The 57671-nt window shown below is 70.9% G+C and carries 44 protein-coding genes, 2 tRNA genes and 3 pseudogenes (1 of these 49 running past the window's edge); 27 read left to right on the top strand and 22 right to left on the bottom strand.

Annotation, left to right across the window (positions count from 1 at the left end; translation table 11 throughout):
* Window positions 1-230 precede the first annotated feature (230 nt).
* The 9 genes from CWS50_RS04730 (at window position 231) to CWS50_RS04690 (ending at window position 12872) form a co-directional block, all read left to right on the top strand.
* Window positions 231-2144 (top strand): anthranilate synthase component 1, encoded by a 1914-nt coding sequence (locus tag CWS50_RS04730; protein ID WP_127841854.1) that lies wholly within the window; start codon window positions 231-233, stop codon window positions 2142-2144.
* A gap of 1 nt (window position 2145) precedes the next feature.
* Window positions 2146-2781, top strand: a complete 636-nt coding sequence (locus CWS50_RS04725; RefSeq protein ID WP_127841853.1) for an anthranilate synthase component II — start codon at window positions 2146-2148, stop codon at window positions 2779-2781.
* Between the two features lie 54 nt (window positions 2782-2835).
* Window positions 2836-4032 (top strand): anthranilate phosphoribosyltransferase, encoded by a 1197-nt coding sequence (gene trpD, locus CWS50_RS04720; protein ID WP_180342417.1) that lies wholly within the window; start codon window positions 2836-2838, stop codon window positions 4030-4032.
* 107 nt (window positions 4033-4139) lie between these two features.
* Window positions 4140-6338: a tryptophan synthase subunit beta gene (trpB, locus tag CWS50_RS04715; protein ID WP_243118513.1), complete on the top strand. Its 2199-nt coding sequence runs from the start codon at window positions 4140-4142 to the stop codon at window positions 6336-6338.
* Between the two features lies 1 nt (window position 6339).
* Window positions 6340-7233, top strand: coding sequence for a tryptophan synthase subunit alpha (gene trpA / locus CWS50_RS04710; RefSeq protein WP_127841851.1), 894 nt, complete (start codon window positions 6340-6342; stop codon window positions 7231-7233).
* A gap of 5 nt (window positions 7234-7238) precedes the next feature.
* Window positions 7239-7883, top strand: a complete 645-nt coding sequence (locus tag CWS50_RS04705) for a type II toxin-antitoxin system PemK/MazF family toxin (protein WP_127841850.1) — start codon at window positions 7239-7241, stop codon at window positions 7881-7883.
* A gap of 362 nt (window positions 7884-8245) precedes the next feature.
* Window positions 8246-9631 (top strand): sugar porter family MFS transporter, encoded by a 1386-nt coding sequence (locus CWS50_RS04700; protein ID WP_127841849.1) that lies wholly within the window; start codon window positions 8246-8248, stop codon window positions 9629-9631.
* A 1170-nt stretch (window positions 9632-10801) separates the two neighbouring features.
* Complete coding sequence (rpsT, locus tag CWS50_RS04695) at window positions 10802-11062, top strand: 30S ribosomal protein S20 (protein WP_120204675.1); 261 nt, start codon at window positions 10802-10804, stop codon at window positions 11060-11062.
* A 325-nt stretch (window positions 11063-11387) separates the two neighbouring features.
* Window positions 11388-12872, top strand: a complete 1485-nt coding sequence (locus CWS50_RS04690; RefSeq protein ID WP_127841848.1) for a DUF1846 domain-containing protein — start codon at window positions 11388-11390, stop codon at window positions 12870-12872.
* A 93-nt stretch (window positions 12873-12965) separates the two neighbouring features.
* Here the strand turns inward: CWS50_RS04690 and holA are convergent, their stop codons facing one another.
* The 4 genes and pseudogenes from holA to CWS50_RS04670 form a co-directional block, all read right to left on the bottom strand.
* Window positions 12966-14012 carry a DNA polymerase III subunit delta gene (gene holA / locus CWS50_RS04685; RefSeq protein WP_341472737.1) on the bottom strand — a complete coding sequence of 349 codons (1047 nt, stop codon included), beginning with the start codon at window positions 14010-14012 and terminating at the stop codon, window positions 12966-12968.
* A gap of 92 nt (window positions 14013-14104) precedes the next feature.
* Window positions 14105-15175, bottom strand: a pseudogene (locus CWS50_RS13940) (ComEC/Rec2 family competence protein); the annotation flags it as partial.
* A gap of 659 nt (window positions 15176-15834) precedes the next feature.
* The gene (locus tag CWS50_RS04675; protein WP_243118465.1) at window positions 15835-16698 is read right to left on the bottom strand and encodes a helix-hairpin-helix domain-containing protein; all 864 of its coding nucleotides are present in this window, start codon (window positions 16696-16698) and stop codon (window positions 15835-15837) included.
* Between the two features lie 154 nt (window positions 16699-16852).
* Window positions 16853-17710, bottom strand: coding sequence for a DegV family protein (locus tag CWS50_RS04670; RefSeq protein WP_127841846.1), 858 nt, complete (start codon window positions 17708-17710; stop codon window positions 16853-16855).
* A 203-nt stretch (window positions 17711-17913) separates the two neighbouring features.
* Between CWS50_RS04670 and CWS50_RS04665 the strand changes: the two genes are divergently transcribed.
* Window positions 17914-19428 (top strand): helicase HerA-like domain-containing protein, encoded by a 1515-nt coding sequence (locus CWS50_RS04665; RefSeq protein ID WP_423243486.1) that lies wholly within the window; start codon window positions 17914-17916, stop codon window positions 19426-19428.
* A gap of 107 nt (window positions 19429-19535) precedes the next feature.
* On the opposite strand, the gene CWS50_RS04660 is transcribed toward CWS50_RS04665, so the two are convergent.
* Entirely contained in the window at window positions 19536-22523 is a 2988-nt protein-coding gene (locus CWS50_RS04660) for a leucine--tRNA ligase (RefSeq protein WP_127841844.1), read from the bottom strand.
* Between the two features lie 387 nt (window positions 22524-22910).
* Here CWS50_RS04660 and nhaA point away from each other — a divergent pair, with 387 nt between their 5' ends.
* A complete protein-coding gene (gene nhaA / locus CWS50_RS04655; protein ID WP_127841843.1) occupies window positions 22911-24188 on the top strand; it encodes a Na+/H+ antiporter NhaA in 1278 nt (425 codons plus the stop codon).
* 63 nt (window positions 24189-24251) lie between these two features.
* On the opposite strand, the gene CWS50_RS04650 is transcribed toward nhaA, so the two are convergent.
* From CWS50_RS04650 to CWS50_RS04620, 7 genes and pseudogenes are all read right to left on the bottom strand, one after another.
* Window positions 24252-24803, bottom strand: a complete 552-nt coding sequence (locus CWS50_RS04650; RefSeq protein ID WP_127841842.1) for an HIT family protein — start codon at window positions 24801-24803, stop codon at window positions 24252-24254.
* A 36-nt stretch (window positions 24804-24839) separates the two neighbouring features.
* On the bottom strand, window positions 24840-25571 hold the full coding sequence (locus tag CWS50_RS04645; protein WP_127841841.1) for a metal-dependent transcriptional regulator: 732 nt from the start codon (window positions 25569-25571) through the stop codon (window positions 24840-24842).
* Complete coding sequence (locus CWS50_RS04640; protein ID WP_127841840.1) at window positions 25568-26347, bottom strand: vitamin K epoxide reductase family protein; 780 nt, start codon at window positions 26345-26347, stop codon at window positions 25568-25570. The genes CWS50_RS04645 and CWS50_RS04640 overlap by 4 nt, the downstream gene beginning before the upstream one ends.
* A gap of 63 nt (window positions 26348-26410) precedes the next feature.
* Window positions 26411-28237 carry a metallophosphoesterase family protein gene (locus tag CWS50_RS04635; protein ID WP_127841839.1) on the bottom strand — a complete coding sequence of 609 codons (1827 nt, stop codon included), beginning with the start codon at window positions 28235-28237 and terminating at the stop codon, window positions 26411-26413.
* Between the two features lie 391 nt (window positions 28238-28628).
* A pseudogene (locus CWS50_RS04630) lies at window positions 28629-29528 on the bottom strand (HAD hydrolase family protein); the annotation flags it as partial.
* A 147-nt stretch (window positions 29529-29675) separates the two neighbouring features.
* Window positions 29676-29825 (bottom strand): annotated as a pseudogene (locus CWS50_RS13445) (methionine/alanine import family NSS transporter small subunit); the annotation flags it as partial.
* Entirely contained in the window at window positions 29822-31417 is a 1596-nt protein-coding gene (locus tag CWS50_RS04620) for a sodium-dependent transporter (RefSeq protein ID WP_127841836.1), read from the bottom strand. The gene CWS50_RS04620 and the pseudogene CWS50_RS13445, both read right to left, overlap by 4 nt.
* Window positions 31418-31707: 290 nt before the next feature.
* Here CWS50_RS04620 and deoD point away from each other — a divergent pair, with 290 nt between their 5' ends.
* The 3 genes from deoD (at window position 31708) to CWS50_RS04605 (ending at window position 34835) form a co-directional block, all read left to right on the top strand.
* On the top strand, window positions 31708-32418 hold the full coding sequence (gene deoD / locus CWS50_RS04615) for a purine-nucleoside phosphorylase (RefSeq protein ID WP_127841835.1): 711 nt from the start codon (window positions 31708-31710) through the stop codon (window positions 32416-32418).
* Between the two features lie 255 nt (window positions 32419-32673).
* Complete coding sequence (locus CWS50_RS04610; protein ID WP_119836027.1) at window positions 32674-32955, top strand: DUF1540 domain-containing protein; 282 nt, start codon at window positions 32674-32676, stop codon at window positions 32953-32955.
* A 227-nt stretch (window positions 32956-33182) separates the two neighbouring features.
* Complete coding sequence (locus CWS50_RS04605) at window positions 33183-34835, top strand: ABC transporter transmembrane domain-containing protein (RefSeq protein WP_127841834.1); 1653 nt, start codon at window positions 33183-33185, stop codon at window positions 34833-34835.
* 112 nt (window positions 34836-34947) lie between these two features.
* Here the strand turns inward: CWS50_RS04605 and CWS50_RS04600 are convergent, their stop codons facing one another.
* From CWS50_RS04600 to nadD, 10 genes are all read right to left on the bottom strand, one after another.
* The gene (locus CWS50_RS04600) at window positions 34948-36123 is read right to left on the bottom strand and encodes a hypothetical protein (RefSeq protein ID WP_127841833.1); all 1176 of its coding nucleotides are present in this window, start codon (window positions 36121-36123) and stop codon (window positions 34948-34950) included.
* Window positions 36098-36784 (bottom strand): ABC transporter ATP-binding protein, encoded by a 687-nt coding sequence (locus tag CWS50_RS04595; RefSeq protein WP_127843250.1) that lies wholly within the window; start codon window positions 36782-36784, stop codon window positions 36098-36100. The genes CWS50_RS04600 and CWS50_RS04595 overlap by 26 nt, the downstream gene beginning before the upstream one ends.
* 75 nt (window positions 36785-36859) lie before the next feature.
* The gene (locus tag CWS50_RS04590) at window positions 36860-37051 is read right to left on the bottom strand and encodes a hypothetical protein (protein WP_127841832.1); all 192 of its coding nucleotides are present in this window, start codon (window positions 37049-37051) and stop codon (window positions 36860-36862) included.
* A 241-nt stretch (window positions 37052-37292) separates the two neighbouring features.
* Window positions 37293-38189, bottom strand: a complete 897-nt coding sequence (locus CWS50_RS04585) for a hypothetical protein (RefSeq protein ID WP_127841831.1) — start codon at window positions 38187-38189, stop codon at window positions 37293-37295.
* A gap of 331 nt (window positions 38190-38520) precedes the next feature.
* Window positions 38521-38593, bottom strand: a tRNA-Ala gene (locus CWS50_RS04580).
* 41 nt (window positions 38594-38634) lie between these two features.
* A tRNA-Ala gene (locus CWS50_RS04575) sits at window positions 38635-38710 on the bottom strand.
* Window positions 38711-38848: 138 nt separating this feature from the next.
* Window positions 38849-39496, bottom strand: a complete 648-nt coding sequence (locus tag CWS50_RS04570) for a histidine phosphatase family protein (RefSeq protein ID WP_127841830.1) — start codon at window positions 39494-39496, stop codon at window positions 38849-38851.
* Window positions 39493-39903, bottom strand: coding sequence for a ribosome silencing factor (gene rsfS / locus CWS50_RS04565; RefSeq protein WP_127841829.1), 411 nt, complete (start codon window positions 39901-39903; stop codon window positions 39493-39495). The genes CWS50_RS04570 and rsfS overlap by 4 nt, the downstream gene beginning before the upstream one ends.
* A 46-nt stretch (window positions 39904-39949) precedes the next feature.
* Window positions 39950-41839 (bottom strand): hypothetical protein, encoded by a 1890-nt coding sequence (locus CWS50_RS13440; protein ID WP_243118464.1) that lies wholly within the window; start codon window positions 41837-41839, stop codon window positions 39950-39952.
* The gene (nadD, locus tag CWS50_RS04555) at window positions 41829-42512 is read right to left on the bottom strand and encodes a nicotinate-nucleotide adenylyltransferase (protein WP_127841828.1); all 684 of its coding nucleotides are present in this window, start codon (window positions 42510-42512) and stop codon (window positions 41829-41831) included. The genes CWS50_RS13440 and nadD overlap by 11 nt, the downstream gene beginning before the upstream one ends.
* A gap of 458 nt (window positions 42513-42970) precedes the next feature.
* On the opposite strand from nadD, the gene CWS50_RS04550 reads away from it, so the two are divergent.
* The 13 genes from CWS50_RS04550 to CWS50_RS04490 all read left to right on the top strand — a co-directional run.
* Window positions 42971-44182 carry a glycosyltransferase family protein gene (locus CWS50_RS04550; protein WP_243118509.1) on the top strand — a complete coding sequence of 404 codons (1212 nt, stop codon included), beginning with the start codon at window positions 42971-42973 and terminating at the stop codon, window positions 44180-44182.
* The gene (locus CWS50_RS04545) at window positions 44179-45390 is read left to right on the top strand and encodes a glycosyltransferase (protein WP_127841827.1); all 1212 of its coding nucleotides are present in this window, start codon (window positions 44179-44181) and stop codon (window positions 45388-45390) included. The genes CWS50_RS04550 and CWS50_RS04545 overlap by 4 nt, the downstream gene beginning before the upstream one ends.
* Window positions 45390-46547, top strand: coding sequence for a glycosyltransferase family 4 protein (locus CWS50_RS04540; protein ID WP_127843248.1), 1158 nt, complete (start codon window positions 45390-45392; stop codon window positions 46545-46547). Before CWS50_RS04545 ends, CWS50_RS04540 begins: the two co-directional genes overlap by 1 nt.
* Window positions 46548-46713: 166 nt before the next feature.
* Window positions 46714-48699 carry an ABC transporter ATP-binding protein gene (locus CWS50_RS04535; protein WP_127843247.1) on the top strand — a complete coding sequence of 662 codons (1986 nt, stop codon included), beginning with the start codon at window positions 46714-46716 and terminating at the stop codon, window positions 48697-48699.
* Window positions 48696-49958, top strand: coding sequence for an aminoglycoside phosphotransferase family protein (locus CWS50_RS04530; protein WP_127841826.1), 1263 nt, complete (start codon window positions 48696-48698; stop codon window positions 49956-49958). Before CWS50_RS04535 ends, CWS50_RS04530 begins: the two co-directional genes overlap by 4 nt.
* Window positions 49946-51016 (top strand): phosphotransferase, encoded by a 1071-nt coding sequence (locus CWS50_RS04525; RefSeq protein WP_127841825.1) that lies wholly within the window; start codon window positions 49946-49948, stop codon window positions 51014-51016. Before CWS50_RS04530 ends, CWS50_RS04525 begins: the two co-directional genes overlap by 13 nt.
* Window positions 51001-52317: a UDP-glucose dehydrogenase family protein gene (locus tag CWS50_RS04520; RefSeq protein WP_127841824.1), complete on the top strand. Its 1317-nt coding sequence runs from the start codon at window positions 51001-51003 to the stop codon at window positions 52315-52317. Before CWS50_RS04525 ends, CWS50_RS04520 begins: the two co-directional genes overlap by 16 nt.
* A 12-nt stretch (window positions 52318-52329) precedes the next feature.
* Window positions 52330-53877: a sensor histidine kinase gene (locus CWS50_RS04515; protein WP_127841823.1), complete on the top strand. Its 1548-nt coding sequence runs from the start codon at window positions 52330-52332 to the stop codon at window positions 53875-53877.
* The gene (locus CWS50_RS04510) at window positions 53874-54542 is read left to right on the top strand and encodes a response regulator transcription factor (RefSeq protein ID WP_127841822.1); all 669 of its coding nucleotides are present in this window, start codon (window positions 53874-53876) and stop codon (window positions 54540-54542) included. Before CWS50_RS04515 ends, CWS50_RS04510 begins: the two co-directional genes overlap by 4 nt.
* 253 nt (window positions 54543-54795) lie before the next feature.
* Entirely contained in the window at window positions 54796-55152 is a 357-nt protein-coding gene (locus CWS50_RS13435; RefSeq protein ID WP_243118463.1) for an SAV_915 family protein, read from the top strand.
* Window positions 55149-55448 carry a hypothetical protein gene (locus CWS50_RS04500; protein ID WP_127841821.1) on the top strand — a complete coding sequence of 100 codons (300 nt, stop codon included), beginning with the start codon at window positions 55149-55151 and terminating at the stop codon, window positions 55446-55448. The genes CWS50_RS13435 and CWS50_RS04500 overlap by 4 nt, the downstream gene beginning before the upstream one ends.
* Window positions 55441-56622, top strand: coding sequence for a hypothetical protein (locus tag CWS50_RS12900; RefSeq protein WP_164860075.1), 1182 nt, complete (start codon window positions 55441-55443; stop codon window positions 56620-56622). The genes CWS50_RS04500 and CWS50_RS12900 overlap by 8 nt, the downstream gene beginning before the upstream one ends.
* 81 nt (window positions 56623-56703) lie before the next feature.
* Window positions 56704-57671, top strand: partial view of a hypothetical protein gene (locus tag CWS50_RS04490; RefSeq protein ID WP_127841820.1) — the 5' portion only. Its footprint extends 736 nt past the window's final position; 968 of the gene's 1704 nt are visible here — the first part of the coding sequence; the start codon lies at window positions 56704-56706; its stop codon lies off the right edge, out of view.

Below are 57671 nucleotides of genomic sequence, written 5' to 3'. Positions count from 1 at the left end.
GAGATGCCACCACTCCAGTGGTGCCCCGCTTGTGCGCACGGCCCCGCCCGTCATAGGGTTCGGCCATGACCACGCCCCGCACCAGCCAGTGGTGGTGGCTCCCCAGGAGGCGAGCCACCCGCAGCCGCTGACTCCGTGCAGTCGGCACCGCACCGCAAGAGCTCGCCACCGGGCGAGGTCCTGCGCGTCAACGGGCGGGTCCTGCTGGTGGCACGAACAGGAAGGCCCTCATGACGCTTCCCCCGCCCACCGTGCTGACACGGGCCACCAGCTACCACCGCGACGCGGGTCTGCTGCTGGAGCACCTGGCTGCGGCGAGCCTGGTCCCCACCACTGCGGGCGCCGACGGCACACCGCGCCCCTGCGACATCGTGCTGCTGGAGACGGCCGACGTCACCACCAAGGCCTCCCGCACCACCGTCATGGTCCTGGAGGCCTCTGCCCGGCTGACCTGCACCGGCTCTACCGTCACTGTCGAGGCCCTCCCCCCTGCCGGAGCCGACGGCCGCGCCGCCGTGGAGCGGGTGCGCACCGCCCTGGGCCGCTACGTCGTCAGCGAGCCCGCACCAGGCCCCACGCCACAACCCGCTCTAGGCCCCGCGCTACAGCGCACGCAGCAGCCCACGCAGGCCAGCCCCTCCTCCGGGGCCACACCGGCCAGCAGCCGGGCCGCCGAGCAGGTCACCCTGGCCTTCCCGGACCCGCCCGAGGACGGCAGCCTGGAGGAGCGCGAGCGGCTCACCGCCACCTCCACCGTCGAGCCCCTGCGTGTCCTGGCCGCCACCGAGGTGGACCACCCCCACCTGCCCCTGGAGGCGGGTGTGCTCGCCTTCGACTACCTGGCCACCGTCGAGACCCTGCCCGAGGTGGCCACGGGCGCCAACACCTGCCCCGACTACCTCTTCTACGACGCCCGCATCATCCTGGTCATCGACCACCCCACGCGCACAGCCACCCTGGTGGGGGCCTCCGTGGACGCCCCTGACCTGGAGCGGCGCCTGGAGGAGCTGGCTGCCGCCATCGACACCGCTACCGCCGACACCGCTACCGACACCGCCATCGACCAGGCGGCCGCCCTCCCCCGGGAGCGCCCCGGGCACGCCGCTGCCTCCAAGGACTCTCAGGGCACCGAGGGCTCCGGGGACCCGGCCCCGCAGCCGCCAGGGCCTCCAGCAGCCCCTCCGCAGGACCCGGCCCCCCGGGCAGCGGTGCCGGCCACCACCCTGACCGCCCATCCCACCGTCTCCGACAGCGACTTCGAGGCCCTGGTGGACCAGATGCAGGGCCACATCGCCGCCGGGGACGTCTACCAGGTGGTGCCCTCACGCGGCTTCACCATGCCGTGCCCGAACGCCCTGGCCGCCTACCACCGGCTGCGCGGCTCCAACCCGAGCCCCTACATGTTCTACCTGGGCACCCCTGACTTCGAGCTGCTGGGGGCCTCCCCGGAGTCCGCCCTGCTGCACTCAGCCAGGACCGGGCGGGTCGCCATCCGCCCCATCGCCGGCACCCGCCCACGCGGCCTGGCCCCCGACGGCAGCATCGACCACGAGCGCGACACCCGCCTGGAGCTGGAGCTGCGCACCGACGCCAAGGAGGTCGCCGAGCACGTCATGCTGGTGGACCTGGCCCGCAACGACGTCGCGCGGGTGAGCGTTCCCGGGACCCGCCAGATTGACGACCTCATGCGCGTGGACCGCTACTCCCGCGTCATGCACCTGGTCTCCGAGGTCAGCGGGCAGCTGGCCCCGGACCTGGACGCCCTGGACGCCCTGCGCGCCTCCATGACCATGGGCACCCTCACCGGCGCCCCCAAGCTGCGCGCCGCCGAGCTCATCCGCACCGCCGAGGGGGTGCGGCGCGGCAGCTACGGCGGCTCGGTCGGGTACCTGCGTGGCGACGGGGAGCTCGACACCTGCATCGTCATCCGCTCCGCCTTCGTGCGTGAGGGGACGGCGCTGGTGCAGGCCGGGGCGGGAGTCGTGGCCGACTCCGTGCCGGCCGCCGAGGCCGCTGAGACCCTCCACAAGGCCCGGGCGGTCCTGGAGGCTGTCGCTGCGGCCCAGGGGGCCGAGCTCGTCATCGACACCGACCCGGACGACACTCCGGTCCCCGCGGCCACCGCACCGGAAGCGAGGCACTGATATGCACGTGGTCCTGCTCGACAACCGCGACTCCTTCGTCTACAACCTGGTGGACCAGTTCGCCTCCCTGGGGGCGAGCATTGAGGTTTACCGCAACACTGCGCCAGCGCCCACGGTGCTGGACGCGCTCGCACCCGCCGACGGTGAGTCGCCGCGTCCGGTGCTTTGCCTGTCCCCTGGCCCGGGCCACCCGCGCACCTCGGGCAACCTGATGGAGCTGATCGGCTCCGCCCTGGACCGCAGTATCCCCACGCTCGGAATCTGCCTCGGATTCCAAGCGATTGTTGAGGCCTGCGGCGGTGTTATCGGGCGAGTCGGCCCCGTGCACGGGCGCAGCGTGCGTGTGGAACTGACCGAGGCGGGGCGCATCGACCCGGCCTTCCGGGCGCTGCCCGACGGACGTCTGGACGTGGCCCGCTACCACTCCCTGGGCACCCGCACATTGCCGCCAGCGCTGGAGTCACTGGCGGTGACCGGTGCCGATGACCCGGTCGGTCCTGGCGTAGTCATGGCAGCCCGGCACCGCGCCCGGCCCATCGTCGGACTGCAGTTCCATTCCGAGTCCGTGCTGACACCGCAGGGTCCTGGAATCCTACGCGCGCTCACGACGGACCTCGCCCGGGCGGCCACCGCCTGAACCCACCGCATCTTCGTACTCCGCACCATCGACCCCGTCTTCGAGGAACAGTGTATGAACCCCGCACCCGCCGAGAACAACGCGATGAATAACGCCGCGAATGAAGCCGTGAATAATGCCGACGCCGCATACTCCGCGCCCGCCATCGCTGACGCCGAGGACGCGCACCGTCTGCTGCGCGGGGTCATCCAGGGCAGGCGCCTGACCCAGGAGGAGACCGGCGTCGTCTTCGCCGCACTGGGCGCCGGGGACCTGTCCGAGGCCGAGACCGCCGCCCTGCTGGCCGCCCTGCACGCCCGGGGCGAGACCGCCGACGAGGTCGCCGGGGCCGCCAGCGCCTTCCGGCAGGCCGCCCGGCCCTTCCCCCAGGTCACCTTCCCGCTCGTCGACGTCGTGGGCACCGGGGGCGACGGGGCGGGGACCCTCAACATCTCCACCGCAGCGGGGATCGTGGCCGCCTCCATGGGGGTCTCGGTAGCCAAGCACGGCAACCGGGCCGTGTCCTCGCGCACCGGTGCGGCCGACGTCGTGGCCGCCCTGGGCCTGCCCGTGGACCTCCCCCCGCAGGAGGCGGTGGAGGTCCTGGCCCGCGACCACTTCACCTTCCTGTTCGCCCAGGCCTACCACCCGGCCATGCGCCACGTCGCGCCCGTACGCAAGGCCCTGGCCACGCCGACGATCTTCAACGTGCTGGGTCCCCTGCTCAACCCCGCCCACCTGACCTACCAGCTCATGGGAGTGGCCGACCCGGACATCCTTGACATGATCGCCGAGGCCATGGTCCGTCTGGGCCGCAAGCGCGCGCTGGTGGTCCACGGCGCGGGCACCGACGAGATCGCCGTCCACGGCCCCACCCTGGTGCGTGAGGCCACCCCGCGCGGCGTCACGTCCTACACGGTCACCCCGGAGGACCTGGGGGTGCCCACCTACGCCCTCCACGACGTGCTGGGCGGCGACCCGCAGCACAACGCCGACCTGCTGCGCGAGGTCTTCGCTGGCGGCGGCCGGGCGGCCCACCGCGACGCGATCGCCGTCAACGCCGGGGCGCTGCTCTACCTGGCAGGCCCGGCCGACAACCTGGCCGACGGCACCCGCATGGCCCTGGACCAGCTGGCCAGCGGCCGGGTGGCCAGCCACCTGGAGGCCATGGCCAAGGCCTCCGCGACCGCCTCAACCCCGACCCCACCCACGACCTCGGCCGCAGCCTCGACCCAGACCGCAGACCAGGGCCAGGACGGTGAGGCACAGTGACCGCACCCTCCCCCCACCCCGCAGCGCCGCACCCCGCATCAGCATCCACCCCAGGACCTGCTGCAACCGACCCCGCCGCCGGTACCGCCCGCCCGCAGCGGCGTCCCGTGGACCAGCGGCTCACGGCCACCGGGACCGTCCTGGACTCCATCGTCGAGGCCCGGCGCACCCGGCTTCCCGAGCTGCGGGCGCAGTTCGCCCACCTGCGCGCCCAGGACCTGGAGCCCTCGGCACGCTCCCTGGCCCAGGCGCTGCGCACCCGCTCCGGTCCCACCACCAGCCCGCGCCCGGCCCTTGTCATGGAGTGCAAGGCAGCATCTCCCTCGCGAGGCACCATCCGCTCCAGCTACGACCCTGCCGCCCTGGCCGTCCAGTACGCCCCCTACGCCTCCGCCGTCTCCGTACTCACAGAGCCGGACCGGTTCAACGGCTCCTTCGAGGACCTGGCCGCCGTGCGCGCGGTAGTGGACGTGCCAGTGCTGTGCAAGGACTTCGTCGTTGACGAGGTCCAAGTGCTGGCCGCCCGCCACCTGGGGGCCGACGCCATCCTCCTCATGCTCTCCGTGGTGCCCGACGACGTCTACCGAGAGCTGGCCGGGTTGGCCCACAGGCTGGGCATGGAGGTGCTCACGGAGATCTCCACCCCACAGGAGATGCACCGGGCCGCAGCCCTGGGTGCGCGTGTCATCGGCATCAACAACCGAGACCTGCGCACGCTGGCCACCGACCTGGCCCGCACCGAGCAGCTGGCGCCGCTGGCGCCGTCCGGCGTCGTGCTCGTGGGCGAGTCAGGCGTGTCCACCCCTGAGGACGTGCGCCGCCTGGCCGGGCAGGTTGACGCCCTCCTGGTGGGCTCCTCCCTGTCGGGCGCTCCGGACCCCGCCGCTGCGGCCGCCGCCCTGGCCGCTGCGGTGCCCGTGCCTGTGGGGCAGCGCCCCAGCATGAGCAGCAAAGACGGCACAAGCAGTACCTCAGAGGCGAGCCCGCAAGGCGTCGGCGAGACCACGGGGAGCAACCGGACCCACCCGAGGCTGGAGGCTTACTTCGGCCCCTACGGGGGCCAGTACGTGCCCGAGCTGCTGGTGCCCGCCCTGGACCAGCTCGAGGACGCCTTCATTGAGGCGCAGGCCGACCCCTCCTTCGCCGCCGAGCTGGGCGGGCTGATGGCCCGCTACCTGGGCCGCCCCACCCCGCTCACGCCGCTGCGCAGCCTGCCGGTGGAGGGCCACGCCCGTATCCTGCTCAAGCGTGAGGACCTCCTCCACGGAGGCGCCCACAAGGGCAACCAGGTGCTGGGCCAGGCGCTCCTGGCCCGCAGGATGGGCAAGACACGCGTCATCGCGGAGACCGGCGCGGGCCAGCACGGGACCGCCACCGCCATGGTCTGCGCCCTGCTGGACCTGGAGTGCACGATCTACATGGGGGCCACCGACGTGGTGCGCCAAGCCCCCAACGTGGAGCGCATGGAGCTCATGGGGGCCACTGTCGTCCCCGTGGACTCCGGGGCGGGCACCCTCAAGGACGCCGTCAACGAGGCCCTGCGTGACTGGACCGCCTCCTTCCGTACCACCCACTACCTGCTGGGCACGGCGGCCGGCCCCCACCCCTTCCCCACCATCGTGCGTGAGTACCACCGGGTCATCTCCACCGAGGCCCGCGCCCAGGTGCTGGCGATGGCCGGGCGCCTGCCCGACGAGGTCATCGCCTGCGTGGGCGGGGGCTCCAACGCCATCGGCATGTTCGCCGACTTCCTTGACGACGAGCAGGTGAGGCTGACCGGTGTGGAGCCCGCCGGGGAGGGCCTGGACACCGCACGCCACGGCGCACCCATCAGCACGGGGCGGGTCGGTATCCTCCACGGCTCCCGCAGCTACCTCATGCGCACCGCCGACGGCCAGGTGGAGGAGTCCTTCTCCGTCTCCGCAGGACTGGACTACCCCGGGGTGGGTCCCCAGCACGCGTGGCTGGCCGACACTGGGCGCGCCCGCTACGTGGGCGTGGACGACGAGGAGGCCATTGAGGCCTTCCGCCTGCTGTCCCGCCACGAGGGGATCATCCCTGCCGTGGAGTCGGCCCACGCCCTGGCCCACGCCCTGAAGGTGGCGCGCAGCATACCGGTGGGGGCTGAGCCGCCGGTCCTGCTGGTGTGCCTGTCGGGGCGGGGGGACAAGGACCTGGACCAGGTGCGCGCGCGCCTGGGCGGCTCGTTCTCCACCGACGGGGCGGTGGCCAGGGCCGCCCGTATGGTGGAGGCGGGCAGGCGCAGCGAGTACGCACCCCTGGCCAGCCTGGCCAAGGAGTCCTGAGATGAGCCGCTACCCCAACATGTTCCGAGCACTGAAAGCCCGCGAGGAAGGCGCCTTCGTGCCCTTCGTCATGGTGGGCGACCCCGACCTGGCGGCCAGTGAGGCGGTGATCGAGGCGCTCGTGGCGGGCGGTGCCGACGCCCTGGAGCTGGGAGTGCCTTTCTCCGACCCGGTGGCGGACGGCCCCACCATCCAGCGCGCCCACGTCCGAGCGCTGGAGGCCGGTGCCGGGTTCCATGACTGCCTGGAGGTGGTGGCACGGGTCCGTGAGCGCCACCGGGAGCTCCCCATCGGCGTGCTCGTCTACGGCAACGTGCCCTTCGCCCTGGGGCTGGAGCGCTTCTACGCCGACTGTGCGGCAGCGGGCGTCGACTCCGTGCTGCTGCCTGACGTTCCGGTGCGCGAGTCGCTCCCCTTCAGCGCCGCCGCCCAGGCTGCCGGGGTGGACCCGGTCCACATCGCCCCGCCCTCCGCCGCCGACCACACCCTGGACGCGGTAGCCGCCGCCTCGCGCGGCTACGTCTACGCGGTCTCCCGGGTGGGGGTCACCGGTACGGAGCACGCCTCCTCCACCGTCGGGCTGGCCCAGGCGGTGGAGCGGTTGCGCTGCGCCAGCGCGGCACCGGTCATGCTGGGGTTTGGCATCTCCCGTCCCGACCAGGTTGCCGAGGCGCTGGCCGCCGGGGCCGACGGCGCTATCAGCGGCTCGGCAGTGGTCAGGATCGTGGAGGCGCACGCCGCCAGCCTGCGGGAGGCACCCAGAGGCTCCACCGCCCACGAGGCGGAGTTGGAGGCGCTGAGCAGTGAGCTGGTCGGGTTCTGCTCAGCCATGAAGGCGGCCACCCGCCGCAGCACCGGCCATTCAGTACCATCGGTACCGCAGGAGCAGAGGTAACGAGCATGCCGTCTCTTCTTAGGAGGGTCCTGGGACTACTGGGGCAGGCCGCAGCCGGAGCCTCCCAAGACGCTGGCAAGGCTGGTGACAGGACCGGAGGGACCAGCGCCAGCGGTAAGACTGCCTCCTCCTGCGGGACCGGCAGACCCGCCGGGACCAGCGCTACCGGCAAGCCCGGCGAAGCCAGCAGGGCTAGCAGGGCCACAGCATCCTCCTCCGCCGCTGCTACGCCCGGCAGTGCCACGGTGTGGGACGTGGCCCGGAACGGCCTGCCGTCCTTCGCCTACGCACCCAGTCCTGACGGCCAGGCCGACCCCGGTGAGGTCGTGTGGACCTGGGTTCCCTACGAGGAGGACCCCTCCCAGGGCAAGGACCGGCCGGTCCTGGTGCTGGCCCGCAGCGGCAGGCGTCTGGTAGTCGCCCAGATGACGAGCAGGGACCACGACGTCGACGCCGTCCAGGAGGCCCGGTGGGGCCGGTACTGGTACGACGTGGGTTCCGGCGCCTGGGACAGGAAGGGCCGCCCCAGTGAGGTTCGCCTGGACCGGTTACTGTCGGTGGACCCCGATACGGTGCGCCGTGAGGGGGCCACGATGAAGCGGGCAGTCTTTGAGGGAGTCATCACGGCTCTCAGGCAGCACTGGTCCTGAGGCGGTCCCGGGCTCCTCCACCCTGCCTGCAGCAGTCGTGGGCGGGCACGCCTCCTACCCGGCTCCCCCGACCTGTCGGCTGCGTCTGGCAGGCAGACCCTGACGGACGGGGTCGGCGCCAACCTGCCGTGCCCCGTCGCAGACGCCTCAGGGCTGAGGTCCAGGGCTGAGGTCCTAGGACAGGAGGGAAGCGCCTTGTCCTCCCTGCTACTCTCCTGTCCTGGTCCTCTCTTCCCCTGTTTGCTCCTCTCCGTTTCCTCCCCATCAAGCATGTTCCTGGTGTAGGCTACGTCGCGCAATGGTCACGTGATGCCCAGCACCTATCCGACACCCTTGACCCGACACCCTTGAAAGACCCGTCAATGACGACCACTCCTGCTCCACAAAGAACCAGTCCTCTCGTGATCCGCAGCGCTGTCGTGGCAGCGCTGGGAGGTCTCCTCTTCGGATTCGACACCGCAGTCATCTCAGGAACCACGGAGAACCTTCGAGACATCTACGACCTCAGCGACTTCTGGCTCGGTTTCACCGTCGCCACCGCGCTCATCGGCACCATCATCGGTGCCATGTCGGCAGGGCGGCCAGCAGACGCGTGGGGCCGCAAGAGGGTCCTGCTGACAATTGGCATCCTCTACACTATCTCGGCCCTGGGCTCGGCCCTGGTCTCCAACTGGCTCCTGTTCATGTTCTTCCGTCTCATCGGGGGGATCGGCGTCGGTGGTGCCTCCGTGGTGGCGCCGATCTACACCGCAGAGATCTCCCCGGCGCGCACGCGCGGGCGGCTCGTGGGCCTGGTGCAGTTCAACGTGGTGCTAGGCATCCTCCTGGCCTACATGACGAACTACGTGTTCTCCCAAGCCTTCGACTACGAAGTCGCCTGGCGCTGGATGCTGGGCATCGAGGCCGCTCCGGCGGTTATCTTCTTCCTCCTGGCACTGGGGATCCCGGAGAGCCCCCGGTGGCTCTACGGCCGCGGCAGCACTGATGAGGCGCGCGGCATCATCGACCGCCTGACCCGGTCACCGGAGGAGGCCGAGTACGAGATCACCGAGATCGCCCGGCGCCTGGAGGAGGACGCCTCCCTGGGCCAGGCCCCGTTCTTCGTGCGCAGGAACACCAAGGTCATCCTCCTGGCCATCGCGATCGCCACCTTCAACCAGCTCTCCGGCATCAACGCGATCATGTACTACGCCCCGGACATCTTCCGCATGGCCGGGGCCGGTGACGACGCGGCATTCCTGTCCTCCATCGCGATCGGGACCATGAACCTCGTGGCCACCATGACCGCTCTGACCGTCATCGACCGCTTCGGCCGCCGCAGGCTCATGCTGGTCGGCTCCATCGGCTACCTCCTGTCCCTGGGGGCGATCTCTATCCTGTTCTTCCAGGCTGGCGGCGACGAGCTCGGTGGAAACACCTCCACCTTCGTCCTGGCGAGCCTCCTGGTGTTCATCGCCTCGCACGCCTTCGGCCAAGGCTCGGTCATCTGGGTGTTCATCTCCGAGATCTTCCCCAGCCGCATCCGTGCCCGAGGCCAGGCCCTGGGCTCCTTCACCCACTGGTTCTTCGCAGCCGTGGTCTCCTGGGGGTTCCCGGCCGTGGCAGGCGGTCTCGGAGGAGGATGGGCCTTCGCCATCTTCTTTGTGTGCATGATCGGCCAGCTCGCCTGGGTGCTGCTGAGGATGCCTGAGACCAAGGGTGTGCCCCTGGAGGAGATGGAGAAACGTCTCGGCCTGGAGCAGGGCTGAGCCACGGGGGCGCCCCGGCCGATCCACGGCCGGGGCGCCCCCGTCATGCAGCGTCAGTGCAGGCGCTCCCGCAGCCCCGGCTAGGTGGTCGAGATGCTTCTCTGCGTGGCCGGGTGGGTCGGCCCCTGCTGCGTAGTGTCCGCGTGTCCACAGCGGCCACAAACGCCTCGACGGCCTGCGTAGGCCCCTGGAAAAGCCGCGTGACTGCAAGGTCCTGTAGTCGTGCTCGAGCCGCGACCGCCCCGTTCGTGGCCGCCGTGGACACCCCAGCCTGACGGCGGCGCCTGGAGAGCAGGAGCCCGAGCTCCTCCTGGGCGGCCCTGCCAGACCTCCCTGACCGTGAGACGGGCTACCTGGAACCCCCGGCACGCCGGCTCCCGGTCCCGGCGGCGGTCCAGGCCGACCCGGTACTCGCTGGCGTGGTAGGCGTCGCCGTCCAGCACCACCAGCCGTCGCGTACAACGTCCACGGGGAGGCTGGGTCAGTCATGTCAGCACCCTTGGGAAGACGTTCATCAACAAAGTCAGGCCTGGTGATCTCCTCCTGGCTCTCGCGCACCTGTGCCCCCAGCGCCCCACGGACGTCAAGGATCTCGGGACGGGGGACCAGGAGCGGACCCCAGACCACCGACTGCGAGAACCTGCAGCCGTGGAGCTGCTGCTCCAGGTGCCTGCAGGCCTTGTCAGCCTCTGCCCACGCAGCCGACTCGAAGGCGCCGTGCAAGAACTCCCTGGTAGGCAGGGGGACACCGTTGTCCAGCAGGAGGTGTGCCACTGAGGCTTTCTCCACCCACCCGCTGGCCGCCAGGTAGTCTGCATAGCGCACAGGGCCCCTACCATGCTGGTGTCTGTCCTGGGCCGCAGGTCTCCACGTCCGCACTGCCCAGCACGCCGTGCAGGACGGCCCCTTCCAGCAGCCACTCTTCCACATAGCACCCCCTTATCCTCCAGGCATACCGCCCCGGCGCGACGCACCTCACGCTGCACCGCCCATCCGAGTCCTGGGGACCTGCTGCCACCAGGTGCTAGAGTCGCCCACTGGACCTCTGGCCCGGTCGGCTGCGGGGTCCGGCACACGGGTCAGCCAGGTACCCCCACCACCTCCTGTCAGTCCCGTGGCGCGAACCCTCTCTCCGGCCACTGACCACACCAGACACGAGAAAGCTTCACCGTGGCGAACATCAAGTCCCAGATCAAGCGCATCAAGACCAACGAGAAGGCTCGCCTGCGCAACCAGTCTGTCAAGTCCGAGCTCAAGACCTACGTGCGCCGTGTCCGCGAGGCCGTCGAGGCTGGCGACAAGGAGGCGGCTCTCACGCACCTCCACGCAGCCTCCCGCAAGCTGGACAAGGCCGCGGCGAAGGGAGTCATCCACAAGAACCAGGCGGCCAACCGCAAGTCCAAGCTGGCCAAGCGCGTCGCCTCCCTGTGAGGCCAGTCCTACGGTGTGAGTACCGAGGGCGTCTCCCCGCCAGGGAGGCGCCCTCACCTTGTTCCCGCTCCCTTGAACGACGCCCCGCTCGCGCCTGCGGCTCTGACACTGGGCTCGGTTACGACGACTCTCATCTGGCGCCTCCGCAACGAGCTACGGCCCCTGGCACCGGGCTCGGTTCCAGAGCCCCGGTAACCCGTTTCCGAACCCGGCTCCGCCCAGCCACGCACCGCCGCTTGCCACACACCGCATAGGGGCGTCCCCGGCCCCAGGTGTACCGGCAGCACGTACCTGCCGCCTACCGACCCACCAGCAAGGAGTGCCCATGCGTATCGGCTTCGACCGTGACACCTACCGGCGGATGCAGTCCACCCACATCGCGCAGCGCCGGGCACAGTTCTCGGGCAAGCTCTACCTGGAGTTCGGAGGCAAACTGATCGACGACATGCACGCCTCCCGAGTGCTGCCCGGCTTTACCCCGGACAACAAGGTAGTCATGCTCGCCGAGCTCAGCGACGAGGTCGAGGTCGTCGTCGCCGTCAGCGCCAGGGACCTGGCCCGCAGCAAGGTCCGTGCCGACCTGGGTATCTCCTACGAGGACGACCTGCTGCGCCACGTCGACGCCTTCAGGGGCTACGGGCTGTACGTGGGCAGCGTCGTCATCACCCAGTGGACGGACGACAACCGCCAGGCCCAGGACTTCAGGCGCAAGCTGGAGAGCCTGGGCATCAGGGTCTACCGTCACTTCCCCATCCCCGGCTACCCGGGCGACGTGACTCGGATCGTCTCCGAGGAGGGCTACGGGCGCAACGAGTACATTGAGACGAGCCGCGACCTGGTCGTCGTCACCGCTCCCGGACCGGGCTCAGGCAAGATGGCCACCTGCCTGTCCCAGCTCTACCACGACCACCGGCGCGGCATCGCCTCCGGCTACGCCAAGTTCGAGACCTTCCCCATCTGGAACCTGCCTCTGGACCACCCGGTCAACATCGCCTACGAGGCAGCCACGGCGGACCTTGACGACGTCAACATGATCGATCCCTTCCACCTGGCGGCCCACGGCACCCAGGCCGTCAACTACAACCGCGACGTGGAGGTCTTCCCCGTACTGACCCGTCTGTTCGAGGAGATCCTCGGCTCCTCCCCCTACGCCTCCCCCACGGACATGGGCGTCAACATGGCCGGGTACTGCATCAGTGACGACGAGGCCTGCCGCCAGGCGGCTGTCCAGGAGGTCATCCGCCGCTACTACAAGGCGCTGGTGGCGGAGAGGCGTGACGCAGTGGAGTCCGTCCAGTCCGACCGGATATCCCTTCTCATGGCCAAGGTCGGCGCGAGCAAGGAGGACCGGCCGGTGGTGCGGCCCGCCCTGCAGGTAGCGGAGTCCACCGACGCTCCTGCTGCCGCTGTCGAGCTGCCGGACGGGCGGATTGTCACCGGCAAGACGTCGGCGCTGCTGGGAGCCTGCTCGGCCATGCTGCTCAACGCGCTCAAGGTCCTGGCCGGGCTTGATGACGTCGACCTGCTGGCCCCGGCCTCGATCGAGCCGATCCAGACGCTCAAGACCAGGCACCTGGGCTCCCACAATCCCCGCCTGCACACCGACGAGGTCCTCATCGCCCTGGCCGTGTCCGCCAACGGGGACAGCAACGCCCGTCGAGCCCTGGAGCAGCTGGACAACCTGCGTGGCTGCGACGTGCACACCTCCACCATCCTGGGTCCCGTGGACGAGGGGATACTGCGCGCCCTGGGGGTCCAGGTCACCAACGAGCCTGTCTACGCCACCAAGGCCCTGTACAGGAAGCGCTAGGTACCAAGGGGCCTAGCCACTCGGCGGCCCGTCCCGGGCGCACGCACCCGGCTGGCTTGCTCATGGCCAGCCTCCTGACTCACCCTCGTGGCTTCACCGCCGCGAGGTCGTTCCCCTGCTGCGGGCACGGCACACGGTGAGCACGGCGCGCTCGACGGCGTAGACAGCGTCCCGACTGCCTCCCTTGACCTCGGCGTCAGCCCTGGCGACCGCCACGATAGCCGTGGCCAGGGCGTCGTCGGACCAGCCGGAGAGCTCGCGCCGCGCCCGGTCCACCTGCCAGGGCGCCATGCCCAGGTCGGCCGGGCTCATGCGTCGGCCTCCGGCGGCGGCCACACGTGCCAGCTGGCGGACCTTGGTCGCCAGCGCCGCCACGACCACCACCGGGTCGGTCCCGGTGGCCACGGCGTGGCGCAGCGCGGTGATGGCTGCCGAGGTGCTGCCTGCGGCTGCGGCGTCCGCCACGGTGAAGCCGGTGGCCTCAATGCGTCCGGCATAGTAGGTGCTCACGTGCTCGGCGGTGATTGTCCCCTGGGTGTCAGCGAGAAGCTGGTCAGCTGCCGAGCACAGCTCGCGCAGGTCACTTCCCAGCGCGTCCACGAGGGCACCGACGGCCTCCGGCTCGATGCGTCGGCCCGCTCGTGCCACGTCGGCGCTCACCAACGCGGACTTGTCCCGGGGGGACTTCACCGGAGGGCAGGAGACCACGGGGTAGCCAGAGGACCCGACGGCCTCCAGGAGCCTTCTGCCGCGCTGCCCACCGTTGTGCCGTAGGACGACGCTGACCTCCGGGTCAGCCAGGGCTGCGGCGGAGCCGACATAGGCCAGCAGGTCGGTCAGCAGGGCGTCAGTCATCTGCTCCAGGGCCGGGACCAGCACCAGCCGGGGCTCGCCGAACAGGGAGGGGGACACCAGTGTGTCCAGCTGGTGGGCCTCATAGGTGGCGGCCTCGACCCGGATGATCTCCGTGGTCGGGTCCTTCGTCCGGGCCTGCGACAGGAGACGGGCCACCGCACGGTCTGCCAGGACCTCCTCCCCCGCCTTGACAAGGACCACCGGAGCCAGCTCGACCTGGTCCCACGTGGGTCCTTCCGGTGCGCTGCGCCTGCTGCGGGACCGTGGGGCTCGGGTGGGTGCCATGGGGCTAGCCTGCCACGGGACAGGAGACCAGACAGGAGGCTGAGGCCGTCTCCTGTCCTGCGTCGCAGCCCTCGGCTGGCCACCGCCAGCACCACCATCTCCAGCCCGGCCAGGGCCAGCGCCCCGGGTACGCCTCCGGGGCAGGCGAGCGCGGAGCCGGGCAGGCCAGCAAGCCTGCGGGCTGTTACCACCAGCCACGCACAGGACGCGAGCGCTGGCCAGGCGATCACAGAGGCCGCCTCAGGCCACAGCGGTGCGACCAAGGCGGCGGCGATGCCACTCACCGTGGCCACGGGGACCACCGGGGCCGCCAGGACGTTGGCAGGGACCGACCACAGTCCCACCTGTGGCTGGAGGAGAACCAGGAGGGGAGCACAGGCCGCCTGGGCAACCGTGGGCAGGGCCAGGGCAGCGGCCAGCCACCGGGGCAGGTAGCGGGACAGGCGGGCCGCCGCAGGCCGTGCTCCCAGCAGGATCCCGGCGGTTGCCGCCACGGACAGGGCAAACCCGTAGTCACGCGCCTGGAAGGGGTCAGCCAGGAGCAGGAGGAGGACGCCGGCACACAGGGCGGGCACCGAGGCCGAGCGCCTGCCCGCAGCCACCCCGGCAAGCATGACACCGCCCATGGCCGCTGAGCGCAGGACGGACCCGGAGGGACGGACCAGGACCACGAGGCCACCCAGCAGTACGGCACCCGCCACCGCGCGCCACCGTCGCGGCACGACGCCCAGTGCGCCCAGCCCCAGCCCCAGGACGATGGCCACATGCTGCCCAGACACTGCGGTCAGGTGCGTCATAGAGACCGTACGCATGTCCAGGCGCACCTGCGTGGGCAGGGCGTGGTCGTCCCCCAGGGCGATGCCGGGCACCAGGGCCTGGGCACCCTGGTGCCACCATAGCGCTGTTCCTGCCTGGCCCACCTGGCCCTGCTGGTCGGTCGGTGCGGTCTGGCCCGGCCCAGCCGCGCGAGAAGGCTGCTCCGACTGGCCCTCTTCCCCGGCCACGGCTGCAGCCAGGCCCTGTCGCAGCGACGTCACGACCGCCAGGGTCCCGCTAGGAGGAGCCAGGACCTGGACCAGGGCGCCTGAGCCGATGACCGCCGCCCGGGAGCTGCCCGCCTCGGCAGGCTGGAGCCGGGTCCTCACCCGGACCCGCGTCCCCATGTCCAGGTCCAGCCACTGAGCGTCCGCCAGTACCGTAGCCGTGAGCCTGCAGGGCTCTCCCTCCACGCTGTGCACCAGCAGGCTGGTCACCACGGTGGTGGACCCGGCCCGGGCCAGGACCCGTGGCTGCTCACCCACCGTTGCGGTCAGCGTCACCGCGCCAGCGGCCTGCGGCGGAGACACCGAGGTTCCCGCAGCCAGGACCAGCGGGTCCCCCGCACGCGACCACAGCTGGGCGGCAGTGACCGTCAGGACCGCTGAGACAGCCAGGGCGCACAGCAGCAGGCTGGCGCTCACGGACCCGACTGCCCGAGGATCCTCCGGGGCGCCTGGGCGCGGGTCCGCCCGGTGGCGTGGCGGCCGGAACCGGACCACCGGCACGGTCAGCAGCATCGCAGCCCCGAGGCACACGCCAGCTGCTGCCAGGACGTGGCGCCACCCGTGTGCACCGCCGACCCCGACGGCCCAGTACGCTGCGACCCAGCACAGGCCGGCTGGTGCCACCAGCCTGAGGTCGAGGGGCTCGGGGGCCTTGTCCACCAGGGCGTGGTCGCGTTCCTGGGACCTGCGCTCCTGCGCCGGGCTGCCAGCCCCTGAGCCAGTCGTCCCAGGGCCAGGACTGCCCCCAGCCAGGTCCCCACGCTGCCGAACTTGCTGCCTCATACCACAGCCACCTCCCTGAGAGCCTCCAGCTTGGCCTGTCCTATACCGGAGACCTCCGTGAGCTCGTCCACGGAGCCAAAGGGACCGTTGGCCTCCCGGTGCTCCACGATCCGCTGGGCCAGCGCCGGCCCGATCCCCGGCAGCCCCTCCAGCTCCAGGGCGCTGGCCGTGTTGATGTTGACCAGGCCGCTCGCCTCCTGTCCCTGCCCGTCGTGGGCCGCCCCGGAGGCTGACTGTCCCGGCTGCTCCCCGACCTGTCCTGCTCCAGCCTCCTGATCGGTCAGGACCTCGCCCTCACGGGGGACGCGCACCTGCTCCCCGTCGCTGAGGACACGCGCCAGGTTGAGCTGGTCGGTATCCGCCTCCTGGGTCGCCCCGCCAGCCGCCTCGATCGCGTCGGCAACGCGCGCTCCCTGCCCCAGGACCACGACCCCAGGAGAGGCGACGGCACCGGTCACGTGGACGACCACCTGCCCGGTAGCCTGGGAGGACCCCGCCTGCCCTGGCTGGGTAGAGGCTCCGGTGCTGCTGGTGGCACGGGGGTCGCTCGGCGGTACGCCCTGGGGCAGGGTGGCCGGAGCCGTGGCAGGCGCCTGGGTAGAGGACTCCCCTGCCCCCGAGGTCCCGGCGGCTCTCGGGACGTCCTCCCCCACTGCGGGGGCACCCAGGACTGTGCGCAGCGCCAGGAGCGCAGCCAGGACCATGAGCAGCGTGCCCGCCACGACAGCAGCACGGGGGGCGAGCACGGCCCGCCGAGGACGGGTGGGGGGCTCCTCAGGGTCAGGGGCGCAGGCCAGGCGCACCAGCCTGTCCACAGACCGGTGACCGGGCCTGCCCGGGGCTGGTCTCCTGCCGCTCATGGCAGCGACGCTAGGCGGGAGGAGGCTGTTGGTGCCCGGTCAGCCAGGACGGGCTGTGGACACGGCCAGTTCCGTACGCGCTGTGGTGGCCGGGCAGCGCCCGCTCACAAGGCGCCGCTCACACGGCGCCCGCACGGGCACCCTCCGGACAGGATCAGGCACGAACCTGGACCAGGAGCCGAGGTGCCACCGCGACCCCTGTGGCGCCAGGCCCCAGGTGGACCTCCAGCGCCTTGTCCACCGGCAGGGTGAGGACCTGCGAGACCCGCGCTCCCGAGCGCGCCACGGCGGCGTCCACCTCCTCCCTGAGGCCAGGGAGGTCAGGTTCGGGGGCCTGGAGGGTCAGGATCACCGGGTCCGCCGGGCGTCGGGGTCCGCGCAGCGCCGTTCCTCCGGCAGCCCGCACGACCTGGGCCACCATGTGCCTGCGGGCACGCGCACCGCCCCGCACCGTCTCCACGGCCCGTATCCCCTCAGGCTGGACGGACAGGACCGGGCGAATTCCCAAGACGCCCCCCAGCCGCGCCGTGGTGAGGTCAATACGTCCTGACCGCGCCAGGTACCGCAGGTCGTCGACGACGAAGAACTGGTGGGAGCGGGCCAGGCTCTCCCGGGCCAGGGCGGCACCACGACGGGCGTCGGGAGCCTGGGCTGCGGCCAGGACCGCCAGGGCCAGTGCCCCGGAGCAGCTGGCGGAGTCCAGCACCCGGACCAGGTCCGGCCTGTCACCGTTGAGCCGCGACGCGGCCAGCCGGGCGTTGTCCACCGTGCCGGACAGGACCCCGGAGACGTGGAGGGCCAGGACCTCGTCAGCCCGCTGCGCCGCATCACGGTAGGCCTGCTCCAGCTCCTCGACACTGGGACGCGACGTGGCTGGTGTCCCACCAGCGGCAGACGGTACGTCGCCGCTGCCGTCACCGGTGTGGTGGAGAGGGACGACAGCGATACCGTGACGGTCGCAGGACTCTGCTGGCAGGCAGGCGGCAGAGTCGGTGACCACGGCGAGCGTCATGGAACCAGCCTAGCCGGATCTAGCGGTAACTAGCACGACCTGCCCCGTACAGCCGTGGAAATCGCCCCGCCCACCGGAGGCGGCACGACCTCAGGGGTACTCCGAGGTACCAGGCCTGTCCCGCAACTGCTGAGGCTGAAACTGGGTCGGACTACGCAGCCCAGGTACGCTCCGGCTACTCCTTCCCCACCCCGGTGCTGCCGGTGGGCACCTACCTGGACACCCAGGTAGAGGGGGAGCCTACCGCAGTGGCAGGGCTGCGCGTGGGTGTCCCCCTGGGCCTGCTCAACCGACACGCCCTGGTGGCAGGCGCTACCGGCACCGGGAAGACCCACACCCTCCAGCTGCTGGCTGAGGGGCTGTCTGCCGCCGGGGTCCCGGTCTTCGTGTCCGACGTCAAAGGTGACCTCACCGGCCTGGCTGAGGCGGGTCCCGCCAGCGACAGGCTCACCGCGCGCACAGCTGCCACGGGCCAGGAGTGGAGCGGTCGGGCCTTCCCGGTGGAGCTGTTCCGCCTTGGCGGCTCCCAGCCGGACGCACCTGCCAGCGGCACACCGGTCCGCACCACGGTCACCGAGTTCGGCCCCGTCCTGCTCTCACGCGTCCTGGAGCTCAACGACACCCAGACCTCGGCGCTCCAGCTGGTCTTCCACTGGGCGGACGCCCAGGGGCTGGCGCTGTTGGACCTCAAGGACCTGCGGGCCGTCATCGACTACCTGACCGGCTCCCAGGAGGGCAAGGAGCAGCTGCGTGCCATCGGCGGGGTCTCGACGGCGACCGCAAGGGTCATCCTGCGTCAGGTGTCGGCCCTGGAGGCTGCGGGCGGGGACGTCTTCTTCGGCGAGCCCGCCCTGGAGCTGGCCGACGTCCAGTCCCAGGGAACGCTGTTCTCCACCTTCCTCATGTGGCTCCTGGCCGAGCTCTTCGAGGTGCTCCCGGAGGTGGGCGACCCGGACAGGCCCACCATGGTGTTCTTCCTTGACGAGGCCCACCTGCTGTTCTCCGGCGCCTCCAAGGCGTTCCTGGAGGCCGTGGTGCGGACTGTGCACCTCATCCGCTCCAAGGGCGTGGGGATCGTCCTGGTCACCCAGTCGCCCACAGACCTGCCCGACGAGGTCCTGGCCCAGCTGGGCAGCCGCGTCCAGCACGCGCTGCGCGCCCACACGCCGGCCGACGCCGCCAGGCTCAGGAAGGCTGTCTCCACCTTCCCCACCTCTCCCCTGGACCTGACCGAGGTGCTGACCTCCCTGGGAACCGGGCAGGCCGTGGTCAGTGTCCTGGACGACAAGGGCCGACCGGCGCCAGTGGCCCCGGTGGTCGTGGACGCGCCAGCCTCCGTCATGGGCCCGGCCCAGGAGACGACCGTCTTCCAGGTGCTGGCCTCCTCCCCCCTGCAAGCAACCTACGCCACCGCGGTGGACAACGAGTCCGCCTACGAGATGCTGGCGGCCCGGGTCGAGGCTGACGCCCAGGCCGCTGAGGCGGCCCAGGCCGAGGAGGAGGCCCGCAAGGCCGCCCAGAAGGAGGCGGACCAGCGACGCAGGCAGGCGCAGCGTCTGGTCAGGCAGGCCGAGCGGGACGCCGAGCATCGTCAGAAGGAGGCGCAGCGGGCCACCGAGCGCCGACGGCGCGAGGTGGAGAGGAACCTGGGCACCGTGGGCCGTCAGATCACCCGGGAGATCTCCCGCTCCGTGCTAGGCACCCTGCGGCGACGCTGACACGCGCCAGCCCCCGGGCCGAGGCAACGGAAGCCCGGGGGCGTCCGGACCAGCCAGCAGGGACCAGGAAGGGCACCAGGGCTCGCCCCCCAGGCACGGTCCTGGACTCACTCGGGCACGATGCTGACCAGCCTCGGCGCCCGCACGATGACCCGGCGCACGCCCCGGCCGTCCAGGCTGCGCCGCACGCCGGGAGCAGCCAGCGCGGCCTTCTCCAGCTCCTCCTCCGAGATGTCCGGGTCCACTTGGAGGCGGTCGCGCACCTTCCCCTGGACCTGGACCACGCAGGTCACCTGCTCAGCGCGCAGCAGGGACTCGTCGGCGACCTCGGGGAAGGGCTCACGGGCCAGGGAGCCCTCGTGCCCCAGCCTGCTCCACAGCTCCTCGGCGATGTGCGGAGCGACCGGGGCCGTCATGAGGACCAGTGGCTCGACCGCCTCACGCGGCACGGGGTCCAGGCCGGTGAGGTGGTTGTTGAGCACGATGAGCTTGGCGATCGCCGTGTTGAGACGCATCCCCTCGTAGTCCTCACGCACCCCGACCACCGTGCGCGCCACCAGGCGACGGGTCTCCTCCTGGGCAGGCTGGTCGACCACGACGGTGTCACCAGTGGCCTCATCCACCACGTTGCGCCACAGGCGCTGCAGGAAACGCTGCGCCCCCACCACCGCCCGGGTCTCCCAGGGCCGGTCCACGTCCAGCGGCCCCATGGACATCTCGTAGACGCGGAAGGTGTCCGCACCATAGGCCTCGTACATCTCGTCAGGGGTGACGATGTTCTTCAGGGACTTGCCCATCTTGCCGTACTCACGGGTGACCGGCTGGCCCTGCCAGGTGTAGACGGTGCTGCCGTCAGGCCCCTCAGCCTCCTCAACCTCCTCGGCAGGCACATACTGGCCTCGGGAGTCGGTGTAGGCGTAGGCCTGGATGTAGCCCTGGTTGAACAGGCGGTGGTAGGGCTCGGAGGAGGAGACCACCCCCAGGTCGAAGAGCACCTTGTGCCAGAAGCGGGAGTACAACAGGTGCAGCACGGCGTGCTCGACCCCGCCCACGTACAGGTCGGTACCCCCCGAGGTGTTGCCGTCCTGGGGCCTGGGTCCCATCCAGTAGGCCTCGTTGGCAGGGTCGATAAGCGCGTCCTCGTTGTCCGGGTCGGCGTAGCGCATCTCGTACCAGCACGACCCGGCCCACTGGGGCATCGTGTTGGTCTCGCGGTAGTAGGTCCGGGGGCCCTCCCCCAGGTCCAGCTCAACCTCCACCCACTCGGTGGCCCTGCTCAGAGGCGGCTCGGGCTCGCTGGCGGCGTCGTCGGGGTCGAAGGAGCGCGGCGAGTAGTCGGTGACCTCGGGCAGCTCCACGGGCAGCATCGACTCGGGCAGGGCGTGGACACGCCCCTCCTGGTCCCACACCACGGGGAAGGGCTCGCCCCAGTAGCGCTGCCGGGAGAACAGCCAGTCACGCAGGCGGTAGGTGACTGCGGCCCGGCCCGCCCCCTTGGACTCCAGCCACGCCGTGACGGCCGTCTTGGCCTCCTCCACCCCCATCCCGTTGAGGCTGATCTCCTCGTTGGCGGAGTTGACGAGCTCACCGTCACCGGTCCACGCCCCCTCCTCCAGGGACGCGCCCTCGGGCAGCGCCACGGTCGCCACGACGTCCAGGTCGTAGGCCCGGGCGAACTCCCAGTCACGCTGGTCGCCCGAGGGCACCGCCATGATGGCTCCGGTCCCGTAGCCCATGAGCACGTAGTCGGCCACGAACACCGGCACCTGTGCCCCGTTGACGGGGTTGACCCCGAACAGCCCGGTGAAGACCCCGGTCTTGGCCCGGCCCTCGTCGCTGCGCTCGGCCTCGGTGGCTGCCGCCGCCTGGGCGCGGTAGGCGGCCACGGCCTGGGCCGGGGTGGCGTAGCCACCGGTCCAGGCCTCCTTGGTGCCCTTGGGCCAGGCAGCAGGCACGGCCAGGGCGGCCGCGTCCTGCGCCACCTCCTCCGCAGAGCGCGCGGAGGCGGAGGAGCCCGACCCGCCCAGCAGCGGGTGCTCAGGGGCCACCACCATGAAGGTGGCACCGAAGAGGGTGTCAGGCCGTGTGGTGTAGACCACGAGCTCAGCATCGGGGCCGGCCGCAGGCACGCTGAAAGCGACCTCCGCACCCTCGGAGCGCCCGATCCAGTTGCGCTGCATGAGCCTGACCTTCTCCGGCCAGTCCACCGTGTCCAGGTCCTCGGCCAGGCGGTCGGCGTAGGCGGTGATCCGCATCATCCACTGGCGGAGGTTGCGCTGGAACACCGGGTAGTTGCCGCGCTCGGAGCGGCCCTCGGCCGTGACCTCCTCGTTGGCCAGCACGGTCCCCAGGCCCGGGCACCAGTTGACCGGGGCGGAGGTGACGTAGGCCAGCCGGAAGGAGTCGATGACGTCGCTGCGCTCCCCCGGGTCCAGCTCGGACCAGTCCCGCCCGTCAGGCACCGCCACCTGGCCGCTGGCCAGCTTCTCCACCAGCTCGCAGACCGGCCGGGCGGCGCCCCGGCCGCGGCCGTCGCGGCGCTGGGCCTCAGGGTCGAACCAGGAGTTGAAGACCTGCAGGAAGATCCACTGGGTCCAGCGCACGTAGTCCACGTCGATGGTGGCCAGGGACCGGCGCGGGTCGTGGGACAGCCCCAGGCGGCGCAGCTGGCGGCGCATGGTGGCGATGTTGGTCTCGGTGGAGGTCCGCGGGTGCTGGCCGGTGGCCACGGCGTACTGCTCCGCAGGCAGGCCGAAGGCGTCGTAGCCCATCGTGTACAGCACGTTCCTGCCGGTCATGCGGCTGAAGCGGGCGACGACGTCAGTGGCGATGTAGCCCAGAGGGTGCCCCACGTGCAACCCCTTGCCCGAGGGGTAGGGGAACATGTCCAGCAGGAAGAGCTTCTCCTGCTGCGCCCTGGGTCCTGCCAGCGTCCCCACCGGGTTGTCGGCGTAGAAGGTCCCCTCCTCCTCCCAGCGGTCCTGCCAGGAGGTCTCGATGGCGCCGGCCAGCCCGGCCGTGTAGCGGTAGGGGGTGGCCTCGGCGTCGTCCGGCTGCTGGCTGGCGGGCTGGGTTCGGGAACGGGCCTGGGTCATCGTGGCGCTGCTCTCATTCTGTGGTCTGGTGCGGTCGCGGCTCTGGGCGCGCGCCCGGCCGCCGGACCGCAGGCTGCCCTGGCTGAGCGCCCGGGAGACGGCACGGCACCCGCCCCAGGACGGGGAGGTCGGGCACGCCAGGCAGCCACAGCCTAGCGCCTGCCAGCCCTGCCAGCCCTGTCCCTCCCTTGCCCACGGACGTTGACACACGTCACCCTGCCGGGTCCTGCCGACTCCTCCACCCGCGCAGCAGCCTGACCGGCACCCAGCGTCTCAGGTAGCCTGGCCCACCGACGACCACCGGACGGCCCTCCCGGCTGGACAAGCAGGCCCTCCCACCTGGAGGGCCGAGCCCCCTGGGGCGGCCTCCCCTCACGAGAGGCACACATGACTCCAGCACCGTCCTCCGACCGCACCCGGACGGCCTCCCGGCGCCCCCGACCGCGCGCGCTGCTCGCCCGCGCCCACCACGCCCTGGAGTCGGAGGTCGTCTCCGGGCTCCTCATGGTGGCCGCCGCCGCCGTGGCCCTGGTCTGGGCCAACTCCCCGTGGCGGGGCGCCTACGAGTCGCTGTCACACACCGTGGTGGGGCCTCACGCGCTGCACCTGGACCTGTCCCTGGCGCACTGGGCCTCGGACGGGATCCTCGTGGTGTTCTTCTTCGCCGTCGGCCTGGAGCTCAAGCAGGAGCTCGTCGTCGGCTCACTGCGCGACCTCAGGGAGGCGAGCCTGCCGATGCTGGCCGCCGTCTTCGGGATGGTCGGCCCGGCCCTGGTCTACGTCGCCGTCCAGCTGACCTCCTCAGGGGGCAGCCTCGACGGCTGGGCGGTGCCCACGGCTACGGACATCGCCTTCGCCGTGGCAGTCCTGTCCATCTTCGGACGCGGCATGCCCCCTGCGGCACGCACCTTCCTGCTGACCCTGGCCGTGGTCGACGACCTGCTGGCGATCATCGTCATCGCCTTCTTCTACTCCCAGGGGCTCAACCCCCTGGCGCTGCTGGGCGCGCTGGCCGTCACGGGAGTCTTCGCCCTCCTGGTGCGCCGGGGGACCACCCACTGGTACCTGCTCGTCCCGCTGGGCCTGGCAGCCTGGTGGCTCATGCACGCCAGCGGCGTCCACGCCACCATCGCCGGCGTCCTGCTGGGGATGACGGTGCCTGCCCGCCCCACACGCGCCGAGCCCACCGGCATGACAGCCCGCTTCACCCACCTGGTGCACCCCTGGAGCGCGGGGCTGGCGCTACCGGTCTTCGCCCTGTTCGCCGCCGGGGTCAACATCGTTGACGGAGGCGGCCTGGTCGAGGCGCTGGCCGACCCCGCCGCCATCGGCGTCTACCTGGGCCTCCCCGTGGGCAAGGTCCTGGGGATCTGGGGGGCGGTGGTCCTGCTCACCCGCTTCACCAGCCTCCGGCTGGGGCACGGGGTCGACAACCCCGACGTCCTCGCCCTGGCGGCGATCGCAGGCATCGGTTTCACCGTGTCCCTGCTGATCGCGGGCCTGGCCTTCGGGGAGGGAGACACCACCGACCACGCCCGGGCCGCCGTGCTCCTGGGCACCGTGGTCTCGGCCGTGCTGGGGGCGGTCCTGCTGCGGCACCGGGTGCGCCAGCCACGTCGTGGAACCCCCTCCACCCGTGGCCACGTCATGCGCCCCCACCGCTGACCCACTCCAATGGCCCACTCAGACCCGCTCACCCCACACAGGCCTGTCTGAGCCTACCCGGGCCTACCGGGCTGGCGAGCCCAGGTGGGAGGGGACGAACTCACCCCACCCGTCCTCACGCAGCCCAGCCCGCAGCCGCTCCATGGCCGCGTCCAGCGCCTCCCCGGGGACGTCGTGCCTGGCGGAGGCGAAGGACAGGTCAGTCTCCGAGCGGATCGGCAGGACGTGGAGGTGGAGGTGGTCCACCCCGTAGCCGGCGACCACGAGCCCAGCCCGGGAGGCCTGGAAGACCCGCGTCTGGGTGGCCCCGACACGCCTGGCCACCACGGCCAGGTGGGCCACCAACTCCTCGGGGGCGTCTGTGAAGGAGTCGACCTGGCAGCGCGGCACCACCAGGACGTGCCCGTCGGTGTGGGGCTCGATGGTGGCAAAGGCGACGCACACCTCGTCGGCCCACACAAAGCGCCCGGGGACCTCCCCGTTGATGATCCTGGTGAAGAGGGTCGGCTCGGTGGCACCCGCCTCCCGGGTGGTGCCGGTGCCACCGGAGACCGCAGGGCTGTCAGAGGTGGCGGAGGCGTGAGGGCTGGTCCCAGAAGTCTCAGAAGCTGTCATGGCCCTATTATTGTCCCTGACCTGCCGCCCTTTCCCTCAGCGGCACAGCCACAGGGACCCGTCAGGCACGACGGCGTCCGGCAGCCCCGCGCCTCGGCCGTCGCACACACGCACCACGCAGGCCCGCCGCCGTCTTCCCCCGGCCTCGGCAGGCGCCATGGTGCCCCGGTCCACCAGCCGCACCCGCGTGTCCAGCCGGATGCCGGCGCGCGCCAGGTGCCGCAGGGTCTGGGAGTCGTCCCTGATACGTCCCACCACCCCCCTGGCCCCCACCCTCAGGGCCTCCAGGGGCACGAGCTCAGGGACCACCACCTGGCCGTCAGCGGTGGGGATCGGGTCACCGTGGGGGTCCCGGGTGGGCCGCCCCAGCACCACGTCCAGCCGTTCCAGGAGCCTGTCGGAGACCGCGTGCTCCAGCTCCTCCGCCTCGGCGTGGACCTCGTCCCACTCGAAGCCGAGCCGGGTCACCAGGTAGGTCTCCAGGATGCGGTGACGGCGCACCATCGCCATCGCCCGCAGGCGCCCCTCAGGGGTGAGCGTGACGGCCTTGTACGGCTCGTGGGCCAGCAGCCCCTCCTCCACCAGCCGTGACACGTTCTCGGAGGCCGTCGAGGGCGCCACACCCATCCGACGTGCCAGGCCGGTGATGGAGGCACCCTGCCCACCCCACTCGCCAGCCGCCCACACCGCCTTGAGGTAGTCCTGGGTCACGGTCGAGGACCCGGCTGTGTCCCCGCCCCTGCTGCCTCCCGAGGCGCCTGTGCTCATCCCAGCAGCGCCCTCCACTGGTCCCACAGACCCACGACCGCGACCAGGACGACCACCAGGTACATTCCCGCCGCCACCCACCACCGTGCCCTCAGCACGACGAGGGCCGCCCGGCCCCCCAGCCCCAGGTGCCCCCCGGCCGCCGCCCACCCCCAGGTAGACGCGGCCACGGGGATCGTCACCGCCCACACCAGCATGCAGAAGGGGCACAGCTTTCCGAAGGTCACCACGGACACGGCCAGGAACCAGGCGACGAAGGCGACGCCTCCCAGGCACCCCAGGCTCAGCGCCCACCACATCCACCGGGGCAGGCTCAGGCCGACCAGCACGACGGCCCCCACGGTCAGGAGGGCGGCGAAGGCCATGGCTCCGACGAAGGAGTTGGGCACGCCCAGAAGGTTCCCCTGCCAGACATCGAGAGTCTCTCCGCAGGAGATCAGCGGGTTGACGTCACAGGTCAGGTTTGCCATCGGGTCACGCAGGCGCGTCAGGTGGGAGTCTATGAGCCTCCAGCAGGCCAGCAGCCCCAGCAGGGAGCAGACCACCAGGAGCCAGCCGTAGGAGCGGGGTGCCCCGCTGGGGGCACGCCAGCCGCCCGGGGCCTGGCCGTTGCCGCCAGGGTGGGCACCTGCCTGCCGGACACGGGCCAGGAGGTCCTCGGCACCGGGTCCGTCATCGCTGACAGAGGCGTCATAGTCCTCGGGAGCGCTGAGGTAGGCTTCCAGCTCCTCCTCGCTCATGGCGTCGATCTCGGCGTCCGTAGGCACCCGCACCATGCGGTCCCTCCCTAGTCCTCGTTGTCTCTCAGCCTTTTCTCCCTGCCTCTGGGATATTGTGCCTCACCGCTGGTCGGCGCCCGCTGTGCTCGTCGCCGTTGCCCCGGGCTGCGGGGCCGGCTCGCCCGGCGGGACAGCCTGCCACGCCCCCACCGTGACCGAGGCGTCAGGGTGGAGGACCACCGCGCGCCAGGCGACCAGGCTGCCGTCCTCGGCAAAAGACAGCACGTGCAGGTAGGCGTCCTGTGTGACCGCGCCCAGGGAGGTTCCGCCCTTTCCTGCACCGGACACCAGGGCGGACACCTCGCCTCCGCTGCCCTGGCTGGTCGTCATGCCCCGCTCGGCGTGGACGTGGCCCGCCAGGAGCAGCGGTGCGCAGCCCTGGGAGATCAGGGGACCGAAGGTGGCTGGCTGGTGGATGAGCACGACGTCGCTGCCTGAGCCGGTGCAGCTGGTGGCGGCCAGCCGGGCGCCTACCTCCTCGGCGGTCTCGCCGCTGCGGGTGGTGGTCCCCGTGGCGGTGGTGCGCTCGGGATCGTCCTGCCCCAGCACCCGCAGGCCGCCGACCTCCTGGATAGTGCCGTCGGTCACCGTCCACCCCTGCGAGCGCAGCCTGGCGGCGGTGGACTCCGAGTCGTGGTTGCCGATGGTCGCGACCTTGTCCACCGTGGAGGGGACCGCCTGGCTCAGGGCGTCCACGCACAGCTGCTCCGGGTCCGATCCGGTCATGGTGAGGTCACCGTCGTCCATGTGGACGTCAGCCCCGGAGACCTCGTCCAGGACACCGGTGAAAGCGATGACGTCGAGGTTGCAGTGGAGGTCCGTGGACAGCACCGCAGTAACGGCTCCTCGCTGGGGGACGGCCCGGGCGCCGGTGGCCGGTGCGGTGGTGGAGGCAGGCTCTGGCGAGGCGCCCGGGGTAGGCGCCTGCGTACCTGTGGGGGCGGCAGAGGGTCCGGGACTCTCGTCGGGGCTCTCGGTGACGGCGGTAGCTGTCCCGGTGTCTGCGGCAGCGGTGGCCTCGGCCTCTGCGGCCCGCTGCCTGACCTGCGCGACATCGACCTGGCCGCCTGCGGCCGTGACCTCCACGGTACCGCCGGTCTCCTGGGAGACCGCCCAGGCGGTGCGCAGGCTCGCCTCCGCCTGGGAGTAGAAGGCTTCGTTGGTCTCCAGGAAGTCGGTGACACGGGGACCGTAGGCAGTCACCACGTCTGCGACGCGCCCCGAGAGGGTGGCCCCGGCCACCGGCGTCCCCTCCAGGGCCGCGAGCCTGGCCCCGTGGACAGGTGCGGAGCGCAGCGCGGGCACCAGCAGGACGGTGACGGCAGCCAGGACCGCAGCCGTGGCCGTGACGACAGGGGGACGACGCAGGAGGGCACCCCACGCGACGTGGGTGCGGCCGAGCCCCTGACCGCCCACGTCACCGACGAGGCGGCCCCATGTGGCACCGCCACTGCTCCTGGTAAGGGTCATGTGGGCGGCGGCAACCAGGCACAGCAGGACCCCCTCGACGACCCCGGCACGGCGCAGGCCGTCGTGGAGCAGCGCGTGCACGCCCCTCTGGACCGTCAGCTCGGGGTGGGTGACCAGTCCGACGTAGGAGGCAGCGTCGGAGGACAGGCTCTCCCCCAGCGCCGAGGGATCGACGACGTCGGCCTGCGTGGCCCCGGAGGGGATCTCTCCCAGGACCACCTCCACCCCCAGGGGCCCGGCGGGCGAGTCGATGGAGGCGGCTCCCAGCGGTCCCAGGTCAAGGGTGACGGTGGAGTCCAGCGTGGTGGACCAGGTGGCCTCGTGAGGTCCGACCGGGGCCGAGGCCCTGGCCGTGGCCAGCCCCACAGCCAGCGACACGACGCACGTGACCACCAGCAGCGTAGCGACACGCAGCACCGGGCGCAGCCTGGCTCCCCACCCGGGCACAGCGCCCCGGCCGTCTCTTCTCCCGCGACGTGAGCGACGGGCCGTCCCGGGGGCGCGGCGAGCCGACGAGCCGGTGCCCGGGCCCCTGAGGGCCGAGCGTCTCAGCGGCCGGGTCCGTGCCCCCATCCGGCCAGAGCAAGGACCGCTGGGAGCAGGAACAGCCCGGCCCGGGCACCCTCCCCTGGGCTCAGCCACGGCTGCCGGCTCCCGCTGCCGGGTCCCGGTGGCCCAGGGCGGGCGGTACGGGCGGTGCCAGAGACGATACCGCTGTCGGCACCGGGGTTGGTGTCGGGGCCGGTTCTGTCGTCGACAGCGTGGTCGATGCCGGGGCCGACACGGTCCTAGCAGCGCACGCGGCTGCGTCGGAGTCAGCCAAGGCGCTGCCCAGCTCTCTGGCCAGCCCTGCCACGAGCTCGGTGGTCTCCTCCCATCCGGTGACAGCGCGGCAGGCGACGCCCAGGGCCTTGACCGGGTAGTCGTTGCCACCGGGGTCCAGGCGGTCACCCACGAACAGCATCTCCGCCAGGGGGATACCGGTGGCCTGCGCCAGCTGAGTCATCCCGTAGGCCTTGTCCACCCCTTTCTGGGTGATGTCCACGCTCGTCGACCCTCCGGAACGGACCTCGAGCCCGGGCAGGCGCTCGGCCACCGCGTCACGCAGGGCGCTCTTCCTCTCACCGGCGGGGTCCCATGCCTCCTTCGCCTCCAAAGGGGCGTCCTGCCCGAGGGCGGAGAAGGTGACCTGGCTGCCGCGGTCCTCCAGGACAGGCCCCCAGGTCTGCTCCTCCCACAACCCCAGCCTGCGGGCCTCCTCCTCCACCACGGCCAGCACCTCCCGGGTCTGGCAGGCAGGCAGGTCGTTGGCGTAGACCAGCCTCCAGTCACGTCCCCCGTCGCTTCCCTCCTCGCTCTGCGGGTCGTAGATGTAGTAGCGGGTCCCACAGGTCGGCATGAGGTGGAGCCGGGACAGCTGGGCCGGGCTGGCACCCAGCCCGGCCAGGACCTGGTTGCGGAACTGGGCCACCTGGCCCCCGGAGATGACGCAGACGGGAACCACGTCCAGCAGGTCACGCAGCGCAGCAGCCATGGGTTCGGGGACGGGCGACTTGGACGGGGCGAGGGTGCCGTCAAGGTCGAATGCCACCAGCCTGGGTCCCGGCGCGGCGCCTGTCGTGTCAGGGCACGTGCCACCTGCGGCTGCGTGGTCAGCGTCTCCGGGGACAGGGGTGCGTGCGTTGCTCATGGGCGCATTGTGTCGCACCTGGGTGCACGACGTCAGAAGCGTGCGCCCAGGTCCGGTGCATGAGACAGGGTCGCGACCTGAGGCTCAGGCCTGCGCACCAGAGCCGTCGTCAGCGCTGTCAGTATCACTGCCAGTAGCGTCGGCACCACCATCGGCACCGCCGCGCAGGTGCTCGTGCGCGGCGGCCGAAGCGGCCCGGCGCGCGTCGCGGTCCTCGCGGCGGCCCCGGGAGACCAGGGAGGTGACCGACACCGCCAGCCCTCCCCAGATGATGACGACGGCCGTGAGCATGAGGGCGATAGCCGATCCTGTCATCTCGCGTCACCTCCTTCCAGGGTGTCCAGGGCCAGGGGCTCGAAGTCGTCCACAGGGGTACGCCACGGCAGGAGGGTGGTCACCGCCGTGGCCACCGCCACCAGGAACAGCACGCCCCAGCCGAAGATCGCGGTAAAGGCCAGGGAGTAGTCGTCGTAGCCGTCGCTGAGGAAGGACCACGCCGTCTGGACGAACATGTAGCCCAGGAGCACGGGGACCACGACGGCGACCAGGAGGCGCCACCAGGGGCCGATCAGCCGGGTCTCAGAGACCAGGTTGAGGTGGCGCTGCAGCAGCCCGAGCCGCCTGAGCACCAGACCGGTGCCCGCGCACATGATGATGGCCGAGGCCACTACCCCGATGTTGTTGATGTAGGCGTCCACCACGTCCAGGTCGTACAGCCCCGAGGAGGTCCCGAACAGGACGAAGGACAGCAGCGCGGCCGGGATCCCGACGGCCAGGGTGGCCCGGGGCGTGGTCAGGGCGAACTTCTCCGCCACGGAGGAGGCCACCACCTGGATGATGGAGATGAAGGACGTCAGCCCGGCCATGGAGAAGGAAGCGAAGAACAAGGTGCCGAACAGCGCCCCTCCGGGCATCTCCGAGATGACGGTCGGGAAGGTGACGAAGGACAGCATGACCCCCTGGATGCCCTCCAGCTCGGCGACGGGCACCCCCTCGCGGAAGGCCATGAAGCCCAGGGTGGCGAAGACGCCGATGCCGGCGAGGATCTCGAAGGAGGAGTTGGCGAAGGCGGCCACCATCCCCGTGCCCACCAGGTTGGAGCGGCGGCGCAGGTAGGAGGAGTAGGTCAGCATGATGCCGAACCCCACCGACAGGGAGAAGAAGATCTGCCCGAAGGCCGCCATCCACACGGTGTGGTCGCCCAGCGCGGACCACTGGGGGGTGAACAGGGCGTTGAGACCGCTGGTCGCCCCGGGCAGCACCAGGGCGCGCCCCACCAGGAGGACAAACATGGTCACCAGCAGCGGCAGGAAGATCCTGTTGGCCCTCTCCACCCCACTGGACACGCCGCGGGCGATAGTGACGATCCCGAAGACCCACACGACGAGGAGAGGGACGACCACCCCGGCCACAGGCGTGGCGGAGTAGGCCGGGGTCCCCGAGGACGACATCTCCCCCAGGCCGATGTAGTCGAAGAAGAAGCTCTGCGCGTCGTCCCCCCAGGCCGTGGTCACCGCGAAGACGGTGTAGCGCAGGGACCAGGCCACGATGACGGCGTAGTAGGACATGATGACGAAGCAGATGAGGACCTGGAACCAGCCCAGCCACTCGAAGCGGCGGGAGAGGCGGCGGAAGGCCGTGGCCGCGCTGCCCCGGAACCGGTGGCCCAGGGCGTAGTCCAGGAACAGGACAGGGATGCCCACGCACAGCAGGGCCACGATGTAGGGGACGATGAAGGCGCCTCCCCCGTTGCTGTAGGCCACCCCGGGGAAGCGCCAGATGTTCCCCAGGCCGATGGCCGACCCGACGGCCGCCATGAGGAAGCCGACCTGACCGCTCCACTGCTCGCGGCCCGGTGCCTGCTGTGGTGTCTGCGTGGTCTGCTCGGCGCCGGTGGAGGAGGTCATAGGCGTCCTTCCGTGGTGTCCCTGAGTACGGTGCCCTGGCAGGCAGGTCGGTCGCGCCTGCGGTGGGCCCGTGCAACTTAGTGGTGGCCGCCGGTCCTGTCCTGTCGCGTCCAGGATGTGGACCGCCGCTCGGCCTGTCGCAGGGCAGGGTACAGCACGGCTACCAGTCTGGCAGCCCCCCGGCTACTACCCTGGTCTCCAGGCTCCCTGTGCTCCCTGTCCCGTCCCAAGTACGGCAGCCCCGGGTGAGCAGAGGCGGCTCACGGAAGGTGGCTCGAGAAAGGACCCCCATGGCCACACCGCACATTGGCGCCCAGCCCGGCGACTTCGCCCCCTGTGTCCTCATGCCCGGGGACCCCAGGCGTGCCCAGCGCATCGCCGAGCACCTCATGCCCGACGCCCGCCTGGTCACCGACGTGCGGGGCATGCTCGGCTTCACCGGAACCGTTGGCGGCCGCCCCCTCAGTGTCATGGGCTCGGGCATGGGGCAGCCCTCGCTGACCATCTACGCCACTGAGCTGTTCCGCGACTTCGGCGTCGAGCGGATCATCCGTGTCGGCACGGCGGGGGGCGTGGCGCGCTCGGTTCAGGTCGGGGACCTGGTCGTGGCCACCGGTGCGCACACGGACTCCGCCATGAACCAGGCCCGGATCCCGGGGGTGAGCTTTAGCGCCGTCGCCGACTTCCACCTGGCCCGGGCCGCCTGCGAGGCGGCGGAGAGAGAAGGGGCGAGGCCGCACGTGGGCACCGTCATCTCCCGGGACCACTTCTACCTCACGCCCGAGGGGCAGACCGAGCGTCTGGCCGACTACGGTGTCCTGGCGGTGGAGATGGAGGCGGCGGCCCTGTACGGGGTGGCCGCCGAGCTCGGCGGGCAGGCCCTGGCCGTCCTGACCGTCTCCGACCACCTCCTGGACCACTCCCAGGACATGAGCGCGGCTGAGCGCGAGACCCGTTTCGACGGCGCGCTGCGGCTGGCCGTGGCCGCCGCGCACAGCTGAGGGGGAGCCTGGGAAGGAGACCAGGGACGCCTTACCTGCTCGGAATAACGCAAGATGACGGCACGCAACCGGTGGCACGCCCATGAGCGCGCCACCTGCGGGCACGTCGTGTCCTGAGACCGGGATATGCGCGCCGTTGCAACGAAATCTGGGGCCACACCCTGTGGAGGCATCACCCTCTGCTGCCGGTGCGCAGGGAACGGATTTACGTTAGAAGCGTCCACCTCACGGCACCACTACGGAAGGAAGCCCGCCATGACCGCCGTCGCCCAGATCACCTCCTGTTCCACCACCTCCTGCGCCTTCAACAACGGCGGCTGCACCGCCTTCGCCATCACCGTCGGCGGCGACACGGGGGCACCGTCCTGCGGCACGTTCCTCAGCCTGGACGCCCGGGGCGGCCTGGGTGTGGCTGACGCCCACGTCGGCGCCTGCCAGCGCCTGGAGTGCGTCCACAACACTGACCTCATGTGCACCGCCGAGGCCGTCCAGGTCGGGGGCGACACCGCCGCCTGCCTGTCCTACCAGGCCCGCTGAGGGCAGGTTCGCACCGCCCCGACCATCCGGGCGACCCGTGGCCGAGGTGTGGGGGCCAGCCGTACTGGCTGGCCCCTTCTGCTTGCTATGCGGTCTGCTATAAATCGGCTACTATAAATACCGGTCTTCCGCGCAGACTGGTGCGCGCACGGGGAGCACGAGGAGCAGGAGCTGCTGCCTCCATGACATGACCCCGTTTTTATGCCTCAACAGCTCAAGGACCTGACATGACCTCGCTGAGACACCACGGGTTCCAGGGCGTACGCACCTGGTACGCCTTTGGTATCGCAGGTACTCTTATCGGGTCGCTGACAACGGCTGCCCAGCCCTACCTGGTGGGCCAGGTGACGGACTCCTTCCTTGGCAGCGGGGGCTTTCCCGCAGCACTTCTGGGTGCCCTGGCTGCCGCCTTTGCTGTTGACGCCTTGGCTTCGACGAGCAGCCGACTCCTCTTCGGGCTGGCCTCGGAGCGCTTCGTGCTCAACCTGCGCAACCACCTGGCGCGCCGCGTCCTGGAGGCTCCCTACTCACAGTCGTCGTCCTACGACCGCGGTGACCTCAACAACCGGCTGGTCGAGGACATTCCCAGTGCCCAGCAGCCCTACTTCTCCACCTACCCGGACATCGTCGGCTCCGCCCTGGTGGTGATCTTCTGCTTGTCGGGGATGCTGGTCACCAGCTGGCCCCTCACCCTGGGACTGCTGGCCCTCCTGGTCGTCTGTGGCCTGCTCCTGCTTGTTGTCCTGCGCAGGCTCAACCAGGTGGCCGCCAGGTCGCGCGTGGCTGAGGCCCGCTACTCCTCGTTCCTGTATGAGGTGCTCTACAACCTTATGCCGCTCAAGGCCCTCACTGCCGAACGCTGGGCGGCCGGAGAGCTGGGCGCGCGTGCCGGTGACGCCCGCTATCTGGGTAACAGGCTCGTCGGGTACTCCTCCCTCATCCTGCCGGTGGTCAACATCGGTACCCAGCTCGGCCTAGTAGGCGTCCTGCTGGCCGGCGGGTACATGGTCACACGGGGCGAGCTGGAGACGAGCGCCCTGGTGGCCTACTTCCTTTACCTGGTTTACATGGTCTCCCCGCTGGTGTCCCTGGGTATCGCCCTGGGGGACCTGCGTGAGGCAGACGCCTCCTGGGATAGGCTGCGCGCCCTGGAGTCCACGCTGCCCCCGGAGCCCTCCCCCACTTCTCCCTCGCCCCACGCACTCTCCCCTACCCGGCTGGCAACGAGAGATGCGGCTTACACCTATCCCAGCGGCGAGACGATCCGCGTCGGCGACCTCACGCTGACCGGCCCGGGCACCTACTGCCTGGTCGGTGACAACGGTTCTGGCAAGTCCACTCTGCTCAGCCTGCTCAGCGCCCTGCGCCTGCCGACCTCGGGGACGGTCACGTGGGACGATGTCGCGGTCTCACCGCAGACCGCTCTGCAGGTACGTCAGGAGGTCCTCCTCCTGACGCAGGAGCGTGACGCCCTGAGTGTCACCGTGCGTGACAATATCTGCCTGGGACAGGCCTTCTCCGACGCAGAGATCCTCGCTCTGGCCGAGCGCCTCGGCACCCAGGACTTCTTCAGTTCTCTTCCCGACGGCCTGGACTCCGTCATCGGGGCTGAGGGCGTGGGGCTGTCCGGTGGGCAGAAGCAGCTGCTCTTCGTCATGCACGTGCTCCTGCGGCGCCCGCCTGTCGCCCTCCTCGACGAGTTCTCAGCGAATCTGGACGCCCGGACAAAGACCTTGGTCAGTGAGGAGGTCGCCCGTCTCTCCAAGTCCTCGCTGGTGCTCCTCATCACCCACGACGAGGCGCTTCTCGAGCGATTCCCCAGCCACGTCAGGCTGGAGCGGCTAGCAGCCGCACAGCCGAGCACAGCAGAAACAGAATAAGGTCGGGGCCCGGCTGCCGACGCAGGGCACGGTGGGACCAGCGCCGTCACGGCAGCCGTGGCAACAGCTGACTGACAAAGTGCCCGGTGCTCCGCCTCCTCAGCGGCCCAGGTCAGATGGCGCTGAGGAGCCAGCCACAGCCCGCCGCGGTAAGCGCCACGACAGGGGGAAGGTACTTGCGAGGGTGGCGCAGGACCTCACGCTGCGACTTCCAGTCCGTGAACGGCCGGTGCATCTCCGTGGCGGCGGCAGTCCCAGCGGCCGCGACGGCAGCCATCAGGGCTGCAGCCAGGTTGGCAGGGATACGGGGCGACCAGCCTGGGGTGAGCGTCACAGCGGCGGCGCAGGCTGCGTAGAAGACGGCGAGCTGGGCGCCGAACCGCCAGTAGGACAGCCAGGTGCGGGGGCAGGTCCTGACCGTGAGCCAGGTGCTGGGGTGCCTGGAGAAGTACGAGCTCAGCGGGGTGTTGACGACCACGAGCACGCAGCCGGGCAGCCAGGGCGAGCCGTGACGCTGGAGAGCCAGGTTGAGCACCGTCCCGGCACCGAGGAGCACGAGCGAGTTGACCTGGGTCATGGGAGAGCGCAGGAGCTCGCCCAGGACCAGGGAGGACCCGGCGAGGCGTCCTGCCCTGGGCTGCCGGGTCCTGTCGGTGCCGACCTCCGGGCCGGTGATGAGGCACAGCCCAAACGCGACCAGTGCCGTGACGGCCCCGTAGACAGGACCCGCACGGACCGCCACGACGGCGAGTGCCGCCAGCGTGGTTCCGGCCCCGAGCCGGTGCCAGGAGGACGTCGCGCTCCAGAGCAGGATGACGAAGGGCGCAGCCCCCAGGCCCAGGCAGGCCGTCACGACGACGGTGGTGGCGGTGGTGGACGAGGCACCCAGGCCTGTCAGCATGAAGACGGCCGCAGGAGCACTCACCTCAATGAGCGTGACGAGTGTGCCCACCAGGTAGACGGCGCGGGCCAGGTCCCTGGAGCGCACCGGCAGCAGCGCCATGGTGGTCCAACGTGGGCTGAGGACCCAGGTCCAGGCGATGGAGGACACCGTCCCGGCGGTCGCCAGGAGGACACCCGTGGTGACAAGGCCTCCCTCCCCCTGAGGTTCCAGCTGGTACCCCGCCCAGGCCGCGACCACTGTGAGGACCAGCCCGGACACCAGGGTGCGCCGCCCCAGAAACTGGCCGACGACCGCCTCAACGGCGACGACGCCAGGCAGCGAGCGGGGCGAGGTGCCGGACAGCGGGCGGGGCGGGGCGCTAGGCGATGAGCGAGGCGACGTCACGGGAGTCAGCGGGGGTGGGAACGGGGGCGGACAGCAGGCCGGCGGACAGGACGAGCAGGCGGGAGGTGCACCGCGTGAACGACTCCGCGACATGGGAGCTGAGCAGCACGGCCTGCCCGTGCTCCTTCGCGGCAAGTATGCGCTGGTAGAGGTACTCCGTGGCGGAGAAGTCCAGGAAGTCGACCGGCTCGTCCAGGAGGAGAATGTCCACCTGGGCATGGAAGGCCGCGATGAGGCTGGCCTTCTTGCGCGAACCACTGGACAGGCTCGCGAAGGGCGCGCCCCGGTAGCGGCCGAAGTCGAAGCCCTCGACCAGCTCGTCGAGCAGCCGCGCGCGCCGCCTGGCACCGTAGGCCCTGCCGAGGAAGCGGACAAACGTGTCCAGGGACCAGGTCGGGAACGAGGAGTCCTCGGCCAGGGCGAGGTAGCGCTGACGCTTGAACGCGGCCGTGGCCGGTGTCACCGGCCTGCCCCGGTAGCGCAGCGCCCCCACCGAGCAGCCCCGGTGCGCATCACACAACGCCTTGAGCATCGTCGTCTTGCCAGCGCCGTTGACACCAATGAGCCCCACGGCCTCACCGGAGTCGATGCTGAACGAGGCCTCCCGTACCACCGGGTTCTTCCGGTGGTACCAGGCACTGAGGTGCTCGACCTCCAGCATGTGGCTCACGCGGCCTCACCTCGCTGGTCCGACGGAGAATCGACATTCATGATGTCCACTACTAGTTGCGCACACCTAGTCTTGACGGTGGCCGCCGCCGGCACGGAGTGCGGCCACTCCGATAAAGGCAACGCCCGCCAGCAGCGACACAATCCCCAGCATGATCTCGTTGTCCATAAAATTTCTCACCGAGACCGTTACAAGTACAATACCAAGAACCAGCCTCAGAACACGCCGAGCGGGCGTGGGCTTGGTGGGTGCAGGCATGGTGCTCACCTTCCGTGCGAGCGGAGTCGAGCTGACGACTGTCGTAGCAAGTACAGGCTGCCACAACGAAGGCTGTCAGTGCACCTACCGTCCCCTTCCCAGCCGTACCTGCTAACGACCGTGGGGCTGCGTCCTAGTGGCAGGGACAGGCGGCTGCGAGGCGTGTCGCGGGTGGTCGCGAGTCCGCAGCGAGGCAGCGCCCGTGGCAGGGCCACGCGCCCTGCCACCAGCCCGCCCGGGGTCAGGGGCGCGACAGACGCCGGGGCAGGAGCTCGGCGGCCATCTGCTCCAGGTGCTGCCCGGCCTCGGCAGCCGCCTGGAGCGGTTCGGAGAAGGCAACCACCAGGGTGGTGACCTCCTCACCCGTGATGTGCATGAGGGTGGCTCCGTGCACGTCGACGTCGACGCACAGGATGCGGTCCCACAGGCTGGCGCACACGCCGACGGAAGGCCGGCTGGAGCACACCCACCCGTGAGCCTCCCCCTGGCGGACCGCGTCGCACACGGCCCGCAGCCCGAGCTGCCCCACGGCGCTGACGGCCTCGTGGGCGGCCAGGACCCCCTGGGCGCTCCACGCCCCCGAGGCTGGATGCGTAGGATGCGTCGGGACGCTGTGGGCTGCAGCGGTCCCTCCAGCCGCCTCAACACCGAGGACCTCCGACATCGTGTGGCTGGACACACCGGTCACGCAGTGGAGCATGACACGCTCGGTGGAGACGACTCCCAGGCGCCCACCGGGTGCGCCCGCCACCTGGGCGAGCCGCTCCAGGGGGTCCTCCCCCGTGATCGCGCAGTGGCAGGCGGGGGTGCGCGCCGAGTCCAGGACACCGGCGGCCTCCTCCACGCTCACCCAGGTGAGGCGGCCCAGCAGGTGGGCTGTGGCTGCGGTGATGCGCACGCCCGGCTCAGCGGCGTCCAGGGTGATGTCCACCCGCACCTCGGTGGAGGAGCCCACCGGGACCACCGCCAGGGGTGATCCGGGAGCAGGGCAGGCAGCCACCAGGACGTGCCCGTCCTTGCTCAGGGCGTGGGCCACGTAGGTCGAGGGCGCGGAGGGGTCGACGCGATAGGCCGTGACAGCCGCGCTGCCCGCGCCGGACAGGAGCCTGCGCGCAGTACGGCGGGTGCGGTCGGCCATGTGGGGAACCTTGGCGCTCCCAGCCTGGAGTGACGTCACGCGCGTGCCTTCCTGCTGTGTCCTGGGGTGTCCTGGCACGCCAGCACAACCACCCTGGTCGGAGGCCCCGACCTAGAGGTGAGGCTACCCTCAGCGGCTGTTTCTTTCTAGCCCTGGTCCGCTGTGTGGACGTAGAGACCGTCTCAGGCTCGCCGCCTCGGGCACGGGAACCCGGCGCCCAGGCAGTGCCCGCTCCCAGCATCTCCCGGTCGTGCCGCTCCCCCAGCCTGTGTCGGACCCGCCACATACACACATAAGGCCGAGCGCACCAGCCCGGCCTGACCCCCGTGGGTGGAGCTAAGGGGATTCGAACCCCTGACCTCTTCCATGCCATGGAAGCGCGCTACCAACTGCGCCATAGCCCCGACACCCGCAGCAGCCCCTACGCAGGGCCAGATACCACAGGTGGTGGAGCTAGGGGGATTCGAACCCCCGACCTCTTCCATGCCATGGAAGCGCGCTACCAACTGCGCCATAGCCCCGTCGGGACGCCCACCCACACGGGCGACACAGGCAACTGTATGAAGGCAAGGCCCGTCAGGCAAATCCGCCTGGTATGGCCTATCTCTCAGCCCCCGGCTGCCTCCACCGGGCTCTCAGTGCTCCCAGTCCCAGGGTGCTCAGGCCTGGTGCACCTGCGGGAACAGGTCCCACCCCTGGAGCGCCCACCCGGGCTCGTGCTTCTGTGTCTGTAGCCTCGCGTAGTGCCCGTTGGCCATGCCGCGCAGGCCGAACCACGTCGTGGGGTCCAGCCCCAGCAGGTGGCAGACTCCCAGGCGGGTGGCCGAGCCGTGCGAGACCACCACGACCACGTCCCCGTCAGCCGCGCCCCCGTCAGTCATGTCCGCGCGACCAGGCACCACCAGCTCGGCGACTGCCGCGCCGACGCGCCGGGCGACCTGGTCTCTTGCCTCCACACCCACCTCAGGCACGTCGCGCCCTTCCCGCCAGCGACGGTACAGGTCGGGCCACCCCGCCTTGATCTGCTTGCGGGTGAGCCCCTCCCACTGCCCGAAGGAGCGCTCCGCGACCCTGGCCTCAGTCTCGACGGGCAGCCCCACCTCCTGGGCCAGGACCTGAGCCGTGGCCCAGGCACGGCCCAGCGGGGAGGAGACGATCCGGGTCGGTCCCAAGGCCGCGACGGCGGCAGCGGCCTGGCGCGCCTGCTGCGCACCGGTGTCGTTGAGGGGGACGTCCACCTGGCCCTGGACGCGCCCGGCCAGGTTGTAGTCGGTCTGGCCGTGGCGCCACAGGACGACCTCTATCACCTCTGCTCCTCAGGAGCCTGCCCCGCGTCGAAGCCTGGTCCAGCCTCGTCCGGCAGCGCGATGAGAGGGCAGTCCTTCCACAGGCGCTCCAGGCCGTAGAACTCCCGGTCCTCCTCCCGGAGCACGTGGACGACCAGGTCGCCGTAGTCAAGCAGCACCCAGCGGGCCTCGCTCAGCCCCTCCCGGGCACGGCGCACCGCACCCGCGCCGTGCAGGGCCTCATCGACGGCGTCAACGACCGCACGCACCTGCCGGTCGTTGGAGGCCGTGAGGACGAGGAAGACGTCCGTCAGGCCGAGACGCTGGGAGACGTCGATGGCAACTGCCCCGTACCCCTTGCGGTCGGCAGCGGCACGTGCTGCGGTGAGGGTCAGCCCCACGGCGTGGTCACTGGCGCTGGCTGGCACGGATCTCCTTTCTCCTCCTCCGGGACCCCTCGGGGACCTCCGGCGTTCACAGGAGCCGACTGGCGTCCGCGGCCCTGCCCGCCAGCGCCGCAGACCCTGTGGCCTCAGAGCTGCCCCCCGTCTGGGACACGATGAACCAGACCACTGCGGCGACGACCAGGACGACGACCAGGACGATCAGGGCGATCAGCAGGACCCGTCCTGTCCGCGAGGGCTCCTGCGCCGAGGAGTCCTCCAGGGCGACAGCACTGCGTGGCGCGGCGACGGTGTCCCACTCGGTGGAGGTGAAGGCACCCGCAGCAGCCTCCTGCGCCCTGTCAGAGCCGGGCTGGTCGGGGAGGCTGTAGGGGCTCACTGGCTGACCGGCGGCGGCCTCGGCAGCAGAGGCGTCCTGGCGCAGTGAGGGCCACTGAGGAGCGTCGTCCTCGAAGTCCGTGGCGATGTCCGCAGGAATCACACTGGTCTCGTCCTCAAAGGTCACCGCGTCCGCAGCCGGGAACGGGCCGCCAACCGGCTGCTGCCCAGCCTCCTCGTCCGAGCCCACCGGTTGCACGGCGCTGAGCTCACCGGTGGAGGCGTTGACCGTGCGCACGCCCTGGGCCGCCGCCGGGATCCGCACGATAGGACGGCGCACTGCCGAGGAGGGCGCGGAGGCCGCACCCGCAGCCTGTCCCTGCCCGCCGCTCGTCGGCTGCACCGAGGACGCCTCCGCCCCGCCCTGGAGCCGGGTGGAGGCGTCGGGCCTGGCAGGGGTACCTGCGGGACCCGCAGCCCCCTGGGAAGCCTCGTAGTCACCATAGCCAGCGTCGTAGCCAGCGTCACTGGAGCCACCAGCACCATAGCCACCCGGGCGTCCGTAGCCGCCATAGCTTCCGTAGCGCTCGCCGCCGTCTTCACTGACCTCGCCGTCCTGACCACCCTGGGACGGCCCCTGCCAGGCGGCAGAGTCCGAGGCAGGCTGGGCAGCGGCACCTCCTGGGCTGGCACCAGCCTGCGCCCCCGGAGCCGACGCGCCGTCACCGCCGACACCACCAGAATAGCCGCCAGAGGCTGCCCCCGCCCCGGGCACCATCGGCGTCTGACCGGTCTCCAGCCGCTCACGCAGCGAGGCCCGTGCCGGGACCGGGGCGGGACCCGAGTCCTCCTCTGGGGCGGACCACTGCCCCTCGGCCACGATCGGCAGGTCAACGGCGTCCATGAGCCCCGTGGGGATCTCTGACAGGGCGACCGCCTCATCCGCCGTCAACGCCCGCCAGCTGGGCGAGCCCTCTGCGCCAGGAGCCTGGTCGGCAGCACCGCCCGGGACGGCACCGCTGTCAGCAGGGCCACCAGGGCCGCCGGGTTCACCGCCCTGCGGCTGCCTCCCCTGAGGGTCTGGCTGGAAACCCGTTCCCGCCCCCGAGGACGCGGCAGACGTCGCGGGAGCGGCCAGGTCGAACCAGTCTGACTGGCCCCCAGGCCCCTCGGCAGCACCGCCCCCAGGCACCCCCCCGGCCCCGGGGTGCTCATCACCCTGAAAGGCATCCTGGGCACCTGCCACCGCAGCACCTGTGAGGGACTGGTCCGCCTCGGAGGCCTGCTCCTGCGGGTCCTGCTCCTCCTGCGGTGCCGTACTGGTGACACCGCTGCCGCTGTCAGCAGACTGGGTACGGTCCTCGACAACCGGCTGCTCCGCCAGCGGGTCCTGGAGTGCGCGGGCCTGCTCCTCGGTGATCTCACCTGCCTCGACCGCAGCCTGCAGCGCCTTGGCCTCCTCCCGCAAGCGCCGCATCTCACGACGGGTCAGGAGCGGCTGCTGCCCGGTCAGGATCGCCTCCCGCTCGGCAGCCCTCTCCGCCTGGCGGATGGCACGTCGGCTGCTACGTGGAGCCCGCCGCGCGCCCTCCGTCGTCTCGTCTGACGTAGGGCTGCTGACGCCGGTCTGGTCAGTGCTCACCGTCGTTCTCCTTCCTCAGGGACTGCTCGCGGGCCACCCGCGCCGTCATCGACGTCGTCGACGACGGACGCAGGGCCATACGATAGAGCCCGTACTTCCGGATGTACTGCACGACGCCGTCCGGGACCAGGTACCACACGGGCTCTCCCCGTCCAACCCGCTGACGGCAGTCGGTTGACGAGATGGCCATGGCGGGCACCTCCACCAGGGAGATACGGTCCTGAGGCACTCCTGAGCCTGTCAGGACGTGGCCGGGCCTGGTCACGCCGACCAGGTGCGCCAGGTCGAAGATCTCCCCACTGTCCTTCCAGGTGAGGATCTGCGCCAGGGCGTCCGCACCCGTGATGAAGTACAGCTCCGCCCCAGGATACTCTGCCCCGATGTCGTGGAGAGTGTCAATGGTGTAGGTGGTACCGCCCCGGTCGATGTCCACCCGGGAGACGGTGAAGCGCGGGTTGGACGCCGTGGCGATGACCGTCATGAGGTAGCGGTGCTCCGCCGGAGAGACACGCCTGTCCCGTTTGTAGGGCTGCGCCCAGGTGGGGACGAAGAGCACCTCGTCCAGGCCGAAGACGTTCTGGACCTCGCTGGCAGCCACGAGGTGACCGTGGTGGATCGGGTCGAAGGTTCCGCCCATGACGCCGATGCGCAGCGGGCGTTCAGGCGCGCTCAAGCCCTGTGCCTCGCATCACTACTGGCGGTCACGTCTGCCTCTCCTCTGCCGGTACGGGTACGTGCAGCTGCTGGACATACTGCCATGAGGCGCACCGCTCGTGGGCCTTCGCAACGCCCGGAGCGAATCGCCCCGGCTGGCGCGGCCCGCACCAGGCCCTCCCACCCGGCACCCATAGGTCCTATGACACAATCGAGATCTACTTAAAGATAAGAGCTTTCTCATCTGTCCCTCATCGTGGTCTCGCCCAGCCTTGACAGCCTTGTCTCATGAACGTCCCCTGCCTGTCTGCCGACGGGTGGGCAGACCTGCCCGACGGGGAGACAACGAGGGAGAGAAGCACGCCGATGCTAACCACGACGCCAGACACGACGGCGACTGCGGCACTAGCCGTGCCGTCTGCACAGACGGCGGCCACGACCACCGCACCAACCGCAACCACCGCACCGATCAGGGTGATGCTCTACAGCCACGACGCCCTGGGGCTGGGCCACCTCAGGCGCAACCTGGCGCTGGCCCACCACCTGGCCCGGCTGCTTCCCGGCCTGACCGGCCAGGAGGTCACCGGCATGGTGGTCACCGGGCTCCCACCGGCCGAGGACTACACCCTGCCACCCGGCTTCGACTGGCTCGTCCTGCCGGGCGTGGCCAAGTCAAGCAACGGCTACCAGCCTCGCCACCTGCGCATCACCAGGAGCCACCTGGGCCAGCTGCGCTCCCAGATGCTGGGCGCGGCGGTCACAGCCTTCGCCCCGGACCTGGTCATCATCGACAGACACCCCTACGGGGTGCGCCACGAGCTGCGGGAGCCACTGCGCACACTGCGGCGCGAGCGCCCCTCCGCCCGGGTGGTCCTCGGGCTGCGCGAGGTCCTCGACACCCCCCGGACCCTGGTCCGCGAGTGGGACAGCCTGGGGTCAGCCTCGCAGATGAGGCGCCTGATCGACCAGGTCTGGGTGTACGGCGACCCGGAGGTCCACAACATCATCTCCACCGGAGAGAGCCCCTGGGCGCTCAACGACCGTGTGTGCTTCACCGGCTACCTGGCCCACGGGCGGCAGGCCGTGGAGGCCCGTCCCGAGCACGCTGACCGCCCATTCGTGCTGACCACGGTGGGTGGCGGCTCGGACGGCTACACGCTCCTTCGGGCTGCCGTGTCCATGACCCCACCCCCAGGTCACGACCACGTCGTGGTCGCCGGCCCCCAGATGAGCGAGGAGGAGCTGCGGCAGGCTGAGGACTCAGCCGGCCCTCGGACCCGGGTGCGGCGCTCGCTGCCGGGAATGAGCCACCACATCGCTGAGGCCGCCGCTGTCATCGCGATGGCTGGCTACAACACGGTCTGCGAGATCCTGGCCACCTCTACCCCGGCGCTGCTGGTTCCCCGCGAGGTGCCCCGTCAGGAGCAGGCCATCCGTGCCAGGGCCCTGTCGCGGGCAGGCGCGCTGGACCACCTGGACCTGGGTTCCCTGACTCCTGAGGCCCTGAGCCGGTGGGCCGCCCAGGCCGTAGAAGGCCGGCAGGACCGTGAGCACCTCGACCTTGACGGCCTGAGCAGCGTGCCCCGGCTCGCCAGCTCTCTCCTGGCCTCCCCGACATGCCGGGACGGACTCGTGCGTACGTCTGCGGCTGCCGTGGCCCTCCCGGCAGAAGGAGCTCGTGCCTCATGAAGCGCATCGGCTACGTCCTCAAGGTCTACCCCCGCTTCTCCGAGACCTTCGTCGTCACGGAGATCCTGGCCCGCGAGGCCCTGGGGGACGACCTGTCCATCTACGCGCTGCGCCCCACCACGGACGCACGCTTCCACCCCGAGATCGCCAGGGTCCGGGCCAGGGTGCAGTGGGTGAGCCGCCCGCTCAAGGCCAGCGACATGTGGGCCCAGCTCACCGGCTACCTGGCCAGCGAGGAGGAGCGGGAGCGTTTTGCCCAGATCATGCCGGTCCTGGCGACCCTGCCTGGCGACGAGGTGGCACAGGGCGTCGAGCTGGCCAGCAGGGTGCGTGCCGACGGCATCACCCACCTGCACGCGCACTTCGCCTCCCTGTCCGCCCGCGTCACCTGGATCGCCTCCACCCTGACCGGCGTGCCCTACACGGTCACGACCCACGCCAAGGACATCTACCACAACTCGGTGGACCCCCAGTGGCTGCGTCGGGTGTGCACCGACGCCGAGAGAGTCATCGCCATCAGCCAGTACAACGAGGCCCACCTGCGCACCCTGCTGGCGGGCACAGGCGCGACAGTCTCCCTGCGCTACAACGCCCTGGAGCTGGAGCGCTTCCCCTACTCGCCCCCGACCCGGCCGACCCTCCCCCTCCAGGTCGCTGCCGTGGGCCGCCTGGTGCCCAAGAAGGGGTTTGCCGACCTGGTCGATGCCGTCAGGCTCCTGGCCGACGCCTCGGTCCCGGTCCAGCTGGACATCGCCGGGGACGGGGAGGAGCGCGACAATCTTGAGTCCCAGGTCACCGAGCTGGGCCTCAGTGGCCAGGTGCGCCTGCTCGGGCCGATGACCCAGGCCGAGGTGCGCTGCCTGCTGTCCCGCTGCGACGTGTTCGCCGCGCCGTGCGTCGAGGCCGAGGACGGCAACATTGACGGCCTGCCCACGGTGGTGCTGGAGGCGATGGCCTCAGGGACCCCTGTGGTCGCCACCGCCGTCTCCGGCCTGCCGGAAGTGGTGCGCGACGGGGAGACCGGTGTGCTGCTGCCGCCGGGCAGCCCCGGCGATCTGGCCCGGGCGCTGCACAGGATCGCTGACGGCACGACCGACACCCTCAAGCTGGCGCAGGGCGCGCGCGCCCTCATTGAGGAGCAGTTCGACTCCCGCCACCAGGCTGCGGCGCTGTCAGCCTGGCAGTCCGACAGCTGGGGAGGAGCATGATGCGAGTCGCCTACATCTGTCTTGACCCCGGGATCCCCGTCTTCGGGACCAAGGGGGCCTCGGTCCACGTCCAGGAGGTCCTGCGCGAGCTGCGGGCACTGGGGCACGACGTCGTCCTCTACACGGCACGCCTGGGCGAGCACGTACCCGATGACCTCACGGACCTGCCGGTGCGCACCGTGGAGGTGACCGGAGCCACCACCGCGGAGCGTGAGCAGGCGCAGGGCCGGGCGGCCCAGCAGGTGGCCCAGATGGTGGCCGCCGACGGCGCCGACCTGGTCTATGAGCGCTACTCCCTGTTCAGCGACACCCTGGCCCGTGTCGTCACCGGCTCGGAGACGATCTCCGGCGTCCTGGAGGTCAACTCTCCCCTCGTGGAGGAGCAGCGTCAGCACCGTGAGCTGGTGGACCAGGAGCGTGCCTGGGATGTCCTCGCCGCCCAGGTGGGCGCCGCCTCGGCCACCGCCTGCGTCTCGGAGCCGGTCGCCGCCTGGGTGCGGCAGCACGCGCGAGCCGCCGACCCCGGTCACGCCGACGCGGGGAGCAGGCGGGTCATCACCGTGCCCAACGGCGTCAGCGTGCGCCGTATCCAGCCTCAGCCGGAGGACCCCCACCAGGTGGTGGTGACCTTCGTGGGCACGCTCAAGCCCTGGCACGGGGTGAGCGACCTGCTCTCGGCCGCCTCCCTGGCCCAGGTCCCGTGGAGCCTGAGGATCATCGGTTCCGGCCCCCAGATGCCAGCCCTGCGGTCACAGGCGGCCGAGCTGGGCCTGGACGTCGACTTCCGCGGTGCCGTCGCCCCCCAGGACATGCCCGACCACCTGGCCGGGTCGGCAATCGGAGTGGCCCCCTACCCGGACCTGGGCGGGGAGGAGCAGCAGTACTTCTCCCCCCTCAAGGTCCTGGAGTACCTGGCCTGCGGGCTGCCGGTCGTGGCCTCAGCCGTGGGGCAGGTGCCCCAGCTGCTGGAGGGGCTGGGCACCCTGGTGCCGCCCTCGGACCCCCACAGCCTGGCACAAGCCATCGACGCCCTGGCCGCAGACCCCTCCCAGCGCGCCCAGGTGGGCGCGCTGGGACGCCGCCGGGCGGAGCAGCGCCACTCGTGGGCGGGCGTGGTCGCCACCATCCTGGACGCTGCGGGGGTAGGCCGTGCCTGAGCAGCCAGTACCTGACAGCACCCCGGGGCGTGGCAGCGACGACAACGCCCAGCACGCTGCCCGGCGCGACAGCACTCAGCGCAGGACTACTCAGCACGACCGTACCCCGCCCGGGACACAGGTGGCCGGGGCGGCACAGGCAGTGGAGGAGGAGACCCCCGCCCCCATGCGGCGCACCCTGAGGATGGTGTGGCGCGATGCCAGGCCCATGTGGCCGCTCCTGCTGGGCGGCATCGTCGCCCTCCTGGCCGAGGTCGGGTTCAGGGTGCTGGAGCCCTGGCCCCTCAAGATCGTCATCGACTCGGTGGTGTCCTCCCTGGGGACCGACACGGGCACGGCCCCGGTCGGCCTGCCGGGGCTGCTAGGGCTGGGCGCGCTGCAGGTCGCCGTGGTCTCCGCCAGGGCGTTGTGCAGCTACCTGGCCACCGTCGCCTTCGCCCTGGTGGGCTCGCGCACCGCCGCAGCCCTGCGCGTCCGGGTCTTCAGCCACGTGCAGGGACTGTCCCAGCAGTTCCACTCCCGCAACCGCAGCGCCGACACCGTCCAGCGCCTCATCGCCGACATCAACCGGATGCAGGAGGTAGCGGTCACAGCGGGCATGCCGCTGGCGGCCAACCTGCTCACCCTGGTGGTGATGCTGGTGGTCATGGTGGTGCTGGACCCGCTGCTGGCAGTCGTCGTCGTGCTGGCCGTAGGCGCCTTCGTCCTGGCGTCCTCCGGGACCTCCCGGCACATCACGTCCGCCTCCATGCGCTCACGCAAGGCTGAGGGCCACCTGGCCAACACCGCCCAGGAGGCGCTAGGGGCCATCAAGGTGGTCCAGTCCTACGGGCTGGAGCCCTTGATCCAGAAACGGTTCACCGGCGCCAACGCCAAGTCGCTCACGGAAGGGGTCCGCTCTCGTCGCATCGCCGCCAGGCTGGAGCGCACCACCGACGTCATCGTCGGGGTCGCCACGGCCGTGGTCATGGTTGGCGGCGGGATGAGGGTCCTGGCCGGGGCCATGTCGCCCGGGGACCTGGTGCTGTTCACCACCTACCTGCGTACCACCATGAAGCCCCTGCGGGACATGGCCAAGTACACCGGGCGCATCGCCCGGGCCGCAGCCTCCGGCGAGAGGGTGGCTACGCTGCTGGAGATCACCCCCGACATCGTCTCTGCCGAGCCGGGGCTGACTCCTGCCCGGGTGCGCGGCCTGATCCGCTTCTCAGCGGTGCGTGCCGCCTACGAGGGCACCGAGGTGCTCCACGGGGTGGACCTGACGGTGACTCCGGGCCAGCACGTCGTGCTGGTCGGCCCCTCAGGGTCGGGCAAGTCGACACTGACCTCCCTGGTCACCCGGGCCATGGACCCTGTCAGCGGGCAGGTCACCCTCGACGGGCACCCCCTGGAGGAGATCAACCTGGCCTACCTGCGCTCCCAGGTCTCCGTCCTCCACCAGGAGGCGGTCCTGCTGACCGGGTCGATCCGTGACAACATCCGCCTGGGCAGGCAGGACGCCACTGACGAGGAGGTCGAGGAGGCCGCGCGCGCGGCTCACGCCCACGACTTCATCACCCAGATGCCTGAGGGCTACGACACTGTCGTGGGCGAGCGGGGCGGGACGCTGTCGGGCGGCCAGCGCCAACGGGTGGCCATCGCCCGCGCCCTGCTGCGTAACTCCCCGGTCGTCATCCTCGACGAGGCGACCACCGGCCTGGACCCGGCCTCTACCACCCTGGTGCTCAACGCCATCGACCGGCTGGTCGAGGGCCGCACCACCCTGACCGTCACCCACGACCCGGAGGTCGCCATGCGGGCCGACCGGGTGGTGTGGGTCGAGGACGGGCACATCCGCCTGGCGGACAGGCCCAGCAGGCTTCTGAAGTCCTCCGAGGCCTTCCGTGCCTGGGCGTCGGCAGGAGGCACGCAGAGCCCACCACCTATGGCGCTGTCCGGACTCACTCAGGACGTGGAGAGGAACGCTGCCCACGACGCGTTGGACGGCATGGCGGAAGACGACGGAGACGACACAGCGGGGCACGACGCCGGGGACGGCACCGTAGACCCCAAGGACATAGACACCGAGGAGGCGGCGAAGAACGCGGTGACAGACCCGGCAAAGCACACGGAGGGCAGGCTGCGCCTGCACAGCAGGGAGGACGTGGCATGAGCGGGACGAGCACGTTTCCCTCCCCCTCCTCAGTACCCGTCTCCCCAGCACCTGTCTCCTGGGAGGACCTGCCCCCGGCCAGCTACCCACTCGACGGCGCCTGCCTGGGTGACACCTCGACTACCGGGGTCCTGGAGCGGGTCCTGGACGCCGACTGGCTCAGCGCGCGCACCGGTGCCCAGGTGCGCGCCGCCCACCTCAGGGTCAAGCCTGAGGTCTCGATGCTGATGTCCCTGGAGGACCGCCGGACAGGCCACGCAAGCGGCTGGGCGAGGATCCTGTGGCCCGTCTCCACCTCCAAGGCGCGCAAGACCCTGCGTCAGCTCGCCAGGACAGGCCGTAGCGCCACCACCTCCTGCCTGGGCGGCGGACTGGTCCTGCTGGTGGGCCAGGTGGCCGACGACCCCTGGCTCCTGCCCCACCTGGACCGTGCCCTGCACCATGGGGCGGTGGGCTCCTGGGAGCCTGATGACGTGCTGCGCTACAACCCGGCCCGTCGGCTGGTGGTCCGCCAGGAGCACACGGTGGCCCGGATACGTGCCGGGGAGGTGGACAAGGGCCTTCTGCTCGAGGAGGTCCACCGATTCGCGGGCAGTCTGGTCCCCGTCCCCAGGCTGGAGGAGGACCTGGGGCAGGCGGACCCCGGGCACGTCAGCGTCCAGCAGCGCTGCGGTCGCCAGGACCTCGCCGCCTCCAGCCAGCCGGGTGACCACTACCAGGCAGGGGCGCTCCTGGCCGCCCTGCACGCGGGCACCCCGCAACTACCCGCACGGTTGCGCCAGCGGCTGCCCGACGGGCACCCCAGCCCCGGTGACCTTGCCCGGGCGCACGCCAGCGTGCTGGAGGCCGTAGCCCCGGACCTGGCCGCGCGGGCCGTGTCCGTGGGCGCCGCGCTGCCCCGCCACCTGCCCGGGACACCTCTCCTGGTGCACGGCGACGCCTCCGCCGACCAGTTCCTGCACGACCCGTCCACCGGCCAGGTGTGGCTGACGGACTTTGACCGGGCACGCCTGGCACCTGCGGCCACCGACCTGGGTGCCTACCTGTCGGTGGCCCCGCCCGGGGTCTCGCAGGCCTTCCTGTCAGGCTATGCCCACGGCGGGGGCACGGTTCCCGGCAGGGAGGAGCTGGGCACAGCCCTCGCCCTGGCCCGCCTGTCCCGGCTGGCCGAGCCGCTGCACCAGGCGGCCCCCACGTGGCGCCAGGACATCGACGAGACGCTCACCTACCTGGAGGAGGCGTGCCCATGGAAGCGGTGACACCCGGGCAGGCAGGCACCCTGGAGCGCCTGCAGGCCGTCCCCGGGCTGCTGCGGGCCTGGCCGGGACGGGACGGGGCCGTCAGTATCGAGTGCCGCGACCAGGAGGAGCGCCTCAGAGCCGGCGAGCTGAGCGCCCAGGGAGAGGTCCACCTCCTCCCCTACGGCACGGACCCCGCGCTGCCCGCCCTGTCCCCCACGGCCCCGGGACGGCTCGTGGTGCACCGCTACGGCCGACGTGCCGTCACCATCGGCAGTGACAGCGTCCGCAAGGCGGTGCGGCGGGGCCGGGCCACGCCTCTGGCCAGCCCGGCGGGGGCGGGCGCCTTCGCCGCCACGGGACTACGCACCGCCCGGGTCCTGGGCTCCTCGCACTGCCACGTCGACCTGGAGCTGCTTCCCGGGCGCAGCCTGCGCGACCTTGGTGACGACGGCCTGGTCGGCTGGGAGCACCTGACGCAGGCCTGGGCCGCGCTGGCCCAGGTCAGGGCGAACCTTCCCGTCCACGGCCCCCGTCAGGAGGCCCAGGTGCTGCGCCGCTGGTTCGACCGGGCAGCCGGGCACGGCCTGCTGGAGCCCCTCCTTCCGGAGGGCACCAGCCTGTCACGCCTGGAGGAGGAGGTCGAGGTCACCTGTGCCGAGCTGGGGCAGGACCCGGGCGCAGTCATCGTCGCCCACCGCGACCTCCACGACGGTCAGGTCCTGTGGGACGGCACCGAGGCGTCGCTGCTGGACCTGGACACTCCCGCGCTTGCCGAGCCCGCCCTCGACCTGGGCAACCTCATGGCCCACCTCGAGCTGATGACCGTCCACGGCCGCCTGAGCCTGCACGGCCTCCAGGTGGTCAGCGGCCTCCTTGACGACCTGGCCCGCTCCCTTCCCACCAGCGCCTCTAGGCTGCGGGTGTACCGCCACGCCGCCGCCCTGCGCCTGGTCTTCGTCCATGCCTTCAGGCCTGCGGCCCACACCTGGCTTCCTGCCTGGGTGTCGCGCCGCCTGGAAGATACCCTGTCCATGTCACGTACCATTGATTGGAACTCATCATGCAGCTGTCAGTGATCGGATGCGGCTACCTCGGTGCCGTCCACGCCGCCGCCATGGCCTCCCTGGGCCACGACGTCCTGGGGATCGACACCGACCCCGAGCGGGTGGCTGCGCTGTCACGGGGCGAGGCCCCCTTCTACGAGCCGGGCCTGCCCGAGCTGCTGGCCTCCCAGGTGGAGGGCGGTCGCCTGCGCTTCACCGCCAGCCCCTCGCGGGAGGAGATGGCGGCCGTGGAGGTCCACTTCATCGCCGTGGGCACCCCCCAGTCCGCCGACGGGGGCCAGGCCGACCTGTCTCAGGTGCGCTCCGCCGTCGAGCTGCTGCGGTCTGTTCTTCCCGAGGGCCACGGGCCGCTGGTCGTCGGCAAGTCCACGGTCCCGGTGGGCACGGCCCATGAGGTCAGCGAGCGTCTGGCCGGGCGGGCGCGCACAGCCTGGAACCCAGAGTTCCTCCGAGAGGGCTTCGCCGTGAGGGACACCTTGCACCCTGACCGCATCGTTTACGGGCTTGCCGAGGAGCCCCAGGAGGCGCTGGAGTCCCAGCAGGTCCTTGACGCTGTCTACGCCCCTCTCCTGGCTGAGGGGATCCCGCGGATCCTCACCGACTACGCCACCGCCGAGCTGGTCAAGACTGCGGCGAACTCCTTCCTGGCCACCAAGATCAGCTTCATCAACGCGATGGCGGGGCTGTGCGAGGCAGCCGGGGCGGACGTCACTGTGCTGGCCCAGGCCATCGGCTACGACGCCCGCATCGGACACCGCTTCCTGCGGGCGGGCGTGGGATTCGGGGGAGGCTGCCTCCCTAAGGACATCAGGGCGCTGCAGGCCAGTGCCCGGGCACACGGCGCCGAGGGCCTGGCCAGCCTCCTGGAGACAGTGGACTCGGTCAACCAGGCCCAGCGGGAGCGGGTGGTGGCCCTGGCCCTGGAGCACGTGGGCGGGGACCTCAGCGAGGTACCCGTCACCATCCTGGGTGCGGCCTTCAAGCCGGACAGTGACGACGTACGCGACTCCCCCGCCCTGGACGTGGCCTCTCGCCTGTCAGACCTCGGGGCCGTGGTCACCGTCTGCGACCCCCACGCCCTGCCCGTGGTGGCACGTACCCACCCTCACGTCAGGCGTGAGGAGGACGTGTCCACGGCGCTGGAGGGGGCTGAGCTGGTCCTGCTGCTCACCGAGTGGGACCAGTTCGTGGAGCTCGACCCCGCCCTGGTGGCCGCGCACGTCGCCCGCCAGGTCGTCATCGACGCCCGTAATGCCCTGGACCCGGCCGCCTGGCGCGAGGCCGGGTGGCAGTACGTGGGAGTCGGGCGCTAGGGGGTGCTGAGCATGCGCCTGCCTCGCCGCCCAGGGGCTGGACACCCCCACCCCCCTGAGTGGGCGGGCGGTGAGGACGCCGGGAACCCCGCCAAGGAGCCCCAGGTTGTCGCGTCTGTCACCATCGGCACCCGGGTGATGGTCGCCATCGTCGTGGTGGCGGGAGTGGCCCTGGGGGTCTCCGGGCTCTTCGTGTGGTTGCTGGGCCAGAACAGCATCAGCAACGACGTCAACGCCCAGCTGGAGCGCAGCCGGGACAGGTTCAAGGAGCTGGTCGACCAGGGGGTGGACCCGGACACGGGGGCTCCTTTCTCCGAGCCCTCCCAGGCGGTCTACACCTACATCCAGCAGTCGGTCCTGGGGCCTGACGAGGCCGGGCTGGGCTTCGTCGGCTCCGAGCTGACGCTGCTGCCTCCCACCCAGGCAGCCTTCGCTCCCGAGAACGACCTGGAGCTGGTCCACCACCTGGAGTCCCACGTGACCGGCGACAAGGTGGTCATTGAGGAGGTCCGGACCTCCCAGGCGAGGTACCGCGTCATGGTCGCCCCGACCAGGACCGCGTCCGGCTCGGCGACAGGGGCGGCCCTGGTCCACGTGGTGGACCTGGACGCCGCCTACGCGGACCTGCGCCGCACCATGGTGATGTACGCAGCCAGCGCGGTCTTTACCGTGGCGCTCGTGGCGGCGCTGGCGTGGTTCGCCGTGGAGCGGCTGCTGCGGCCGATCGGCCAGCTGCGTGAGGCGACTGAGGCCATCGGTGAGAACGACCTGACCTCCCGCGTACCCGTGCGCGGGCGCGACGACCTGACCACGCTGGCTGTGGCCATCAACTGGATGCTGGACCGTGTCCAGCGCTCGGTCGAGGCCCAGCGCGACCTGCTTGACGACGTCGGCCACGAGCTGCGCACGCCCATCACCGTGGTCCGTGGCCACCTCGAGCTCCTCGACCCTGACGACGCCGAGGACGTCGCCCAGACCCGGGAGCTGGCCATCGACGAGGTGGACAGGATGGGCACCCTGGTCAACGACCTCCTCCTGCTGGCCGACGTGTCCGAGACCAACGTCATCAACCCCCAGCAGGTGGACGTCTCCGTCCTCACTCAGCAGGTCTTCGAGAAGGCTCAGGGCCTGGGGGACCGCCGCTGGCAGCTGGAGGAGGTCGCGGGCATCTGCTGCATGGTGGACCCGACCCGGATCACCCAGGCCTGGCTGCAGCTGGCGGCGAACGCTGTCAAGTACTCCGACCCCGGGTCCCGGGTGCGCCTGGGCTCCCGGGTGGACGGCTCCAGCCTGCTCATGTGGGTCAGGGACGAGGGCATCGGCATCGCGGAGGAGGACCTGCCCCTGGTGCGCAAGCGTTTTGGCCGCACTGCGGCGGCGGCGCAGAAGGCGTCGGGCACGGGGCTGGGCCTGAGCATCGTGGACAGCATCGCCGTGGCCCACCACGGCTGCCTGGAGATACGCTCCTTCCTGGGGCTGGGGTCCTTGTTCTCCCTGAGGATCCCCCTTCACACTATGACTGACCGCAGTGTGAGCCCAAGGGAGGACACAGACCGATGAGCACCATCCTGGTGGTCGAGGACGAGGCCCGGATCGCCTCCTTCCTCGCCAAGGGCCTCCGCGCAGCCGGCTACACCGCCCGGGTCACCGCCTCAGGGGCCGAGGCCCTGGAGGTGGTCCTCCAGGAGGACATCGACCTGGTGGTCCTCGACATCGGGCTGCCTGACATCGACGGGTTCGAGGTCCTGGAGCGCCTGCGGGGGCAGGGGGTGTCCACTCCCGTCATCATGCTCACGGCGCGCTCCTCCGTGGCGGACCGGGTCGCGGGCCTGGAGCGGGGGGCAGACGACTACATGCCCAAGCCGTTCTCCTTCGAGGAGCTCCTGGCGCGGGTACGGGTGCGCCTGCGCTCCGAGGCAGCCTCCGCCGAGCCTGCCGACCCGGTGAGGCTCACCCACAGGGACCTGGTGCTTGACCTGCGGGGCCGAACCATGGAGGTCGCCGGGGACACGGTAGAGTTGTCCGCCAGGGAGTTCGCGCTGGCGGAGACCTTCATGCGCCACCCGGGCCAGGTGCTCAGCCGCGAGCAGCTCCTCAGCACCGTGTGGGGGTATGACTTTGACCCAGGCTCCAACGTGGTGGAGGTCTACGTGTCCTACCTGCGCAGCAAGCTCGGCAAGGAGCGGGTCCAGACCGTGCGCGGCATGGGCTACCGGCTGGCGTAGGCGGGGGCAGTGAGTGCCGACTGAGTGCCGACTGAGTGCCGACAGAGTGCCAACAGAGCCTGTCAGGTGGTGAGGTCCAGCGCCGCAAGCACCTGCCTGTGGTGCCTCACGGTCTCGATCCAGCCCCGGCCCCAGCCCCCAGCGCCCCGCTGGGGGCCTCTGCCCGTACCTGGTGCCCAGGACGGGAGGGAAGAGACAGGAAATCGTGAGTAACGGTTGCGTAGCGATATAACAATGGCGTAGCGTCACCGGCATGGAGTCACCTCTCTTCCTCGACGGTCAGCAGCCACCCCCCGTAGGAGCAGCGGGCAGGCCGGTGCCACCGGTCCTCTACCTGCCCTCCACCGGCCAGACGACCAACTGGGGCACCGATGTTGAGATGCGTCAGACCAAGGACGGCCGTGTGGCGCTACTGGCCTACACGGCGCTGGACCGCCTCGCCCAGTGCATGGGGCCGCACCAGCCCTGGGTGCTGTGCCGTACCGACAGGCTGCACGAGCTGGAAGCCACCCAGCCCTATGACGTCATCTACCTGGACATGGAGATGCCTCGCGAGCTGTGGCGGCAGGCGCCGCCCCAGGCGCCCAGCACGGAGGAGGCCCTGCGGTGAGCAGCCAGCTGGAGATCGACTACGCCGCAGCCAGCCAGGTGGCCAGGTCCTTTGACAACGCGCAGGACAGCCTGGAGGCCAACGCCGCGACCATGCCCTCCTCAGTCAACGGTGGGGAGGGTACCGGCTACATCGCCTACGCGCTCACGCTCTTTGCTGAGGCGGCGGGGACCTTCGGGCAGGCGGCAGCCCACGGTGCCAGCAGCACGCGCACGGGCGTGGACCTGGTCTCCGGGGTTGATGAGGACGTCGCCGCCGACCTGAGGGCGCTGGCGCAGGAGGTGTCCGGTGACTGACACGAGTGTGTGCGTGGCCACGATCGACACGGAGATCGACGCCAGCGCGCAGGAGGTCCACTCTGCGGCGGACTGGCTGGAGAAGCTCCAGACGGGCTTCAGTGACGCCGACACCGACCTGTGCGACTCCTCCACCTACTGGACGGAGATCTCCGGCGAGTTCGGCCAGGCCGTGGAGGACTACGCGACAGAGCTGTCCTCCGCCTGTGACAGTGCCAGTGACGAGCTGGGCACCTTCATCGACGTCATCCACTCCTGGGGCGACCAGATCACCTGGCGCAAGGAGGACATGGCGGGCTACCGCGACGAGGCCACCCAGGGCGGCCTGACGGTCAGCGGCATGCTGATCGAGGCCCCCTACCCAGTGGGCTCCCCGGGAGAGCTGGCCAAGGACGCCACAGCCGCGCAGAAGACGCAGTGGGAGGCGGACAACACCGCCTATGAGGCCTACCTGAAGAAGGTCGAGCTCTTCAACAGGCTCTCCGGTGACGTGCAGGACGTGCGCGACAAGCTCACCACCTGGGCGGAGACCAACATGGTGGTCAGCGGGGAGTCGCCCCTCTTCGAGGTGGCCATGGAGGCCCTGTCGCAGACCGCGTCCCAGGTGGCGCAGAACGGGATCGAGAACGCCTACCTGGGTGCGGCCTACTACTCCCTGGTCAAGAAGGCCACCCCAGGAGCCACCGCCCGGGCGGCGGCAGCCTCGGGTAACCCGAAGGTACAGGCGGGGAAACAAGCCCCCAAGTCGGACAACGTGGCCCGGAGGGCTCAGGCCTCGGCCGCCTCCAAGATGGGACCCGTAGCCACGGCCGCCTCCCGGGCGGCCACGGCAGGCGGGGTCGTCCTGTCCCTGGCCATGTCCGGCTGGGAGATCTCCCAGGGCGACTCCCCCAGCTCCGTGGCGGTGAAGACCGTTGCAGGAGCAGCGGGAGGAGCTGCAGCAGTAGCGGCGGTAGGTGCAGTGGCGACAGCCTTGACCCTGACGACGGCTCCCGCCTGGCTGCTAGCCGCAGCAGCCATTGCAGGTGGCACTGTTGCTGGCATCGGTGCGAGGTGGGCCTATGAGAGCCTGGTGCCCCTGCGCACGCGGGAGAAGATTGACGAGGGCCTCAGGGACGCGGGGAGCTGGGTCTCGGACAAGGCCACCTCGGCCTGGCGCCATGTCTTCGGCTAGCAGGCGGGGCCAGCCCACCGCCCGGCCAGCACCCCCAGTATCTTCCCGTGCGCGCCGTCTGGAGCACCCCTGGAGGGGAATGTGCCTCGCCTAGGTCTGAGACGGGCCAGGAGGTCTCGCCCCCGGAGCAGGGGCTGGGGCTGGAACACACTGGTCCCACCGGAGAAGGCCGACCGGGGCAGGAGACGAGGAGTTCCGTTTATTGCCACCCTTGCCGTGCTGACGGCGGCGGCGACGGTCCTGACGTCTGCCGGGGCGATGTACGGCATGGTCGTCTTCTTCGCCTTCATGACCCTGCTCATGATCGGGGCGACTGTGGCCCAGTGGCGGGTGCTGGTGGCCCTGTCACGCTGGCCGGACCTGTGGTCCTGGGACCCCGCCAGGCGCTGCGTGGTCCTGACACCCCCGCGCGAGATGGTCTGGTGGGAGGTCGGCCTGTCCCTGGCTATCACCGTCCTGGCCCCGCCGGTCGCCGTCGTGGTCTTCTCCCTCCAGCCCCTGGACTCCTCCATTGCCGTGGGCGGGCTGGGCGCCCTGGGCATGTACACCGGCGCCGAGACGTTCTCACACCTGCGTCATGGCCGTCCCCGCCCCCAGGAGGTCGCTCTGACCCGCAGGGGCATGGAGCTGACCCACGTCAACGGCCAGACCCTCCTCCTGCCCTGGGGGCACCGCCCCCGCCTCACCGGAGTCCAGCGCAGCCACGTGCTCCTGACCGCCCGAGGCCAGGACCACAGGTTCTCTCATGTCTACCTGCCTATCGGGATGCGCCAGCTCGACCGTCTGCTGGCCACCTACCAGCCCGCCCGCAACCGCACCCTCCTGGACCAGCCCCAGGCCCTGGCCCACGTCCTAGCCACCCTCCAGCCCACCCCCGACGAGCTCGCCGACACCCCCTGGATGTGGCAGCACACCCCACAACCACCCAGCCCACCCCTCCCAGACGCACCAGCCCCCAGGAGCCCACGCCCACAGGGCAGGGAGTGGATCCCGTGGCTCCCACCAGACAGGACCGACCAGAGGAGAAGACGCGGCGGACCGGTGCGCGC

The sequence above is a fragment of the Actinomyces wuliandei genome, from assembly GCF_004010955.1.
Classification (GTDB): domain Bacteria; phylum Actinomycetota; class Actinomycetes; order Actinomycetales; family Actinomycetaceae; genus Actinomyces; species Actinomyces wuliandei.
The sequence above is the reverse complement of the archived record's forward strand: the minus strand, read 5'-3'. Positions and strand labels throughout refer to the sequence as shown.

What these genes read in the sequence shown, in the direction of transcription:
- CWS50_RS04545 (WP_127841827.1), top strand. Translation starts at nt 44,179, where the DNA reads ATGAAGCGCATCGGCTACGTCCTCAAGGTCTACCCCCGCTTCTCCGAG.
- CWS50_RS13435 (WP_243118463.1), top strand. Translation starts at nt 54,796, where the DNA reads ATGGAGTCACCTCTCTTCCTCGACGGTCAGCAGCCACCCCCCGTAGGA.
- CWS50_RS04675 (WP_243118465.1), bottom strand. Translation starts at nt 16,698, where the DNA reads ATGAGCGGCAGGAGACCAGCCCCGGGCAGGCCCGGTCACCGGTCTGTG.
- CWS50_RS04540 (WP_127843248.1), top strand. Translation starts at nt 45,390, where the DNA reads ATGCGAGTCGCCTACATCTGTCTTGACCCCGGGATCCCCGTCTTCGGG.
- CWS50_RS04730 (WP_127841854.1), top strand. Translation starts at nt 231, where the DNA reads ATGACGCTTCCCCCGCCCACCGTGCTGACACGGGCCACCAGCTACCAC.
- CWS50_RS04690 (WP_127841848.1), top strand. Translation starts at nt 11,388, where the DNA reads ATGCGTATCGGCTTCGACCGTGACACCTACCGGCGGATGCAGTCCACC.
- CWS50_RS04605 (WP_127841834.1), top strand. Translation starts at nt 33,183, where the DNA reads ATGACCTCGCTGAGACACCACGGGTTCCAGGGCGTACGCACCTGGTAC.
- CWS50_RS04515 (WP_127841823.1), top strand. Translation starts at nt 52,330, where the DNA reads ATGCGCCTGCCTCGCCGCCCAGGGGCTGGACACCCCCACCCCCCTGAG.
- CWS50_RS04700 (WP_127841849.1), top strand. Translation starts at nt 8,246, where the DNA reads ATGACGACCACTCCTGCTCCACAAAGAACCAGTCCTCTCGTGATCCGC.
- CWS50_RS04595 (WP_127843250.1), bottom strand. Translation starts at nt 36,784, where the DNA reads ATGCTGGAGGTCGAGCACCTCAGTGCCTGGTACCACCGGAAGAACCCG.
- trpA (WP_127841851.1), top strand. Translation starts at nt 6,340, where the DNA reads ATGAGCCGCTACCCCAACATGTTCCGAGCACTGAAAGCCCGCGAGGAA.
- CWS50_RS04590 (WP_127841832.1), bottom strand. Translation starts at nt 37,051, where the DNA reads ATGCCTGCACCCACCAAGCCCACGCCCGCTCGGCGTGTTCTGAGGCTG.
- CWS50_RS04725 (WP_127841853.1), top strand. Translation starts at nt 2,146, where the DNA reads ATGCACGTGGTCCTGCTCGACAACCGCGACTCCTTCGTCTACAACCTG.
- CWS50_RS04640 (WP_127841840.1), bottom strand. Translation starts at nt 26,347, where the DNA reads ATGGTGCGGGTGCCTACGGACGCCGAGATCGACGCCATGAGCGAGGAG.
- CWS50_RS04670 (WP_127841846.1), bottom strand. Translation starts at nt 17,710, where the DNA reads ATGACGCTCGCCGTGGTCACCGACTCTGCCGCCTGCCTGCCAGCAGAG.
- CWS50_RS04525 (WP_127841825.1), top strand. Translation starts at nt 49,946, where the DNA reads ATGGAAGCGGTGACACCCGGGCAGGCAGGCACCCTGGAGCGCCTGCAG.
- CWS50_RS04535 (WP_127843247.1), top strand. Translation starts at nt 46,714, where the DNA reads ATGCGGCGCACCCTGAGGATGGTGTGGCGCGATGCCAGGCCCATGTGG.
- CWS50_RS04620 (WP_127841836.1), bottom strand. Translation starts at nt 31,417, where the DNA reads ATGACCTCCTCCACCGGCGCCGAGCAGACCACGCAGACACCACAGCAG.
- CWS50_RS04650 (WP_127841842.1), bottom strand. Translation starts at nt 24,803, where the DNA reads ATGACAGCTTCTGAGACTTCTGGGACCAGCCCTCACGCCTCCGCCACC.
- CWS50_RS04705 (WP_127841850.1), top strand. Translation starts at nt 7,239, where the DNA reads ATGCCGTCTCTTCTTAGGAGGGTCCTGGGACTACTGGGGCAGGCCGCA.
- deoD (WP_127841835.1), top strand. Translation starts at nt 31,708, where the DNA reads ATGGCCACACCGCACATTGGCGCCCAGCCCGGCGACTTCGCCCCCTGT.
- CWS50_RS04610 (WP_119836027.1), top strand. Translation starts at nt 32,674, where the DNA reads ATGACCGCCGTCGCCCAGATCACCTCCTGTTCCACCACCTCCTGCGCC.
- CWS50_RS04645 (WP_127841841.1), bottom strand. Translation starts at nt 25,571, where the DNA reads ATGAGCACAGGCGCCTCGGGAGGCAGCAGGGGCGGGGACACAGCCGGG.
- CWS50_RS04520 (WP_127841824.1), top strand. Translation starts at nt 51,001, where the DNA reads ATGCAGCTGTCAGTGATCGGATGCGGCTACCTCGGTGCCGTCCACGCC.
- holA (WP_341472737.1), bottom strand. Translation starts at nt 14,012, where the DNA reads ATGGCACCCACCCGAGCCCCACGGTCCCGCAGCAGGCGCAGCGCACCG.
- CWS50_RS04550 (WP_243118509.1), top strand. Translation starts at nt 42,971, where the DNA reads ATGCTCTACAGCCACGACGCCCTGGGGCTGGGCCACCTCAGGCGCAAC.
- CWS50_RS04585 (WP_127841831.1), bottom strand. Translation starts at nt 38,189, where the DNA reads ATGGCCGACCGCACCCGCCGTACTGCGCGCAGGCTCCTGTCCGGCGCG.
- CWS50_RS04510 (WP_127841822.1), top strand. Translation starts at nt 53,874, where the DNA reads ATGAGCACCATCCTGGTGGTCGAGGACGAGGCCCGGATCGCCTCCTTC.
- CWS50_RS04530 (WP_127841826.1), top strand. Translation starts at nt 48,696, where the DNA reads ATGAGCGGGACGAGCACGTTTCCCTCCCCCTCCTCAGTACCCGTCTCC.
- CWS50_RS04660 (WP_127841844.1), bottom strand. Translation starts at nt 22,523, where the DNA reads ATGACCCAGGCCCGTTCCCGAACCCAGCCCGCCAGCCAGCAGCCGGAC.
- nhaA (WP_127841843.1), top strand. Translation starts at nt 22,911, where the DNA reads ATGACTCCAGCACCGTCCTCCGACCGCACCCGGACGGCCTCCCGGCGC.
- trpD (WP_180342417.1), top strand. Translation starts at nt 2,836, where the DNA reads ATGAACCCCGCACCCGCCGAGAACAACGCGATGAATAACGCCGCGAAT.